Annotated in this window: 61 protein-coding genes and 1 riboswitch (1 of these 62 cut by a window edge); of the genes, 30 read left to right on the forward strand and 31 right to left on the reverse strand. The window is 65.0% G+C overall.

All coding sequences use genetic code 11. The features are described 5' to 3' along the window. Positions 1–11: 11 nt before the first annotated feature. Positions 12–467: a GNAT family N-acetyltransferase gene (locus tag ACKWRH_RS38330; RefSeq protein WP_445217769.1), complete on the forward strand. Its 456-nt coding sequence runs from the start codon at positions 12–14 to the stop codon at positions 465–467. A gap of 260 nt (positions 468–727) precedes the next feature. Then, positions 728–1,669 carry an aldo/keto reductase gene (locus ACKWRH_RS38335; protein WP_445217770.1) on the forward strand — a complete coding sequence of 314 codons (942 nt, stop codon included), beginning with the start codon at positions 728–730 and terminating at the stop codon, positions 1,667–1,669. 18 nt (positions 1,670–1,687) lie between these two features. Here the strand turns inward: ACKWRH_RS38335 and ACKWRH_RS38340 are convergent, their stop codons facing one another. The 3 genes from ACKWRH_RS38340 to ACKWRH_RS38350 all read right to left on the reverse strand — a co-directional run bounded on the left by ACKWRH_RS38340 (position 1,688) and on the right by ACKWRH_RS38350 (position 4,865). Further along, the gene (locus tag ACKWRH_RS38340) at positions 1,688–2,011 is read right to left on the reverse strand and encodes an antibiotic biosynthesis monooxygenase family protein (RefSeq protein ID WP_445217771.1); all 324 of its coding nucleotides are present in this window, start codon (positions 2,009–2,011) and stop codon (positions 1,688–1,690) included. Between the two features lie 77 nt (positions 2,012–2,088). Continuing rightward, positions 2,089–3,306 carry a DUF1501 domain-containing protein gene (locus ACKWRH_RS38345; RefSeq protein WP_445217772.1) on the reverse strand — a complete coding sequence of 406 codons (1,218 nt, stop codon included), beginning with the start codon at positions 3,304–3,306 and terminating at the stop codon, positions 2,089–2,091. Positions 3,307–3,308: 2 nt separating this feature from the next. Continuing rightward, complete coding sequence (locus ACKWRH_RS38350; RefSeq protein ID WP_445217773.1) at positions 3,309–4,865, reverse strand: DUF1800 domain-containing protein; 1,557 nt, start codon at positions 4,863–4,865, stop codon at positions 3,309–3,311. A gap of 114 nt (positions 4,866–4,979) precedes the next feature. On the opposite strand from ACKWRH_RS38350, the gene ACKWRH_RS38355 reads away from it, so the two are divergent. Then, positions 4,980–5,204 (forward strand): cysteine-rich CWC family protein, encoded by a 225-nt coding sequence (locus ACKWRH_RS38355; RefSeq protein ID WP_445217774.1) that lies wholly within the window; start codon positions 4,980–4,982, stop codon positions 5,202–5,204. 156 nt (positions 5,205–5,360) lie between these two features. Here ACKWRH_RS38355 and ACKWRH_RS38360 read toward each other — a convergent pair whose 3' ends face one another. The 3 genes from ACKWRH_RS38360 to ACKWRH_RS38370 all read right to left on the reverse strand — a co-directional run bounded on the left by ACKWRH_RS38360 (position 5,361) and on the right by ACKWRH_RS38370 (position 7,179). After that, the gene (locus tag ACKWRH_RS38360; protein WP_445217775.1) at positions 5,361–6,059 is read right to left on the reverse strand and encodes a glutathione S-transferase family protein; all 699 of its coding nucleotides are present in this window, start codon (positions 6,057–6,059) and stop codon (positions 5,361–5,363) included. Between the two features lie 113 nt (positions 6,060–6,172). Further along, a complete protein-coding gene (locus tag ACKWRH_RS38365; RefSeq protein WP_445217776.1) occupies positions 6,173–6,403 on the reverse strand; it encodes a hypothetical protein in 231 nt (76 codons plus the stop codon). Continuing rightward, positions 6,400–7,179: a TSUP family transporter gene (locus ACKWRH_RS38370; protein ID WP_445217777.1), complete on the reverse strand. Its 780-nt coding sequence runs from the start codon at positions 7,177–7,179 to the stop codon at positions 6,400–6,402. The genes ACKWRH_RS38365 and ACKWRH_RS38370 overlap by 4 nt, the downstream gene beginning before the upstream one ends. 306 nt (positions 7,180–7,485) lie before the next feature. Here ACKWRH_RS38370 and ACKWRH_RS38375 point away from each other — a divergent pair, with 306 nt between their 5' ends. The 4 genes from ACKWRH_RS38375 (at position 7,486) to uvrB (ending at position 12,091) form a co-directional block, all read left to right on the forward strand. Beyond that, complete coding sequence (locus ACKWRH_RS38375; RefSeq protein WP_028151584.1) at positions 7,486–8,403, forward strand: LysR substrate-binding domain-containing protein; 918 nt, start codon at positions 7,486–7,488, stop codon at positions 8,401–8,403. Between the two features lie 125 nt (positions 8,404–8,528). Next, positions 8,529–8,756: a hypothetical protein gene (locus tag ACKWRH_RS38380; protein WP_445217778.1), complete on the forward strand. Its 228-nt coding sequence runs from the start codon at positions 8,529–8,531 to the stop codon at positions 8,754–8,756. Positions 8,757–8,810: 54 nt separating this feature from the next. Continuing rightward, entirely contained in the window at positions 8,811–9,041 is a 231-nt protein-coding gene (locus tag ACKWRH_RS38385) for a hypothetical protein (RefSeq protein WP_445217779.1), read from the forward strand. Positions 9,042–9,130: 89 nt separating this feature from the next. Then, positions 9,131–12,091, forward strand: a complete 2,961-nt coding sequence (gene uvrB, locus ACKWRH_RS38390) for an excinuclease ABC subunit UvrB (RefSeq protein ID WP_445217780.1) — start codon at positions 9,131–9,133, stop codon at positions 12,089–12,091. Positions 12,092–12,191: 100 nt separating this feature from the next. On the opposite strand, the gene ACKWRH_RS38395 is transcribed toward uvrB, so the two are convergent. Continuing rightward, on the reverse strand, positions 12,192–12,428 hold the full coding sequence (locus tag ACKWRH_RS38395; protein ID WP_028151579.1) for a hypothetical protein: 237 nt from the start codon (positions 12,426–12,428) through the stop codon (positions 12,192–12,194). Between the two features lie 292 nt (positions 12,429–12,720). Here ACKWRH_RS38395 and ACKWRH_RS38400 point away from each other — a divergent pair, with 292 nt between their 5' ends. The 5 genes from ACKWRH_RS38400 to ACKWRH_RS38420 all read left to right on the forward strand — a co-directional run bounded on the left by ACKWRH_RS38400 (position 12,721) and on the right by ACKWRH_RS38420 (position 16,426). After that, positions 12,721–13,173 carry a nuclear transport factor 2 family protein gene (locus ACKWRH_RS38400; protein WP_445217781.1) on the forward strand — a complete coding sequence of 151 codons (453 nt, stop codon included), beginning with the start codon at positions 12,721–12,723 and terminating at the stop codon, positions 13,171–13,173. 242 nt (positions 13,174–13,415) lie between these two features. Continuing rightward, complete coding sequence (locus tag ACKWRH_RS38405; RefSeq protein ID WP_445217782.1) at positions 13,416–13,856, forward strand: nuclear transport factor 2 family protein; 441 nt, start codon at positions 13,416–13,418, stop codon at positions 13,854–13,856. A gap of 383 nt (positions 13,857–14,239) precedes the next feature. Then, positions 14,240–15,166, forward strand: a complete 927-nt coding sequence (locus ACKWRH_RS38410; RefSeq protein WP_445217783.1) for a hypothetical protein — start codon at positions 14,240–14,242, stop codon at positions 15,164–15,166. A 347-nt stretch (positions 15,167–15,513) separates the two neighbouring features. Further along, the gene (locus ACKWRH_RS38415) at positions 15,514–15,936 is read left to right on the forward strand and encodes a hypothetical protein (protein WP_445217784.1); all 423 of its coding nucleotides are present in this window, start codon (positions 15,514–15,516) and stop codon (positions 15,934–15,936) included. 352 nt (positions 15,937–16,288) lie between these two features. Next, positions 16,289–16,426, forward strand: coding sequence for a hypothetical protein (locus ACKWRH_RS38420; RefSeq protein ID WP_014492018.1), 138 nt, complete (start codon positions 16,289–16,291; stop codon positions 16,424–16,426). Positions 16,427–16,465: 39 nt separating this feature from the next. On the opposite strand, the gene ACKWRH_RS38425 is transcribed toward ACKWRH_RS38420, so the two are convergent. The 3 genes from ACKWRH_RS38425 to ACKWRH_RS38435 form a co-directional block, all read right to left on the reverse strand. After that, positions 16,466–16,612, reverse strand: coding sequence for a hypothetical protein (locus ACKWRH_RS38425; protein ID WP_166103493.1), 147 nt, complete (start codon positions 16,610–16,612; stop codon positions 16,466–16,468). A 199-nt stretch (positions 16,613–16,811) separates the two neighbouring features. Beyond that, positions 16,812–17,291, reverse strand: a complete 480-nt coding sequence (locus tag ACKWRH_RS38430; RefSeq protein WP_445217785.1) for a MaoC family dehydratase — start codon at positions 17,289–17,291, stop codon at positions 16,812–16,814. After that, entirely contained in the window at positions 17,291–17,743 is a 453-nt protein-coding gene (locus tag ACKWRH_RS38435) for a MaoC family dehydratase (RefSeq protein ID WP_354178439.1), read from the reverse strand. The genes ACKWRH_RS38430 and ACKWRH_RS38435 overlap by 1 nt, the downstream gene beginning before the upstream one ends. A gap of 181 nt (positions 17,744–17,924) precedes the next feature. Between ACKWRH_RS38435 and ACKWRH_RS38440 the strand changes: the two genes are divergently transcribed. Next, positions 17,925–18,221: a DUF4282 domain-containing protein gene (locus ACKWRH_RS38440; protein WP_445217786.1), complete on the forward strand. Its 297-nt coding sequence runs from the start codon at positions 17,925–17,927 to the stop codon at positions 18,219–18,221. A 101-nt stretch (positions 18,222–18,322) separates the two neighbouring features. On the opposite strand, the gene ychF is transcribed toward ACKWRH_RS38440, so the two are convergent. The 4 genes from ychF to ACKWRH_RS38460 all read right to left on the reverse strand — a co-directional run bounded on the left by ychF (position 18,323) and on the right by ACKWRH_RS38460 (position 21,315). Continuing rightward, complete coding sequence (gene ychF / locus ACKWRH_RS38445; RefSeq protein ID WP_028151572.1) at positions 18,323–19,420, reverse strand: redox-regulated ATPase YchF; 1,098 nt, start codon at positions 19,418–19,420, stop codon at positions 18,323–18,325. Positions 19,421–19,474: 54 nt separating this feature from the next. Beyond that, positions 19,475–20,080 carry an aminoacyl-tRNA hydrolase gene (gene pth / locus ACKWRH_RS38450; RefSeq protein ID WP_014492012.1) on the reverse strand — a complete coding sequence of 202 codons (606 nt, stop codon included), beginning with the start codon at positions 20,078–20,080 and terminating at the stop codon, positions 19,475–19,477. A 58-nt stretch (positions 20,081–20,138) separates the two neighbouring features. Beyond that, positions 20,139–20,855 (reverse strand): 50S ribosomal protein L25/general stress protein Ctc, encoded by a 717-nt coding sequence (locus tag ACKWRH_RS38455; protein ID WP_445217787.1) that lies wholly within the window; start codon positions 20,853–20,855, stop codon positions 20,139–20,141. A gap of 199 nt (positions 20,856–21,054) precedes the next feature. Beyond that, the gene (locus ACKWRH_RS38460; protein WP_259256184.1) at positions 21,055–21,315 is read right to left on the reverse strand and encodes an accessory factor UbiK family protein; all 261 of its coding nucleotides are present in this window, start codon (positions 21,313–21,315) and stop codon (positions 21,055–21,057) included. 167 nt (positions 21,316–21,482) lie between these two features. Here ACKWRH_RS38460 and ACKWRH_RS38465 point away from each other — a divergent pair, with 167 nt between their 5' ends. The 9 genes from ACKWRH_RS38465 to ACKWRH_RS38505 all read left to right on the forward strand — a co-directional run bounded on the left by ACKWRH_RS38465 (position 21,483) and on the right by ACKWRH_RS38505 (position 30,130). After that, positions 21,483–22,214 (forward strand): dienelactone hydrolase family protein, encoded by a 732-nt coding sequence (locus ACKWRH_RS38465; protein ID WP_445217788.1) that lies wholly within the window; start codon positions 21,483–21,485, stop codon positions 22,212–22,214. A 14-nt stretch (positions 22,215–22,228) separates the two neighbouring features. After that, on the forward strand, positions 22,229–23,074 hold the full coding sequence (lgt, locus tag ACKWRH_RS38470; RefSeq protein WP_445217789.1) for a prolipoprotein diacylglyceryl transferase: 846 nt from the start codon (positions 22,229–22,231) through the stop codon (positions 23,072–23,074). Between the two features lie 21 nt (positions 23,075–23,095). Next, positions 23,096–24,214, forward strand: a complete 1,119-nt coding sequence (locus ACKWRH_RS38475) for a class I SAM-dependent methyltransferase (RefSeq protein WP_445217790.1) — start codon at positions 23,096–23,098, stop codon at positions 24,212–24,214. Beyond that, entirely contained in the window at positions 24,211–24,978 is a 768-nt protein-coding gene (gene pgeF, locus ACKWRH_RS38480; protein ID WP_445217791.1) for a peptidoglycan editing factor PgeF, read from the forward strand. The genes ACKWRH_RS38475 and pgeF overlap by 4 nt, the downstream gene beginning before the upstream one ends. A 72-nt stretch (positions 24,979–25,050) precedes the next feature. Further along, complete coding sequence (locus tag ACKWRH_RS38485) at positions 25,051–25,983, forward strand: MerR family transcriptional regulator (protein ID WP_445217792.1); 933 nt, start codon at positions 25,051–25,053, stop codon at positions 25,981–25,983. Between the two features lie 121 nt (positions 25,984–26,104). Further along, entirely contained in the window at positions 26,105–26,713 is a 609-nt protein-coding gene (locus ACKWRH_RS38490) for a hypothetical protein (protein ID WP_445217793.1), read from the forward strand. Positions 26,714–26,906: 193 nt separating this feature from the next. Continuing rightward, a complete protein-coding gene (locus ACKWRH_RS38495; protein WP_445217794.1) occupies positions 26,907–27,860 on the forward strand; it encodes a ribose-phosphate pyrophosphokinase in 954 nt (317 codons plus the stop codon). A gap of 210 nt (positions 27,861–28,070) precedes the next feature. After that, positions 28,071–29,099 carry a putative zinc-binding metallopeptidase gene (locus ACKWRH_RS38500; protein WP_445217795.1) on the forward strand — a complete coding sequence of 343 codons (1,029 nt, stop codon included), beginning with the start codon at positions 28,071–28,073 and terminating at the stop codon, positions 29,097–29,099. Beyond that, complete coding sequence (locus ACKWRH_RS38505; RefSeq protein WP_014492001.1) at positions 29,096–30,130, forward strand: D-alanine--D-alanine ligase family protein; 1,035 nt, start codon at positions 29,096–29,098, stop codon at positions 30,128–30,130. The genes ACKWRH_RS38500 and ACKWRH_RS38505 overlap by 4 nt, the downstream gene beginning before the upstream one ends. A gap of 118 nt (positions 30,131–30,248) precedes the next feature. On the opposite strand, the gene ACKWRH_RS38510 is transcribed toward ACKWRH_RS38505, so the two are convergent. The 9 genes from ACKWRH_RS38510 to ACKWRH_RS38550 form a co-directional block, all read right to left on the reverse strand. Then, complete coding sequence (locus tag ACKWRH_RS38510; protein ID WP_445217796.1) at positions 30,249–30,707, reverse strand: SRPBCC family protein; 459 nt, start codon at positions 30,705–30,707, stop codon at positions 30,249–30,251. A 10-nt stretch (positions 30,708–30,717) separates the two neighbouring features. Beyond that, positions 30,718–31,557: an XdhC family protein gene (locus tag ACKWRH_RS38515; protein ID WP_445217797.1), complete on the reverse strand. Its 840-nt coding sequence runs from the start codon at positions 31,555–31,557 to the stop codon at positions 30,718–30,720. A gap of 11 nt (positions 31,558–31,568) precedes the next feature. Then, a complete protein-coding gene (locus ACKWRH_RS38520) occupies positions 31,569–32,777 on the reverse strand; it encodes a vWA domain-containing protein (RefSeq protein ID WP_445217798.1) in 1,209 nt (402 codons plus the stop codon). Beyond that, positions 32,774–33,640 carry an AAA family ATPase gene (locus tag ACKWRH_RS38525; protein ID WP_445217799.1) on the reverse strand — a complete coding sequence of 289 codons (867 nt, stop codon included), beginning with the start codon at positions 33,638–33,640 and terminating at the stop codon, positions 32,774–32,776. Before ACKWRH_RS38525 ends, ACKWRH_RS38520 begins: the two co-directional genes overlap by 4 nt. Before the next feature lie 2 nt (positions 33,641–33,642). After that, the gene (locus ACKWRH_RS38530; protein ID WP_445217800.1) at positions 33,643–36,063 is read right to left on the reverse strand and encodes an aerobic carbon-monoxide dehydrogenase large subunit; all 2,421 of its coding nucleotides are present in this window, start codon (positions 36,061–36,063) and stop codon (positions 33,643–33,645) included. Then, complete coding sequence (locus ACKWRH_RS38535) at positions 36,060–36,560, reverse strand: (2Fe-2S)-binding protein (RefSeq protein ID WP_445217801.1); 501 nt, start codon at positions 36,558–36,560, stop codon at positions 36,060–36,062. Before ACKWRH_RS38535 ends, ACKWRH_RS38530 begins: the two co-directional genes overlap by 4 nt. A 13-nt stretch (positions 36,561–36,573) precedes the next feature. Continuing rightward, positions 36,574–37,437, reverse strand: a complete 864-nt coding sequence (locus ACKWRH_RS38540) for an FAD binding domain-containing protein (RefSeq protein WP_445217802.1) — start codon at positions 37,435–37,437, stop codon at positions 36,574–36,576. A gap of 357 nt (positions 37,438–37,794) precedes the next feature. Then, positions 37,795–38,997 (reverse strand): MHYT domain-containing protein, encoded by a 1,203-nt coding sequence (locus ACKWRH_RS38545; protein ID WP_445217803.1) that lies wholly within the window; start codon positions 38,995–38,997, stop codon positions 37,795–37,797. A 251-nt stretch (positions 38,998–39,248) separates the two neighbouring features. Then, positions 39,249–39,800, reverse strand: a complete 552-nt coding sequence (locus tag ACKWRH_RS38550; RefSeq protein WP_445217804.1) for a 6,7-dimethyl-8-ribityllumazine synthase — start codon at positions 39,798–39,800, stop codon at positions 39,249–39,251. 74 nt (positions 39,801–39,874) lie between these two features. Next, a riboswitch (FMN riboswitch) is annotated at positions 39,875–40,050 on the reverse strand. A gap of 387 nt (positions 40,051–40,437) precedes the next feature. Between ACKWRH_RS38550 and ACKWRH_RS38555 the strand changes: the two genes are divergently transcribed. Together ACKWRH_RS38555 and proC are read left to right on the forward strand one after the other, a co-directional pair. Next, the gene (locus ACKWRH_RS38555; protein WP_028169834.1) at positions 40,438–40,938 is read left to right on the forward strand and encodes a YbjN domain-containing protein; all 501 of its coding nucleotides are present in this window, start codon (positions 40,438–40,440) and stop codon (positions 40,936–40,938) included. Between the two features lie 191 nt (positions 40,939–41,129). Beyond that, positions 41,130–41,966 (forward strand): pyrroline-5-carboxylate reductase, encoded by an 837-nt coding sequence (gene proC / locus ACKWRH_RS38560; RefSeq protein ID WP_445217805.1) that lies wholly within the window; start codon positions 41,130–41,132, stop codon positions 41,964–41,966. A gap of 121 nt (positions 41,967–42,087) precedes the next feature. On the opposite strand, the gene ACKWRH_RS38565 is transcribed toward proC, so the two are convergent. The 5 genes from ACKWRH_RS38565 to ACKWRH_RS38585 all read right to left on the reverse strand — a co-directional run bounded on the left by ACKWRH_RS38565 (position 42,088) and on the right by ACKWRH_RS38585 (position 46,333). Further along, complete coding sequence (locus ACKWRH_RS38565) at positions 42,088–42,492, reverse strand: thioesterase family protein (protein WP_445217806.1); 405 nt, start codon at positions 42,490–42,492, stop codon at positions 42,088–42,090. Between the two features lie 185 nt (positions 42,493–42,677). Continuing rightward, the gene (locus ACKWRH_RS38570; protein WP_008144861.1) at positions 42,678–42,881 is read right to left on the reverse strand and encodes a tautomerase family protein; all 204 of its coding nucleotides are present in this window, start codon (positions 42,879–42,881) and stop codon (positions 42,678–42,680) included. A gap of 100 nt (positions 42,882–42,981) precedes the next feature. Further along, entirely contained in the window at positions 42,982–44,502 is a 1,521-nt protein-coding gene (hisS, locus tag ACKWRH_RS38575) for a histidine--tRNA ligase (RefSeq protein WP_445217807.1), read from the reverse strand. A gap of 85 nt (positions 44,503–44,587) precedes the next feature. Continuing rightward, the gene (locus tag ACKWRH_RS38580) at positions 44,588–45,112 is read right to left on the reverse strand and encodes a YegJ family protein (protein WP_445217808.1); all 525 of its coding nucleotides are present in this window, start codon (positions 45,110–45,112) and stop codon (positions 44,588–44,590) included. A 138-nt stretch (positions 45,113–45,250) separates the two neighbouring features. Beyond that, a complete protein-coding gene (locus ACKWRH_RS38585; protein ID WP_445217809.1) occupies positions 45,251–46,333 on the reverse strand; it encodes a branched-chain amino acid aminotransferase in 1,083 nt (360 codons plus the stop codon). 336 nt (positions 46,334–46,669) lie between these two features. On the opposite strand from ACKWRH_RS38585, the gene ACKWRH_RS38590 reads away from it, so the two are divergent. The 3 genes from ACKWRH_RS38590 to ACKWRH_RS38600 are packed head-to-tail and all read left to right on the forward strand — an operon-like array spanning position 46,670 to position 49,347. Next, positions 46,670–47,212 carry a MarR family winged helix-turn-helix transcriptional regulator gene (locus ACKWRH_RS38590; protein WP_028151547.1) on the forward strand — a complete coding sequence of 181 codons (543 nt, stop codon included), beginning with the start codon at positions 46,670–46,672 and terminating at the stop codon, positions 47,210–47,212. Then, positions 47,209–47,940, forward strand: a complete 732-nt coding sequence (locus tag ACKWRH_RS38595) for a response regulator (protein ID WP_445217810.1) — start codon at positions 47,209–47,211, stop codon at positions 47,938–47,940. Before ACKWRH_RS38590 ends, ACKWRH_RS38595 begins: the two co-directional genes overlap by 4 nt. An 18-nt stretch (positions 47,941–47,958) precedes the next feature. Next, positions 47,959–49,347, forward strand: coding sequence for an ATP-binding protein (locus tag ACKWRH_RS38600; RefSeq protein WP_028151545.1), 1,389 nt, complete (start codon positions 47,959–47,961; stop codon positions 49,345–49,347). A gap of 129 nt (positions 49,348–49,476) precedes the next feature. Here the strand turns inward: ACKWRH_RS38600 and ACKWRH_RS38605 are convergent, their stop codons facing one another. The 3 genes from ACKWRH_RS38605 to ACKWRH_RS38615 all read right to left on the reverse strand — a co-directional run bounded on the left by ACKWRH_RS38605 (position 49,477) and on the right by ACKWRH_RS38615 (position 51,493). After that, positions 49,477–50,436 (reverse strand): IS5 family transposase, encoded by a 960-nt coding sequence (locus ACKWRH_RS38605; protein WP_445217811.1) that lies wholly within the window; start codon positions 50,434–50,436, stop codon positions 49,477–49,479. A 202-nt stretch (positions 50,437–50,638) separates the two neighbouring features. Then, positions 50,639–51,169 carry a DUF3617 domain-containing protein gene (locus ACKWRH_RS38610; RefSeq protein ID WP_063985575.1) on the reverse strand — a complete coding sequence of 177 codons (531 nt, stop codon included), beginning with the start codon at positions 51,167–51,169 and terminating at the stop codon, positions 50,639–50,641. 30 nt (positions 51,170–51,199) lie between these two features. After that, complete coding sequence (locus tag ACKWRH_RS38615; RefSeq protein WP_445217812.1) at positions 51,200–51,493, reverse strand: hypothetical protein; 294 nt, start codon at positions 51,491–51,493, stop codon at positions 51,200–51,202. Positions 51,494–51,727: 234 nt separating this feature from the next. Here ACKWRH_RS38615 and ACKWRH_RS38620 point away from each other — a divergent pair, with 234 nt between their 5' ends. From ACKWRH_RS38620 to ACKWRH_RS38630, 3 genes are all read left to right on the forward strand, one after another. After that, positions 51,728–52,138: a hypothetical protein gene (locus tag ACKWRH_RS38620; RefSeq protein WP_445222552.1), complete on the forward strand. Its 411-nt coding sequence runs from the start codon at positions 51,728–51,730 to the stop codon at positions 52,136–52,138. Positions 52,139–52,269: 131 nt separating this feature from the next. After that, entirely contained in the window at positions 52,270–52,983 is a 714-nt protein-coding gene (locus ACKWRH_RS38625; protein WP_282522006.1) for a ribonuclease T2, read from the forward strand. Positions 52,984–53,117: 134 nt separating this feature from the next. Beyond that, positions 53,118–53,478, forward strand: the 5' end (the start) of a protein-coding gene (locus tag ACKWRH_RS38630) for a 23S rRNA (adenine(2030)-N(6))-methyltransferase RlmJ (RefSeq protein WP_445217813.1). It continues 500 nt past the right edge of the window; only the first 361 of its 861 coding nucleotides appear in the window; it begins with the start codon at positions 53,118–53,120; its stop codon lies beyond the right edge, outside the window.

The following is a 53,478-nucleotide window of genomic DNA, read 5'->3' on the forward strand; positions in this document are numbered from 1 at the left end:
CGGAAACTCACATGTCGCTCACCATTCGCTCCGTCACGAAACAGGATTACGATCAATGGCTGCCGTTGTGGGATGGCTATAACGCTTTCTACGGCCGCTCCGGCGCGACCGCGCTGGCGCCCGAAATCACGCGGATGACGTGGCAGCGCTTCTTCGATGCCTATGAACCGGTGCACGCGCTGGTCGCCGAGAGCGACGGGCGCCTGCTCGGGCTGACGCACTATCTGTTTCATCGCAGCACCACTGCGATCGAGCCGTCCTGCTATCTGCAGGACCTGTTCACGCTTCAAACGGCGCGCGGCAAGGGCGTGGCCTCGGCGCTGATCCACGGCGTCTACGAGCGCGCAAGGCTCGCGGGGTCCCCGCGGGTCTACTGGCAGACGCACGAGACCAACGTCACGGCGCAGAGCCTGTACGACAAGGTCGCCGAGCGCTCCGGCTTCATCATCTATCGCAAGATCTTCTGATAGCGGCAGCCTCAGCGTCCCTGTGGATAACTCGGCCTGTCACCCGCGCGTAACATAGCGGGACTACGCTGCACCTGCGTCTGATCAGGCCCCCCGTCACCGATCAAGCGCCCCAAAGCGGTCCCCGTCAGTCGCCGCGTCTGACAGGGGCCGCATTTTTTTGTCCGCTCTGTCAGCATGGCAGCAGCGCGGCGCGCAGCTTGCCGGTCGCGTCCGCCGCGGTCACAATGCGCCCCTGCTCATCTCTGACAGGATCTCCCATGGAAATTCGTAATCTCGGCGCCTCCGGCCTGCGCGTGTCCGCGGTCGGGCTCGGCTGCAATAATTTCGGCCAGCGCATCGACCTCGAGGCCTCGCGCAAGGTGATCCACCGCGCGCTCGACAGCGGCATCACGCTGTTCGACACCGCCGACATCTATTCGAACATGGGCGGCTCGGAAAACGTGCTCGGCGCCGTGCTGGGCGATCGCCGCAAGGACATCGTGCTGGCGACGAAATACTCCAAGCCGATGGCGGAAGACGGAACCAAGCAGGGCGCCTCGCGCCGCTACATCATGGAGGCCGTGGACGCGAGCCTGAAGCGGCTGAAGACCGATTACATCGATCTCTACCAGCAGCATGATTACGACCCGCTGACGCCGATCGAGGAGAGTCTTCGCGCGCTCGACGATCTCGTTCGCCAGGGCAAGGTCCGCTACATCGGCAATTCGAACTTTCCCGCGTGGCGGATTGCGGAAGCGGAGTATGTCGCGCGCGCGATGAATGTCAGCCGCTTCGTCTCCTGCCAGGACGAATATTCCCTGGTCGTGCGCGACATCGAGAAGGACCTGCTGCCGGCAGCAACGGAATACAAGCTCGGCCTGTTGCCGTTCTTCCCGCTCGCGAGCGGACTTCTGACCGGCAAATACAGGAAGGGCGAGGCCGCGCCCGGCGACACCCGCTTTGGCCAAACTCCCCGACTGCGCGACCGCTACGTCACCCCGCGCAACGAGGTGATCGTCGAGAAGCTGCAGGCCTTCGCGCAAGCGCGCGGACACTCGATGCTCGAGCTCGCCTTCTCCTGGCTCGCCGGCCGCCCACAGGTCTCGAGCGTCATCGCGGGCGCCACCCGCGTCGAGCAGATCGAGCAGAACGTCAAGGCGATCGCGTGGAAGCTCAGCGCCGACGAGATGGCGGAGATCGACAAGATCACCCAGGGCTGATGTTCGAAGCGCGGCGCGTTACTTCGCGCCGCGTCTCACCGTCTGCATCACCTCAAAGCCTTCGAACTGGGGATGGCCGAGATAAAGCGGCTTGTTATCGCCGGCGCGCTGATGCGCCGCGCGAAACGCCTCCGACTTGGTCCACGCCTCGAATGCGGCGTGGTTCGCCCAGATCGTGTGCGAGGCATAGAGCGTGTGGTCCTCGAGCTCGGGGCCGCGCAGCAGATGAAATTCGACGAAGCCAGGCACCCCGTCGAGAAACGTGTCGCGCGAGAGCCAGACCTGTTCGAAAGCGGTTTCAGAGCCCTTGGTGACGCGGAAGCGGTTCATGGCGATGTACATGCGGGTGATCTCCTGATGCTCGGCTGATCATGTCGTCATTCCGGGACGCACCGCAAGGCGCGGGCCCGGAATGACGGCTAAGCAACCAATCCCTTCATCGGCCGCGCAGCGGTGCTGTCCGGGAACACCGTCTCCGCCAGCACGCGATCGGACAGGCCGAACTGTCCCTGCAGCACGCCCTTGATGACCGAGCGAAGGTCCGTGGTCGGCTTGAGGTCGCGGCCTTCATAGAGGTTGGCGAGCTTGAGGCCGGGCCAGTCGGAGATGACGCGGCCGCCTTTCACCGCGCCGCCGGCGAGCAGCGCAATCGTTGCCGTGCCGTGATCGGTGCCGTCGGTGCCGTTGATGCGCGCGGTGCGGCCGAACTCGGTGGCGACGACGATTGCGGTGTCGCGCCAGCGCTCGCCGAGGCCGCTTTCGAACTCGGCAAGCGCGCCATCGAGGCCGCCGAGCAGAAAGGCCAGACGCCCGACCGGACCGCCTTCATTGGCATGCGTATCCCAGCCGTCGAAAGCGAGCGCGGCGATGCGCGGGCCGTCGTCGGCCGCCATCAGTTTTGCGGCGCCGCGCGCGACCTGGCGCATCTGCGCGACCTGATTGCCAGGCTTCGGCTTCATGTCGTCGCCGCTCGCGGCCTTCTCCAACTGGAGGCCCTGCGACAGCGCGGAGGCCAGCGCGGGATCGCGGTGGCGATAGAGATCGACCAGCCGCATCGCGGTGTCGTCGTCGGCTTGCGGCAGCGCCACCGGCGCCCAGCCGACGGTCGGCGCATTGCCGCGCAATACCAGCAGCGTGGTCGGACCGACCGCGAGACCGCTCGACACGCGCTCGCCGCGCGGCAGCGCTTCGAGCGCGCGATTGAGCCAGCCGGATTGCACGCGGCCGGGGCCGGCATAGCCGCTTTCGAGCACGTCCTGACCATCGAAATGCGAGCGGTCGCGATAGGGCGTCGCAACGGCATGGATCACCGCGGCATGCATGTCGCGATACATGCGCGCGAATTCCGGCATCGCCGGATGCAGCGCGAAGAAAGGATCGAGCATGATCGCGGGACGCGCGCCGTCGGCGGCAAGCGCGATCGAACCATGCAGGCCGGCATAATCGGGGTCACCGAGCGGCGCGACGGTCGAGAGCCCGTCGAGCGCGCCGCGCAGGATCACCACGATCAAGCGCGGATCGCGGCCACCGGCCGCGCGGGCGAATTTCGGCAAATAGGCCCAGGCCGCGAAGGAGGCGCCGCCGAGCAGCAGGCCGCGGCGCGAGGTGAGGAGCCGGTTCTCGACGCAGTCGATCATCATCATCTCCTCTGCATTTCCGGCGACATCAGCAGCAGCGCCAGCGCCTGCTGCCGCGACTCCGCGCGCTCGATGGTTTTGCGCGTCTCGATCGAGGCCGCATCGGCGGCCGCGAACTCCAGCAGGTCGAGCGGATCGATGTTGTTGCCAAGCCGCGCGCCCATTTGCGCCGCGATGTCGAGCCGGAGCTTGATGCCTTCGGGTGCGGCCCAGGCCGCGCTGGTATCCGGAAAACCGTTCGGCCCGGCCGGCGACCACAGCGGCTGGCCGAGCAGATTGAGATTGTTGAGATAGCCGCCGGGATCTTCCGGCACGCGCGCGAGCAGCCGGCCGCTCGCGACCACGAAGTCGTAAGGCGAGCGCATCTTGGTCAGCGGCGCCTTCCAGGCCTCGTCGGAATCGACGAGCGCCGTCGCCATCGCCTTGAGATCACCGTCGGTCTTGACGAAGGTTTCCCGCAATCGCGCCACGAGCGCCGGCGGCGGATCGTCGGCGACGAAATGGCGGACGAATTTGGTGGCGATGAAATTGGCGGTCGAGGGATGTCGCGCGATGTCGGCGAGTGCGGCCTCGCCCTGCGCAAGGCCGGTCGGCTGGTAGGTCTTGCCGAGCAGCAGTTGCGGCCCGGGCTGGTGCGCATTGACGTTGAACACGAAGGAGCCGGGCGTTCCCAGCTGCCCCTGCCGGCCGGCAAAGGTCCAGCCGGTGATGATGCGCGCGAGCGAGGTGACGTCGTCCTGCGTGTAGCCGCCGCCGACGCCGAGCGTATGCAGCTCCATGATCTCGCGCGCGAGATTCTCGTTCAGCCCCCGCTTGCGGTTTTGCCCGGCGCGCGAGTCCGGCCCGAGCGATTGCTGGTTGTCGAGGAAGAACAACATCGCCGGATGCTGCTCGACGGCCTTGAGCATGTCGGCGAAGCGCCCAAGCACATGCGGCCGGATCGCCTCGCGCTCGAACGCGCCGGCCCATATCCGCGCCAGCTCGCCCTTGCTCGCGGAGATGCAGAAATGGTTGGACCAGAACACCACCAGCCGCTCGGTGAAGCCGCACTCGACCAGCGTCGCGCGCTGCAAGCGCGCCAGCGCTTCGACGCGAAAGGTTTTCTGGATCACGTTGAGCGGCTGCGGCGCGGGCTTGGCGGCAGGGGGCGCGGCAGCATTGGGCTGCATCGTATCCGGTTTCGCCGAACTATCCGCCGGTTTCGCATCAGTCATCTGGCCGGCGATCTCGGTCGCGGCCGCGTTGAGCGAGAGATTGCGGCGCAGCCCCGGCTTCGGATCGGCCGGTGCCTGCTGCGCCCCTTCAGCGGGCGCAGCGGCCTTCGCGGCCTCGCGCGCCTGCTTGACCTGGTCCTGATAGGCGAACACGGCCTGGCCCAGCTGCGGCGTCGATTGCAGGCCCGGCGCCTCCAGCAGCACCCCGTTGGGGCGCGCGAGTTCCGCCTTCACGAAGCCACGCGGATCGGACGCCGCGTTGATGAGATCGCCGGACGCCCCGCCGCGCGCTCCGAAGCCGAAACGGTTGAGCGCGACGAGGGCAGCTTGCGAATCGCGGGCCATCGATGTGTCCTTCGCGCGTTGCCAACCGCTTTCCGAGTCTGAGCGCAGCGCCTAATATACCGTAGCGGGAGATGAACCCGGCATGAAAATGACGGGGCGGCCTTTGGGCAGATCATGACAAATCCGAAAGAATTTCCCTCCGATTTTCCCTTGCCGGAACCGCGCCGCCTCGCCTGCTCCCGTTGCGGCGCCGAGTTCGGCTGCGATCTCTCGGGCAACTGCTGGTGCGCGGAGGAAACGGCGCGCCTGCCGATGCCGGTCAAGGGCGAGGATTGTTTGTGCCGGGAGTGTTTGCGGAAGGCGGCAGGGGTGCGTAGCCCGGATGGAGCGGAAGCGTGATCCGAGCTACGGCAGTACCGTAGGGTGGGCAAAGCGACTTGTCCGCCGTAGCTCGCAGAGCGAAGACGGAAGCGTCCCCACCATTTTTATTACGTGTGTGGGGAGATGCTGGGTACGGCGCTTTGCGCCTTTGCCCACCCTACGAAGCGACCAAGCCTACACCGCGTGTCCCGGCGATGTCCGCGCCATACCGTCAAACGCGTCGAGCAGCTTCTCGCGCCACGCATAGACGGGATCATCGCTCTCCAGCAGCTTGAACGGGCTCGTCACGCGCGCCCACTGAAAACCGCCGAACACGATGTAGTCGGCATAGTTCGGCGCGCTGCCGCCGATGAAGGGCTGCCTCTTGAGGGTCTGCCGCATCACCTCGAGCGACTTGCGGAACGCGACGACGCCGGTGTCGCGGCTCGCCATCACGTCTTCCAGCGTTTTGCCGCCGAAACGCGCCTCGCGCGACTGGCGGAAATAGGTGGCATCGACCTCCGCGAGATTCTTCGGGATGTCGGCGATGATCAGCGGAAAGATGCCGCCGACGATGGCGATATCGCCCCAGGCGTTGAGCATGCGCGCCATGGCGCGGCCGCCCTCGCCGCCGAACAGCGACGGCTGGTCTGGAAAATTGTCTTCGAGATAATTCGCGATCGCCCAGGAATCGATCACGGGCTTGTCATGATGCAGGAGCACCGGGACCTTCTCCGAGCCGTGCGGCGAAATCGCGCTCTTCTCGGTGAAGCGCCAGGGCAGCGATTCCGCCGACAGGTGCTTGTGCGCCAGCGCCATCCGCGTGCGCCAGCAATACGGGCTGAACGGGCGCGCGGCATCGGTCCCGACGAGTTCGAAGAGTTTGAGCGACATGGCTGGTGTTCCGTCATTGCGAGCGCGGCGAAGCAATCCAGACTGCCGCCGCGGAGACATTCTGGATTGCTTCGCTTGCGCTCGCAATGACGATGTGGAGGCGGAGGTGGGGGTCACCGCCCGTTCGTGCGCAGCAACCTCTCGCCGTCCGTCGTCACCGCGATGATCAGCCCCACACCAGGCAGTGTTTCGCGGGTGACGTAGCCCCGCTCGGCGGCGTCTTCCCAGATGGTGAGGCGTGGGCACGAGGTCTTCCAGGTCGCGATCACCTCGGCATAGGCGCGCGGCTCGCGCGCGACCCATTCGACGAAGTCCAGCACCAGCGGGTCGGTTGTCTCGCTCATTGCAAACCTCCCTTGTCGAAGGCCGCCAGCACCGGCGTGCGAACCAGGAGCCAGCCGCCATAGGCCATATAGTAGCAGGCGATGGTGGTGATCAGCTTGTTCGACCAGGCCACGAATTGCTGGTCGGTCATGGCTTCGAGGATGCGCCGCGCCAGCGTGGTGCCGAGCATCGAGGCCGCGATCGCGACGCCGGCGAGCACGGGATCGAGGCTCGCGGCCTGGTCGATGATGCCGCCGAAATAGACGAGCTTGGTGAAATGGCTGACGAGCTGGCACATCGCCTTCGTCGCCACCTTCTCGCGCCGGCCGAAATCGCCGCCGAGGAAGAAGGTGTCGAGCAACGGGCCCGACACGCCGGTCATCAGCATCAGGCCCATGCAGATCGTGCCATAGACCGTGCCCTGCCAGAGACGGTCAGGATCCGGCTTGATGTTCGACGGCAGCAGCCGCGCCATGAACGGGGTGATGCCGAGCAGCAGCAGCGCCATCGGCTTGTCCGGCACATAGCGGCTGAGCGACCAGGCCGCGAGCGCGATGGCAGCGCCGACCATGTAGTTCGCGACCGGCCGCCAGCGGATATGCGCGCGCCAGAGGAGCGCGCGCCAGCCGTTCGAGGCCATCTGCGTGATCGCATGCAGCACCATCGCCGTCGGCAGCGGCATTAGCGCCAGCAGCACGCCGATCAGGATCAGCCCGCCCGCCATGCCGAACAGTCCCGACAGGAACGCGGTGGCGACCATCAGCAATCCGAGGGCCGCGATCATGATGGGCGTCACGAGAAATTCTCCTGCAAGCGCGTAAGGGACGAAGGCTGCATCACTCACTCGCCCCGCTTGCGGGGAGAGGGTGGGGTGAGGGGGAGTCTCCGCAAGAGAGGTGGCAATCGGGCTCGCGGAGAGTCCACCTCACCCGGAATTTTCTGTCGCAAATTCCGGCCTCTCGCCGCGTGCGGGGAGAGGCGAAGAACGCGGCGGCGGCCCCCAACATTGCTTGGAATTACTCTCATTCTTGTGCCTCGCTTGCCCCGGCTTCGCAAACTGAGTTATCTTGGCCTTGCATCAGCTTTCCTGAGGGTGGGTCATTTGCGGCGGCTGCTGTTTCTCAACGGCATCAAGGCGTTCGAGGCGGCGGCGCGGACCGGCAGCTTCGCCGCGGCCGGGCTCGAGCTCAGCGTGTCGGCGGCGGCCGTCAGCCGCATGGTGCATCTGCTGGAGGAACGTCTCGGCGTCGCGCTGTTCGAGCGCAAGGCCAACAAGCTCGTGCTGACGCAGGCAGGCCGCGCCTATCAAAGCGGGCTGACGCCGATCTTCGACGCGCTGGCAAGCCTCACCGCGCAGGTGACGGCGCCCTCCAGCGTCCGCGTGCTCACCATTGGCGTCGGCCACACCTTTGCAATGCGCTGGCTGATCCCGCGCCTGTCGGAGTTTCGCAGCGAGGAGCCCGACATCGAGGTGCGCTTCACCACCGGCGGCGCCGAGGTCCCATTCGGCGAGGACTGGAGCTGCGGCATCAAGCTCGGCACCGGCGACTGGCCCGGCCTGGTCGCCGAGCCGCTATTCGCCGGCGACCTCACGCCGGTCTGCGTGCCTCGCCTCGCCACCGGCCTGAAGCGGCCCGCCGACCTCAAAGGGCCGGGCCTGATCCGCGTCACGCATTCGCCGGAGGATTGGCCGATCTGGCTCAAGGCCGCGAACCTCACCCGCATCAACGCGCGCGGACCGGAATTCCAGTTCTACGGTCAGGCGCTCCAGGCCGCCGCCGACGGCCTTGGCATCGCCATGGGCATCCGGCCCTATATCGACGACGATCTCGCCGCCGGCAGGCTGGTCGCGCCGTTCGATCTCTCGGTTCCCAAGGGCATGCGCTGGTACCTGCTGTATCGCAGTTTTCAGACCGAGCAGCGCGACTTCGCCGCGTTCCGGCGCTGGATCATGCGGGCGGCCTCTGAGCCCGCAGCACGCCCCGCCAGGCGGATCGGCCGCGCCGCGCCGCGGAACTGACGCCCGTTCCACGAGGCCCTGGGCAAAAAAGCCGGCCGCTTGTGAATGGCTTCACATACTGAACGCGCCAAACGTGGTCACCTTGCCCCTCCAACAAGACACTTACGGAACATTTGGGGACTACAATGACGACCCTCTACGACGGTTTTGACATCGAATCCTTCGAGGCCGGCAAAGGCCTTTGGCATGCCCGCATCCGCCGCGCCGATCTCAGCCCCCTTGCCATCGACGGCGTGCTGTTTCCGGCCATGGAAGTCGGTTTCGCCTGGCCCGATCAGAGCGCGGCGATCGCCGATGCCAAGCACCACATCGACCGTTTCCGCCGGCGGGCCGACGAGCACGACGACGAATAAGCGCGGGACTCCAAGCGAACCAAGGGACCGCGCAGCATAAAGGGGGAGCCGGCTATGTCAGTCATCGAATTCGAAGACGCGCCGCGGCCGAGGATCTACGCCCGTAATGTGCTGTCGAAATGTCCCGAATGCGACGGCGATCTTGCGGTGCTTCGCGTGATCGGCGGCCGCGCCGGATGCGAGTACTGGACCATGCGCTGCACCGGTTGCGGCGGGATCCATCTCGACATCCTTGAGCCGCACCGGGCGAGCAACGACGACGAGGCCCCGCCGCCGGCGGCTTAAAGAGGCTGCTGCCAACCTGCTGTCAGCAGCCTGAGCACGGACGTACCTTCGCTCTTTTCTGAAGGGCTGACTCGTCCCATATTCGGGGCATGGCGAAGAAACCTGCTCCCCCGAAATCCCCCAAATCCAAAGCCCCGAACTCCAAGGCGCACCGCCCTGACGTCCAGCCGATCGGGCCGGCGCTGGCCGAGTTGCTCAATCCCGCGATCAATCGTGGCGATGCCGGGCTGGGATCGGGCACTGGCCTGCAGCCGCCGCCGGACAATTCGCGCGACCGCCGCGCCGGGGGCGAGGCTGCCGCGCATCGGGCACGCGCCTCGACGCCGAAGGAGTTTCCGCAGGATGCGACGAGACCGATGCCGCTGCGGCCCAATCCGCAGCCACCGGGGGTGCGCGCTTCGGAGAGCGGCGGTTTCGACGAGGCGCCCCAGGCCAATTACGGCACTGCCGCCACGATCCCGACGCTCGATCCGGAACTGGCGCGGCAGCTCGGGCTTCCCACCGAGGAGGACGATGCCGAGGCGCTGGCGCGTCCGCCGCGCACCAAGATGGAGGCGCTCGGGGTCAAGGCGACTGCCGACGCACTGGAATCGCTGATCCGCGAGGGCCGGCCGGAATTCCGCAAGGACGACGGCTCCACCAAGGTGTGGACCCCGCACCGGCCGCCGCGGCCGGAGAAGTCCGAAGGCGGCGTGCGCTTCGAGATCAAGTCGCCCTACCAGCCGCGCGGCGACCAGCCGACCGCGATCGCCGAGCTGGTCGAAGGCATCCAGCGTAACGACCGCAGCCAAGTGCTGCTCGGCGTCACCGGCTCCGGCAAGACCTACACCATGGCCAAGGTGATCGAGGCGACGCAGAGACCCGCCATCATCCTGGCGCCGAACAAGACGCTCGCCGCCCAGCTCTACGGCGAGTTCAAGAGCTTCTTCCCCGACAACGCGGTCGAGTATTTCGTCAGCTATTACGACTATTACCAGCCGGAAGCCTACGTTCCTCGCACGGACACCTACATCGAAAAGGATTCTTCGATCAACGAGCAGATCGACCGCATGCGCCACTCGGCGACGCGCGCGCTGCTCGAACGCGACGACGTCATCATCGTGGCGTCGGTGTCCTGCATCTACGGTATCGGCTCGGTCGAGACCTACACCGCGATGACCTTCGCGCTGAAGAAGGGCGAGCGCATCGACCAGCGCCAGCTGATCGCCGACCTCGTCGCGCTCCAGTACAAGCGCACCCAGGCCGATTTTACCCGCGGCACCTTCCGCGTCCGCGGCGACGTCATCGACATCTTCCCGGCGCACTACGAAGACCGCGCCTGGCGTGTGAATTTGTTCGGCGACACCATCGAGACCATCGAGGAGTTCGATCCGCTCACCGGCCACAAGCAGGACGAGCTCGAATTCATCAAGATGTACGCCAACTCGCACTATGTGACGCCGCGCCCGACGCTGGTGCAGGCGATCAAGTCGATCAAGTCCGAACTGAAGATGCGGCTCGACCAACTGCACGACCAGGGCCGCCTGCTGGAGGCGCAGCGGCTGGAGCAGCGCACCACCTTCGATCTCGAGATGATGGAGGCGACGGGAAGCTGCGCCGGCATCGAGAACTATTCGCGCTATCTCACCGGGCGCCTGCCCGGCGAGCCGCCGCCGACGCTGTTCGAATATGTCCCCGACAACGCGCTGGTGTTCGCCGACGAAAGCCACGTCACCGTGCCGCAGATCGGCGGCATGTTCCGCGGCGACTTCCGCCGCAAGGCGACGCTGGCCGAATACGGCTTCCGCCTGCCGTCGTGCATGGACAATCGCCCGCTCCGCTTCGAGGAGTGGGACATGATGCGGCCGCAGACGGTCGCGGTGTCGGCCACGCCGAGCGCCTGGGAGCTGAACGAGAGCGGCGGCGTGTTCGTCGAACAGGTGATCCGCCCGACGGGGCTTATTGATCCTCCCGTTCATATACGCCCCGCCCGCACCCAGGTCGACGATCTCGTCGGCGAGGTCCGCGCCACCGCCCAGGCCGGCTATCGCTCGCTGATCACGGTGCTGACGAAGCGCATGGCGGAGGACCTCACCGAATATCTGCACGAGCAGGGCATTCGCGTGCGCTACATGCATTCTGACATCGATACCATCGAGCGCATCGAGATCATCCGCGATCTTCGTCTGGGCGCGTTCGATGCGCTGGTCGGCATCAATTTGCTGCGCGAAGGTCTCGACATTCCCGAATGCGCGCTGGTCGCGATTTTGGATGCCGACAAGGAAGGTTTCCTGCGCAGCGAGACCTCGCTGATCCAGACCATCGGCCGCGCCGCGCGCAACGTCGACGGCAAGGTGATCCTCTATGCGGACCAGATGACGGGGTCGATGGAGCGCGCGATCGCGGAAACCAACCGGCGCCGCGAAAAACAGGTCGAGTACAACACCGCCAACGGCATCACGCCGGAGAGCGTGAAGAAGCAGATCGGCGACATCCTCAACTCCGTCTACGAGCGCGACCATGTGCTGGTCGAGGTCGGCGGCCACGACATGACCGACGACGTCATCTCGATCGGCCACAATTTTGAAGCCGTGCTCGCCGATCTCGAAACAAGGATGCGCGAGGCCGCCGCCGATCTGAACTTCGAGGAAGCCGCCCGCCTGCGCGACGAAGTCAAGCGCCTGCGCGCGACCGAGCTCGCGGTGGTCGACGATCCCACCGTCAAGCAGCGCACGGTGCAAGGCAAGGCCGGCGCCTATGCCGGCACCAAGAAGTACGGCGACGCCGCCAACTTGCCCGTCAGCGCGATGAAGAAGAAAACCGTGAGCTCCGCACTGAAAGCAAGCGGCGGCGGCAGCGGATCGAAGGTGCACAAGCCACATCTCGACGAGATGCACGGGCCGGAGTCGTTGCCCTACCGCGAAAACCCGAGCCTGCCGTCAAAGCCGTTCGGCAGCACGAGCCGGATCATCCAGCCGACGGACTCAAGGCAGTCGGGGCCGGAGTTCGGGCCGGCGCCGAAGTCGACGGGCGGGCAGCCGGGACGGCGTGGCGGGTGGAAGAAGAGGTAGGCGACGGAGTATCGTCCGCGCTTGTCGTGGTTATGGATTCCGGGCTCGCCGCTTTGCGGCGCCCCCGGAATGACGAGAGAGCATGTGGTGCCGTTCGCGCCTACAGCTTCCCCTGCCCGTTGACCTGACCCTGCTGTTGCTGCTGCTTTTCCTGCTCCTTGGCGTGATGCCTGCCGTAGAGGCAGCCGGCGGCGGCGCCCAGGACGCCGTGATGGCCGGCATAGTGGCCGGCGACGCCGCCGACGACGGCGCCCTTGATACAGCCCTTGGCGTTGGCGGCGGAGGTTGCGCCCAGCATCAGAAGTGCTGCGGCGACGGTGAGAAGCGGGGATTTCATGATCGATGTCTCCGGATCAGTTTCGGCGTTTCAACGAGCACCGGCGGGCGCGGGTTCCTGTGTGCCGTGCGTCGCAGGACGCGCCCGCCGGCATGCACGCGACGTCATCGCGGGACGAAATCCCGCTCGAATTCGTGCAGGCGACCACAAGCACAACCGGTAATTGCATTTCATGAACCCGGCATTGCATCGGCGCGTCATATGATCCGGACACCTTTGTTTCTGCGGATTGATGGACGCGCGAAGCGCGCATTGGCGTTTGCAATCGACACCCCACGAGGGCGGAAGCGGCATGACGGTTGGATCGCTGAACAGGCAACGCGTGCTGCATCTGCTGGACAGTTTTGCGCGCGGCGACATCGAGGCCGCGCTGGCGTGCTGCACCGACGACGTCGACTTTCTCACCCACGCCCCGATCGACGTGCTGCCGCACATGGTGCCGCGCCACGGCAAGCAGGAGCTGCGCGAGCTGTGGCAGACGGTGTGGTCGCGCTATTCCGAAATCCGCTACAAGGCGCCGCACATCCTCGCCGAGGGCGACGAGGTCGCGACCTACATGCACGCCTACTTCAAGAAGCGCAGCAACGATCGCATCGTGCAGTTCGACATGGCCGTGTTCTACAGCTTCCGGGGCGGACTGGTGGCGCAGATCCGCGAGATCATCGATTCCTACGATCTGGTGCAGCAGGTGCTGGAGCGGGAGATCGGGCCGCTGATCGTCGGCGCACGGGCGGACCGGGGATGACCCCTTCTCCCTCGCCTTGATCTTACGGGGAGAGATAAAGCAGAGACCGGAAGATTACGGGGTTCTGTTGTAAATCTCACAAAACCGCATCAATTGTGCATTGCGAAAACGTGAATTGCGTTTTGGCCGAAATGGCCTATTTTATTCGTATACGAATGAGTTGAGCGGGTCCTCGGCACCTTTTCTGTGCATGGGGTTGTTTTCCGTTTTTTCTGCAAGCCAGCTTCAGGACGCCCCCCCAAATGACAGAGCACAGCCTCTGGCGTTTCTCGCGCGCGTTGCATCGCGCGGTGAACGACCGGGATTTCAGGGACATCGAGGCCCTGATCGACGAGGACGTCGAGTGGGCAATCTACGGTCCGATCGACATGTTTCCGTTCCTCGGCGCGCGCCAGGGCCGGGACGCCGTGCTCGACGTCATCCGCCAGCTCGCCGACAATTTCCGCGTCCGCCGCTTCGACCGCGAGAGCATCATGCTCGGCGTGGATTCCGCGGCCTCGATGCTGCGCTACTCGCTGACCGCGCTCGACTCGGACAAGCCGATCAGCTTGCGGGTCGCACAGTTCGCCCAGTTCAGGGCGGGCAAGCTGATCAGCATGCGCGTGCTGGTCGACACCTTCGATCTGGTTGAACAGGCACTCGGCCGCGCCATTCATCTGCCGAAGATGACCCGCGTCGGCTGAGGGGGACGCCAACGGGCCCCGTTTGCCGGGATCGATGATTGATGCTCGCCCGACCCGCGCCCTGGCCTCCAGCCCCGCCGGATGCCGTCGTGGCGAAGCTCGTCATCGGGCGCGCGCCTTTCGCGCGGCCCGTTGGTTCGCCATTCCAGTGGTTTGAGCATGATCTCCGCGCACACGCATTCCGCGTTTGTCGCGAGGGAAAATTGCTGCACACTTTGCGCTGGCGCGGCCCTTCGGGTCCGGATCATGCTCTGGCCGAGGCGAGCCGCCACAATTTCGCAACGATGGATCACCATGTGTTGAGCGGACCGAATGGCGCATGGTCATCACCGAAGGCCGCACTATAGTGGCGGCAAGCATGCGCTGGGCTCGCGGGCAGGACGATGGAATTCTCGACAGGTTTTGGCTGGACCAGGCTGCCGGTGCTGGCGGCCGCATTCATTTTGGGCTCGGTTCTGACGGTCTCGGCGCAGATCATTCCGCCCTTCTCCCCCGGCCCGGCGGCAGCGCCCGACGACGAGGCTGAGGCCGCAGAGACCGCCGAGGCCCCCGACGTCAACGACCCCGACGTGCTCAAAGGCATCGACGTCGACAAGCTCGACTGGAGCCAGCTCGCGGTCGACGCCGGCACCGGCAACGACGTCATGGCCGCCAAGAAGCGCGCCCAGGCCGCCGCCAAGGACGGCCTGAACTGGTCGTCGAACGCGAACGCCAACGGCTCCTCGGGGGTAACGGTAAAGCAGTCGGTCTCCTCGTTCTGGGACGCCCGCATCGGTGCCGACATGACGGTGACGAGCGAGCCGCGGACGATGTCCGAGCTGCTGGCGCAGAAAGCCACCAATGGCGGCAGCCTGCCGCAATCCTCCGGCAGCGCCTGGGCGGCGGCGACCGCGCCGGGCGCCGGCTCGATCTGGGACAAGACCGCGGTGGAAGCCCGCGTGGATCCCGGCGCCGAGCAGAGCAAGATCGGGGCGTCGCTGATCAAGTCGGTGCCGCTGTCGAGCGACACGTCGCTGACGCTCCAGAACGGCTACAGCGTCAACCAGCAGGGCACCACCGCGGTGCCCGGCATCGGCGGCCACGTCACGCGCAACTACGAGACGGATCAGACCGCCAAGGTCACCCTCACCGACACCGGCACCAGCATCACCGCCGGCCAGTCGCTGTCGACGACCGACGACAAATGGCTGCGCAAGGTCGGCGCCGAGCAAAAGCTGTTCGACAACGTCACCGTCTCCGGCTCGGTCGGCGAGACCTCGCAAGGCGCGATCAACAAGAGCCTGACGGCAGGCTTCAAGAAGAGCTGGTAGCTTAAGCTCTCGACTCTCTCCCCTCATCCTGAGGAGCGCGGAACGCGCGTCTTCGAGGGATCGAGGCCCGCGCTGCGGCAGCCGGGCCTGCATGGTTCTCGCGGCGATGCGCAGCATCGTCCGCTGGACGCGCGCGAAGGGCGCGCTCCACCATGAGGGGGATGGAACTTCGTTGCCCCCCGGCCATTCAGACTCTCGTAACCATACGCCACGGCAAAGCCCCCGAATCGTCCGCCCTTGCCGTATCTCGGCCAAGTTGCGGTCAAAATCCGACGCCCTAGTCGGATAACCGAACTCGTCGTGCGGGGGACACTCGCGCTGCGCTCAACGCGAACAGGGGAATAACGATGAACGCCATGCGTCCGGAAAAGACCGAATCCACCGAGACCGAGACGGTCGACACCAACCTCGCCGCAGTGACGGAAGTCGAAGCCGGCATTCGCGACTTCGTCCGCAACGATATCGCCTATCTGCGCCGGCCGGCGTCGGGGAGCACCGACGCGCCGCCGCTCGATCCGAGCGCGGAAGCCACCGTCACCAACGTCAACTCGCTGATCCAGCGCGTCGCCGGCACCTCGCTCGCCGAGATCGAGAACCTGATCTCCGAGCTCGAGAGCCTGCGCGACCTGCTCCATGCCGAAGGCCAGCGCGTCCAGCGCGAGATCTCCGGCTACGCCCAGCTCAGCCAGGCCGCGATGAAGTCGACCCGCATGATCGCCGACAACGTCGCGCAGTGGAAGCGCGCCGCCGACGGCCTGCGCAACAGCTGATCGCTCACGTCAAGCATCACCAGCCGCCGCGTTCCGCAAGGGCGCGGCGGTTTTGATTCGTGCGAGTGAAGCGGACACTCCCGCCTCTCCAATACAGGGGTCATCACCCGCGAAAGCGGGTGATCCAGTATTCCAGAGTCGGCAATGATTCAGCCGAGACGCCGCAGCGTACTGGATGCCCCGGTCAAGCCGGGGCATGACAGCGGAGGGTGTGGCTGCGAAAGATTGGGGCAGTGGACATGCGCTCACACAGTCAATGCAGCCGACCCGGTTCACTTTGAACCCTCCACCCCTCCCCGCCGACCAATGCCAAGCGCCCGCAGCCTTGCGGCCGCGCCTGGGGACATTTCAGATGGAAAGCATTCGGCCCGACAATACGGACCCTATCCCGCTGCGGCCCGCGCCGAACCAGTTCGGCACGATCATGCTGCGCTTTGTGGGATTGCTGGCGGTCGCGATCGCGGTGCTGGCGTTCGTCTATAGCCGCTGACGGCAGGACCGGAAGGTGGCCCGAAAAGTTAACGAGCCCTTAACGGCTCGCGTCGACCGTTGAGGCTTCCAAGGTGTAGCCGCCATCGGCATAGCCCTTCACCACCATGCCGGCGACCAGCATCACTGCCAGCGTCGCGGTCGCAAAGATAAATCCCACCAGCTTGAGTGCGCCGCGGTCTGCCATGGTCCTCGTCCCCTGTTCTCTGCCCAATTCGTTTCAATTAGACAGCGACAGGTTCATAATTGGTTAGCAACTCGATGGTTCCGCCAACTGCTTCGCGGGTCACCATGTTGAGCAGGCTTATGGCAGCCGCCCGGAATCGCGTCCATAGCGCGGAGGCAACACTCGCGTACACATTTGGACCGTTCATCTTGGAACAGGTCTAACCGGCCTTCCGCATCGGCACGAAGGCGCTGGCGGTGATGGAATAGACCTCCTCGCCGCGCTGGTTGGTGCCGGTGGTGCGGGCCGTCAGAATGCCCCAGCCTGGGCGCGAGGCGGAGCTGCGCTTGTCGATGACTTCATTGACGTAGGCGACGGTGTCGCCGGCGAGCACCGGCCTGAGCCAGTGCAGGTCGCGAAAGCCCGGCGACGGCCCCCACACCGCAACCTCCTCGCCGCGCGACGCGGCCTCACGCGCCAGACGCTGGCCGTCGGCGACAAGCAGGCTCATGCAGGCCGAGCCGACGTGCCAACCGGAAGCTGCGAGCCCGCCGAACAGCGAGTTCTTGCCTTCTTCCTCGTCGAGATGGAAGCGCTGCGGATCGAACTTTGCGGCGAAAGTCTTGATGGACTCCGCGGTGAACGTATAGGCGCCGATCTCGCGGCGGTGGCCAATCTCGATCTCCTCGAAGAAGGGCATCAGACTGCTCCCTCGCGCCGCTTGATCAGGATCGGCGAGGTCATCTCGCACAGCGCCTCGCCCTTGGCGTTGCGCACCGTGCATTTGAATTTGACGATGCCGAGCTCCGGGCGGCTCTTCGACGTGCGCGCCTCCAACACGTCGACGTCGAGCATGAGGTCGTCGCCGGGCCGCAAGGGCGACAGCCAGCGCACCTCGTCGACGCCGGGCGAGCCGAGCGAAGCGGCGCGTGTGATGAAGCCATCGGCCATCATCCGCATCATCAGCGAGCAGAGATGCCAGCCCGAGCCGGACAGGCCGCGCAGCATGCTCTTGGCCGCGGCCTCCTCATCGAGGTGCATCGGCTGCGGATCGAACTCGGCGGCGAAAGCCAAGATCTCGTCGCGGGTGACATGGCGCGGGCCGAATGTTCCGAACCGGCCGGGCGGGAAATCTTCGAAGGTCAGGGTCATCTTGGGATTGGTTGGCGGAAATGACAGATTGTGGCCGCAGTTTGCGGCAATCTCAACCCGCTGGCCCGCATGGCTCGTGCTACATAAGACGCGGCGGCTTTGATCTGAGTCGGATCAGCCGAGGGCCAGGATCCGTCGGTCGAGGCCCGATTTGAAGTCCCGATTTGCCCTGGGGAGAGCAATGTTTTCATTCAGCGACCTGTTTCAATGGGACCGCTTCATCACGCCGACGATCATCAAGACCTTCTACTGGCTGGTGATCGCGCTGATCTGCCTGTTCGGCCTCTCCGGAGTCTTCTCCGGTCTGGCGGCGATGGCGATCAGCCCGTTCGGCGGCTTCCTGGTGCTGCTGTCGTCGATCGCGAGCGTCGTCGTCGGCATCGTGTTCTCGCGCATCGCCGCGGAGCTGATCCTGATCGTCTTCCGCATCAACGAACATCTCGGCGCGATCCGCGATCAGGGCGGCGGGGCGCGGTAGCTCGTCATTGCGAGGAGCGAAGCGACGAAGCAATCCAGTCTGTCACCGCGGAAACAGTCTGGATTGCTTCGCTTCGCGCGCAATGACGGGGAGGAAAGACCTTACGTATTAAACCTGAAATGCATCACGTCGCCGTCGGCGACGACGTATTCCTTGCCTTCGAGACGCAGCTTGCCGGCATCGCGGGCGCCGGCTTCGCCGTTCAGCGCGACATAGTCTTCATACGCAATCGTCTCGGCGCGGATAAAGCCCTTCTCGAAGTCGGTGTGGATCACACCGGCGGCCCCCGGAGCCTTGGTGCCGCGATAGATGGTCCAGGCACGCGCTTCCTTCGGGCCCACCGTGAAATAGGTGATGAGGTCGAGCAGGGTGTAGCCGGCGCGGATCAGCCGATCGAGGCCGGCTTCTTCGAGACCCAGCGTCTCCAGGAAGTCGGCGCGCTCCTCGCGCGAAATGGTGGCGATCTCGGATTCGATCTTGGCGGAGATGACGACGGCAACCGCGCCTTCCTTGGCCGCCTGCTCCTCCACCGCCTTTGAGAACGAATTGCCCGTTGCGGCCGAGCCTTCCTCGACGTTGCAGACATAGAGCACGGGCTTGGACGACAGCAGGCCGAGCATCCCGAAGGCGCGCTCCTCCTCCGCCTTGCGCTCGACGAGGCGGGCGGGCTTGCCCTCGCGCAGCAGCACAAGCGTGCGGTTGACGAGGTCGAGCTGCTCCTTGGCGTCCTTGTCGTTGCCCTTGGCCTTCTTCGTGAGGTTGTCGACGCGCTTCTCGAGGCTGTCGAGGTCGGCGAGCATCAGCTCGGTCTCGATGGTCTCGATGTCGGCGAGCGGGGCGATCTTGCCCTCGACATGGGTGATGTCGGAATCCTCGAAGCAGCGCACGACATGCGCGATGGCGTCGACCTCGCGGATGTTGGCGAGGAACTGGTTGCCGAGGCCTTCACCCTTGGAAGCGCCACGCACGAGGCCGGCGATGTCGACGAAGGTCAGCCGGGTCGGGATGATCTGCGCCGATTTGGCGATGGCCGAGAGCTTGTCGAGCCGCGGATCGGGCACGGCGACTTCGCCGACATTCGGCTCGATGGTGCAGAACGGATAGTTCGCGGCCTGCGCCGCGGCCGTCTCGGTCAGCGCATTGAACAAGGTCGACTTGCCGACATTGGGCAACCCGACGATCCCGCATTTAAATCCCATGGTCGTCCTCTATCCGTATTCGTCATGGCCGGGCCTGACGGAGAAAACGGCGCCCTATTCCTTGCCGTTCTCGTCCTTGGTCAAAAAGCCCTTCGCCTGCATGGCGAGATGCACCCTGTTGGCGAAGGTCGCGTCCGTGCCTTTGGCAACCAGTGCCGCGTGCTCGGCCACCGCCTCGCACAACGTCGCCACCCAGTCGTTGTCGGCCTTGGCGAAGTCCGACAGCACGTGGCCGTGCACCAGTTCCTTGACGCCGGGATGACCGATGCCGAGCCGGACCCGGCGATAGTCGTTGCCGATGTGCGCCGAGATCGAGCGCAGGCCGTTGTGGCCGGCGATGCCGCCGCCGATCTTCACCCGCACCTTGCCCGGCGGCAGTTCGAGCTCGTCATGGAACACGGTGACGTCGCCGGGCGCGATCTTGAAGAAGCTTGCCGCCTCCTGAACGCTACGGCCGGAGTCATTCATGTAGGTCGTCGGCTTGAGCAGGATGATGCGCTCAGTGCCGAGCGCACCTTCCGAGGTCTCGCCCTGAAAACGACGGCGCCATGGCGAGAAACCATGACGCCGCGCGATCTCGTCGACGGCCATGAAGCCGATATTGTGCCGGTTACGTGCGTATTTAGCGCCGGGATTGCCGAGCCCAACAAAGAGTCGCATGACGCGGCGCGCCCCTCGCTCGGCGCGCGATCAGGGACCGCGCGCCAGCTTTGAGAGATTACTTCTTCTTGTCGCCGCCGGCGGGAGCCTTGGCAGCCGCAGCCGGAGCAGCAGCACCCGCAGCCGGAGCCGCAGCGCCAGCCGCCGGAGCAGCCGCAGCAGCGCCCGGAGCTGCAGCCGCAGCCGCGGCCTTCTGCTCTTCGGCGTAGCCGGACGGCGGCACGATGGTGACGAGGGTCGCGTCCTCGCGGGTCAGTGCCTTCACGCCGGCCGGCAGCTTGATGTCGGCCAGATGCAGGGAGTGACCGATTTCGAGTGAGCCGACATCAGCCTCGATGAATTGCGGGATGCTCTCGACGCCGCATTCGAGGTCGATCGAATGCGCGACGATGTTGACAGCGCCGCCGCGCTTCACGCCGGGCGAACCTTCGGCCTTCACCACGTGCAAGGGCACGCTGATGCGGATGGTGGCGCCTTCGCCGAGCCGCATGAAGTCGACATGGATCGGGAAGTCCTTGACCGGATCGAGGTGATAGTCGCGCGGAATCACGCGGTGCTTCTTGCCGTCGAGCTCGACGTCGACCAGCGTGGTCAGGAACCGGCCGGCGAGGATGCGCTGGCGCAATTCACGATCGTCAACCGAGATCGGGAGCGGGGGCTGGTTGTTACCATAGATCACTCCGGGCACTCTCCCGGCGCGACGCTCTGCCCGGGCGGCCCCCTTGCCGCTCTTCGGACGTGCGGTCGCCTTCAATTCCTTGACGGTCGTCGCCATAGTCTAAGTCCTTGTTTTTGCAAAAGTTAATGGGCCGCAGCGCGGCCCATGGTGCAGTTCGCAGCAAGCCTCCAGGGGTGCGGGGGCCGCGAACTTGGCGGGCTTTTACCCGGAAGATGCGGAAATGACAAGGAGAATGGCCCGCCCGGCGGGGTTCCCACCCTCCCCTGGAGGGGGAGGGTAAGCGAGAGCAGCGGCCTTACGTCGGCGTTCCGCCGAGCTTGGCCTCCAGAGCCACGATCCGCGCCTTCAGGGCCTCGTTCTCCTCGCGGGCGAGGCGGGCCATGTCCTTGACCGCCTCGAACTCCTCGCGCTTGACCAGATCCATGTCGCGCAGGAATTTCTCGGCCTGGGTGCGCATCACGGTGTCGAACTCGCGCTTGACGCCCTGGGCAGCACCGGCGGCGTCGTTCATGAGGCGGCCGATCTCGTCGAAAAACCGGTTGTTGGTCTGGGTCATGTCGGTCTCCTGGCGGCCTCAGATAAACTTTGCGCGAACGCGCGAAAAGACAATGGCAATCCGGGCGAAACGGTTCAAGGGCCGATCGGCGGTATCCTTGTCATGCCCCGGTTTCCTTGCAATCGTATTCAACGTCCCTGCATAACAAGAATCAGAAGGCGCACGAGATGATCGATCAGCAGATCGCGATTCCCACCAAGGACGGCCACACCGCAACCTTCATCACCCATCCCGAACGCGGCGGGCCGTTTCCGGTCATCCTGTTCTACATGGATGCGCCGGCAATCCGCGAGGAGCTGCGCGACATGGCGCGTCGGCTCGCCACCTCGGGCTATTACGTGATGCTGCCGAACCTCTATTACCGCTCCGGCGTGATGGAGCTCGGCACGCTGCCGGCCGATCCGAACGCGCCCGAGCGCAAGCGCATGTTCCAGCTCATGGCCTCGCTCAACATTCCCATGATCATGGAGGACACCAGGGCCCTGCTCACCTATGCCGAGGGCCAGGCGGCTGCCAATACGAAAATCGTCGGCACCGTCGGCTATTGCATGAGCGGCCGTTACGCCGTCAACGCGGCCACGCACTTTGCCGACCGCGTCAAGGCCGCCGCCTCGATCTACGGAACGCATCTGGCGACCGACGAAGACAACAGCCCGCATCTCGCCGCCGGCAAGACCAAGGCCGAGCTCTATTTCGCCTGCGCCGAGACCGACATCTACGCGCCCGCCGAGGTCATCGAGAAGGTCAAGCAGGGCATGAGCGGAGCCAAGGCCGAGGTCGAGATCTATCCCGGCACGCATCACGGCTTCGCCTTCCCCAAGCGTCCGGTCTACGACCGCGACGCTGCCGAGCGGCATTGGGAGCGTCTGCTGGCGCTCTATCGCCGCAATCTCGTTTAAGTCTAGAAAGCCTGATGCCCTTTCTGCTCATCGACTTTCCCGCCTTCAAGCCGATCGCGATCGAGATCGGTCCGTTCGCGATCCGCTGGTATGCGCTGGCCTATATCAGCGGCATCGTGTTCGGCTGGCTCTATGCGCGCTCGCTGCTGAAGAAAGAGCGCCTGTGGAGCGGCCCCGCGCCGATGTCGCTGGTGCAGATCGACGACTTCATCCTGTGGGTCACGCTCGGCATCATCCTCGGCGGCCGCACCGGATACGTGCTGTTCTACAATCTGCCCTTCTTCATCGATCACCCCGCTGCGATCTTCAAATTGTGGGAGGGCGGCATGTCCTTCCATGGCGGCTTCCTCGGCTGCGTCGTCGCGGTGATGTGGTTTGCCTATCGCAACCGCATCTCGATCCTGTCGCTGGGCGACATCACCACGGCGGTCGCCCCGATCGGGCTGCTGCTCGGGCGCATCGCCAATTTCATCAATGGCGAATTGTGGGGCCGCGCCACCGACCCCAGCCTGCCCTGGGCGATGATCTTCCCCAACGATCCCTCGCAGCTGCCGCGCCATCCGAGCCAACTCTATGAGGCCGGCATGGAGGGCATCCTGCTGTTCACCGTGCTCGCGATCATGATCCGTTTCGGCGCCCTGAAGCGGCCCGGCATGATCCTCGGCGCCTTCATCCTGATCTACGGCCTGACCCGCATTGCCGGCGAGCATTTCCGCGAGCCGGACGTCCAGCTCGGCTTCCTCTGGGGCGGATTAACCATGGGCATGCTGTTGTCGATCCCGATGCTTATTGTAGGCCTCATACTTATTGTATTGGCTATCAGGCGCGGCGCACCGAAGCCCGCCGGGGCCATCAATTAATTCCTTTCGAGAAGACAGACCGTGACCGAACAGCCGCTACTCAACGAGATCAAGGCGCTGATCAAATCCTCAGGCCCGATGCCGGTCTGGCGGTACATGGAACTGTGCCTGATGCATCCGCGCTATGGCTATTACGTCTCGCGCGATCCGCTCGGGCGCGAAGGCGACTTCACCACCGCGCCCGAGGTCAGCCAGATGTTCGGCGAGCTTCTGGGCCTGTGGACCGCCTCGGTGTGGAAGCAGATGGGCTCGCCGCAATTCCTGCGGCTGATCGAGCTCGGCCCCGGCCGCGGCACCATGATGGCGGATGCGCTGCGCGCACTGCGCGTGCTGCCGCCGCTCTACCAGGCGCTTCACGTCCACATGGTCGAGGTCAATCCCGTGCTGCGCGAGCGGCAGAGTGCGACGCTGGCGGGCGTGCGCAACATCGCCTGGCACGACAGCATCGACGACGTGCCGGAAGGCCCGAGCATCATCCTCGCCAACGAATATTTCGACGTGCTGCCGATCCACCAGATGGTGAAACGCGAGCACGGCTGGCATGAGCGCGTGATCGAGATCGACCCCAACGGCAAGCTTCAATTCGGCGCGGCAACCGACCCGACGCCGCGCTTCGACGTGCTGCTGCCGCCCCTGGTGCGCGCCGCTCCCGTCGGCGCCGTGTTCGAATGGCGGCCCGACGGCGAGATCATGAAGCTCGCCACGCGCGTGCGCGACCAGGACGGCGCGGCGCTGATCATCGACTACGGCCATCTGCGCAGCGATGCCGGCGACACCTTCCAGGCGATCGCGCGCCACACCTTCACCGATCCCCTGAAGGCGCCGGGCCAGGCCGACGTTACCGCCCATGTCGACTTCCAGGCGCTGGCGCGCGCGGCCGAGGATGTCGGCGCCCGCGTGCACGGCCCGGTGACGCAGGGTGATTTCCTCAAGCGTGTCGGCATCGATACCCGCGCAGCTGCCCTGATGCAGAAGGCGACGCCTGACGTCGCCACCGACATTTCGGTGGCGCTCAAGCGCCTGACCGATACCGGGCGCAGCGGCATGGGCTCGATGTTCAAGGTGCTCGGCATCTCCGAACCGCGGCTGACCGGCATCGCCGGCCTCAGCGACCTCGAACGGACCGGAGGCGCCTCATGACGCTTGCTTCGTCGCTGCTGTCGGCCGTGCCCGGCCTGCGCCATGCCTTCTTCACCCGCGAGGGCGGCGTCTCGGGTGGGATTTATTCGGCGCTCAATGGCGGGCTCGGCTCCAACGACGATCCGGCGCATGTCGCGGAAAACCGCCGCCGCATGGCCGAGCATGTCGGCGTCGCGCCGGAGCGCTTCATCAGCCTGCACCAGATCCATTCGCCGGACGCGCTCGTCGCCGAAGCGCCGTGGCCGAGCGGGCCGCGGCCGAAGGGCGATGCGCTGGTGACCAAGACGCCCGGCATCGCGCTCGGCGTCTCCACCGCCGATTGCGGGCCGGTGTTGTTCGTCGACCCCAACGCGCGCGTGATCGGCGGTGCCCATGCCGGCTGGAAGGGCGCGCTGACCGGTGTGCTGGAGTCGACGATCTCGGCGATGGAGAAACTCGGCGCCACGCGCAGCGGCATCATCGCCGCGATCGGCCCCTTGATCCGCCAGGACAGCTACGAGGTCGGCAACGAGTTCGTGGCGCGTTTCATCGAGGCGGACGCGGACAACGCCATGTTCTTCATCCCGTCGGTGCGCGCCGGACACGCGATGTTCGACCTCGCCGGCTTCATCCGGAAGCGGCTCGAAGCCGCCGGCATCCTGATGATCGACGATCTTGGTCTGGACACCTACGCCGATGAGCGCTTCTTCAGCTATCGCCGCTCGGTGCATCGCAAGGAGCCGGATTACGGCCGCCACATTCACGCGATCGCGCTCGAGGGGTAAGCTGGCCGTCGCGTCGTTCCTGCTTCAAAACGGCCTTGACTCTCCACCTGCTGGAAACCGCAGAAAAGCGGAATGAAGCAACGCACCTACAGCATCGGCGAAGCGGCACGGCTCTGCGGCATCTCGGTCCGCAAGCTTCGCTTCTATTCGGACGAGGGATTGTTGCCGCCTGCAGACCGAACTGCGAGCGGCTACCGCGTCTTCACGGATAGCGAACTTGTCCGACTGGAGCTCATCCGCTGTCTCCGTGATGCCGGCCTTGGCCTGGATGCGATCCGGGAGGTCCTCTGCCAGGAGCTGTCGCTTGCCGAGGCTCTGAAGCTGCGGCTCGAAGCGCTGGAGGCGGAGATCGCCGCTCAGCGCCGTGTCGCCGCCGCGCTGCGGGCTGCGTTGCGTTCACCGCAACTCACCGAAGCCGACCTGAGGAGATTTTGGAGCATGACGCAACTGTCCCGCGTGGAACGACGCAACGTGGTTGAACGCTTTTTTGAAAGAGTGTCCGACGGCATCAACATCGATCAGGAATGGGTCCGCCAGATGGTGGAAGCGACCGTCCCGGAACTGCCCGACGAGCCGACGCCTGAGCAATGCGACGCATGGATCGAGCTTGCAGCCCTCCTGAGCGATCCCTCCTTCATCGCCAATATGCGAGCCAACGCCGGCGATGTCTGGGATCGCGAGGTCATCGATATGAAGGCCTGTCAGGAAGCAAGCGACGCCATAGTGCTCAGGGCGAAGCAAGCCATCGAACAGGGGCTTGAACCGTCATCCGCGCAAGCCAATGAGCTGGCGCGGGATTGGCTGGAGATCTCGGCTCGCCTGATGAACCAGAAGCCCGACGCCGGCTTCCGTAACTGGATGCGCACGAAATATGTCCGGCACGATGCTCGCGGAAACCGCTATTGGGAACTGGTGGCCATCATGAGAGGGCAGTCCCCCGACTCCAGCCCAAACCGGGAATGGGTGTGGATCCAGGCTGCGATGCGACATCATCTGGCAGCCTGAGCGAGCATGCACATCGCGGCCGGGTCGCCCACCGGCCCCGGCCGCGATGCGCTCCAGAGGGCCGAAGTAGCATTCCCGCCCTAGACGTTAATGCGTTTTAACGATATCGCTGCCCTCCATAATGAGGGACGCGTCATTCATCCTGGGCCGCGCGGGTTCGCGTGTGCTGGCGGTCATGCTGCTGGCGGTAGCGACCGCGCTTGGCGGCTGCGCCGGCGGCGGCGCCAACTCCTATGCGATGGCGCCGAGCGCCGGCTTAGGGGCGACCGTGGCCTTCGAATCGATCGACGGGCCGCCTCCGCAGGTGTTCGACCGCATGGTCGGCGTGCTCGACAGCGAATCCAAGCTGCGCAGCCTGTCCGTCGTCTCCCGCGAGGGGACGGCTGCCTATCGCGTGCGCAGTTACCTCTCCGCCCAAATCGTGCGCGGCAAGACCGTGATCGCCTGGGTCTGGGACGTCTACGACGCCAACCAGCAGCGGGCATTGCGCCTCTCCGGCGAGGAACTGACCGCCGCCAAGGGCGGCCGCGATCCTTGGGGCGCCGCCGACGACCTCGTGCTGCGGAAGATCGCCCAGGCCGGATTCAGCGGACTTTCCAACATGATCAACGGCACGCCGGACGCGCCGAGCACTGTTCCGGGCTTGCGGGGACCGGCGGTGGCCAGCGTGATCCCGGAGGCTCCGGCGGCCGAGATTCCGGCCTCGGCACTCGGCTATGCCGAGCGATAACCCCCGCTAAACCACGGCCCCAAGTTGCGGCCAAACCGTTGGCCCGACTCAGGATTTCGGAGGGAAAACGTAGCATCCCGGGTTGCCATTGCAGCCCCCGGCCTGATATTTCCTCGCCCGTCGTAACCGTGCTTCCAGTGGGTATTCTCTGATGTTGAACGTCGTATCCAGCAAAGCGCGGGAGGAAGCGTCCATGTCGGCCAAAAACGGCTCCATCAAGCTTGTCGCCGGCAACTCAAACCCGGCTCTCGCGCAGGCCATCGCGCAGGGCCTCGACATGCCGCTGACCAAGGCGGTGGTCCGGCGCTTCGCAGACATGGAGATCTTCGTCGAGGTCCAGGAGAACATCCGCGGCTCGGATGCCTTCATCATCCAGTCGACGTCGTTTCCGGCGAATGACAATCTCATGGAGCTCTTGATCATCACCGACGCGCTTCGCCGCTCCTCGGCGCGCCGCATCACCGCAGTGATCCCCTATTTCGGCTATGCCAGGCAGGACCGCCGCTCCGGCTCGCGCACGCCGATTTCGGCCAAGCTCGTCGCCAATCTGATCACCCATGCCGGCGTCGACCGCGTCATGACGCTCGACCTGCATGCCGGCCAGATTCAGGGCTTCTTCGATATCCCGACCGACAATTTGTTCGCCGCCCCCCTGATGGTGCGCGACATCCGCGAACGTTTCGACCTCAGCAAGGTGATGGTGGTCTCGCCTGATGTCGGCGGCGTGGCCCGCGCGCGCGGCCTCGCCAAGCGCATCAACACCCCGCTCGCAATCGTCGACAAGCGCCGCGAACGTGCCGGCGAATCCGAAGTCATGAACGTGATCGGCGACGTCTCCGGCTACAGCTGTATCCTGGTCGACGACATCGTCGATTCCGGCGGCACGCTGGTGAACGCGGCCGACGCTCTGATCGCCAAGGGCGCCAAGGATGTCTACGCCTACATCACCCATGGCGTGCTCTCCGGCGGCGCGGCGGCCCGCATCACGAACTCCAGGCTGAAGGAGCTCGTGATCACCGACTCGATCCTGCCGACGGACGCGGTGACCAAGGCTCCGAACATCCGCACGCTGCCGATCGCCAGCCTGATCTCGGACGCCATCGCGCGCACCGCGGCGGAAGAGTCGGTGTCGAGCCTGTTCGACTAGACCGTCACTCTCGTAGGGTGAGCAAAGGCGCAGAGCGCCGTGCCCACCTTTTTTATTGCCACGAAGAAGGCGGGCACGCTTCGCTTTGCCCACCCTACGGCGTTGAGTGCTGACGCGCCGCAGCACGCCTCACAGACCCCACGGGTTGTTGCCGGCTGCCGCCCATGACATCATCCCGATACCAAACCATCTCTGCCCCCTGGATTCCTGATGCCGCGCCGGAAATTTGCCTGGGAGAAGCTGTCGGATGACGAGTTGCTCAAGCAGCGCCTCTCCAGCCTGAGGGTTACGGTCAAAGGCACCTGGCTCGAGGACTGCGTCAGCACGCTCCATGAGGAGCTCGAAGAGCGAGGCATCCGGCTGCGGCCGCACACATGGATCTCGAGCGAATGGTTCAGTCCGGGCGATGTGCCGGGCATCGCCATCCCCTTCTATCTCGCTCATCCCCGCCTGATGAAGCTCGAGAAGAAGATGATGTTCGACGTCGAGGGCGGGACCTGGCGCGAGTGCATGGCCATCCTCCGGCACGAGGCCGGCCATGCCATGCAGCACGGCTATCAGCTGCAGCGCCGCCGGCGCTGGCAGCAGCTGTTCGGCCCGTCGTCGAAACACTACCCGCGCTACTATCGGCCCAATCCTGCCAGCAGGCGCTACGTCCAGCATCTCCGGCTCTGGTACGCGCAGAGCCATCCGGATGAAGATTTCGCCGAGACCTTTGCGGTGTGGCTGCGGCCGCGCTCGAACTGGCGGACGCGTTACGCCGGCTGGCCCGCACTGAAGAAGCTCGAATATGTCGACGAGCTGATGAGCGAGATCGCGGGAAAGCGGCCGCTGATCACGACGCGAGAACGTGTCGATACGCTGGGCCGGCTCAGCCAGACGCTCGAAGACCATTACAAGAAGAAGCAGGAGTTCTACGCCTTCACGCCGCCGAAGACCTACGACCGCGACCTCTCCAGGCTGTTTTCAGCCGATCCACGGCATCACCGCTCAAAGCCGGCTTCGGCCCTGATCAGGCGCCACCGCGCGCAGATCAGGCAACTGGTCGCGCGGTGGACGGGCGAGAACCAGCTTACGCTCGATGCCGTCCTCGATGAAATGATCTCCCGCTGCCGTGAGCTCGACCTGCGCGCCGTCGGCCCCGAACAGAAGCTCGTTCTCGATTTCACCGTCCTCGTGACCGCCAAGACGATGCACGCGCTGTTTGGCCCGTCTCGGCGCAAATGGATCGCGCTATGAGACGCTCACGCATTCTGGTCCTGATGCATCCGGACTTCATGCCTCCGGACTCAAGCGACGGATACACCGCGCAGGAAATCAACGCGTGGAAGACGGAATACGACGTGGTGAGCACCTTGCGCGCGGCCGGCCACGAGGTTCGCGCCCTCGGCGCGCAGGACGAAATTAAGCCGGTGCGCGAGGCGATCGAGGAGTTCAAGCCGCACGTGGTTTTCACGTTGCTGGAGGAATTCCACAACAACGTCGCCTACGACCAGCACATCGCCAGCTATCTCGAGCTGATGAAGGTCCCCTATACCGGATGCAATCCGCGCGGCCTGATCCTGGCGCGCGGCAAGGATTTGTCCAAGACGCTGGTGCATCACCGCCGGATCGCCGCGCCGGCCTTCGCCGTTTTCCCGATGCGCCGCAAGGTGAAACGCCCGACGCGCCTTGCGCTGCCGCTGATCGTCAAGAGCCTGAACATGGACGGGTCCTTCGGCATCTCGCAGGCCTCGATCGTCGATACCGACGAGAAGCTCGCGGAGCGCGTCGCCTTCATCCACGAGCGGGTCGAATCCGCCGCCATCGCCGAGCAGTTCATCGAGGGGCGCGAGCTTTATGTCGGCGTGCTCGGCAACAACCGGCTGCGCGTGCTGCCGGTTTGGGAACTGAAATTCGGCAGCATGGGCGGGCGCAGATCACGGCACATCGCCACGGAGAAAGCCAAGCACGACACCGACTATCAGGAGAAGCTCGGCATCGTCGACGGACCGGCGAAGGACCTCGCGCCCGAAGTCACCGCGCGCATCCAGCGCGCCGCGAAGCGCATCTACCGGGCGCTTGGCCTCGACGGCTACGCGCGCATCGATTTTCGTCTCGCCGCCGACGGCACGCCGTATTTCATCGAAGCCAATCCCAACCCCGAGATCGCCAAGAGCCAGGAGTTCGCCACGGCGGCCCAACATGCCGGGCTCAAATATCCGGATCTCCTGCAGCGCATCCTGACGCTCGGGATCAGCAGGGCCAAGGCGGGGGTGTCGTTGGGGTGAGCGTAGGGTGGATTAGCGAAGCGTAATCCACCTCTTTTATCTCCGTAGAGACAGAAGCGGCGGATTACGCCGGCGGACTACGCTTCGCGCAGCCGCGGGCTAATCCACCCTACGGCAGCTAGCCTGCCTCGGCCTTCGCGCTCACCACGTCGGCAAATGACTTGAAGAACTCGCCGGCCAGCTTCGTCGCGGTCGAATTGATCAGCCGCGCTCCCAACTGCGCGAGCTTGCCGCCGATCTGCGCATCCACTTCGTAATGCAACACCGTCACGTCGGCACTCTCGGATTCCAGCCGCACCAGCGCGCCGCCCTTGGCGAAGCCGGCGACGCCGCCGGAACCCTCGCCCGAGATGCGATAGGAGTTGGGCGGATCGAAATCGGACAACGTCACCTTGCCGCTGAACGTCGCCTTCACCGGGCCGACCTTGAAGACCACGGTCGCCGTCATCTCGTTCGGCGCGGTCACGTCGAGCGACTGGCAGCCGGGGATGCACTGTTTCAGCACAGCGGGATCGTTCAGCGCCGCCCAGACCTGTTCGCGCGAGGCGGGGATACGCTGGCTGTCGTTCATCTGCATGATCGGTGTCTCACTCTCTGCTTGTGACTTGGGTCGCGGCGCGCTGGTCGCGCCGTCGTTCTTGCGTGATCTCGGCGAGGATCGACATCGCGATCTCCTCCGGCGTAATCGCGCCGAGATCGAGGCCGGCCGGCGCCTTGAAATCGTCGATCGCAGCAGCGCTGACGCCTTCCGCGATCAGTTTTGCGCGCAGCGACGCCATCTTGCGGCGGCTGCCGACGAAAGCGTGATAGTCGGCTTTGGTCGCGACCGCCGCGCGCAACGCGACTTCATCGCCTTTGCCTTGCGTCGAGACGACGACGAAGCGCTTGGCGTCGTTGAGCTCACCGAGCTGGTAACCGTCGATAATCGCGTCTGCATCCGGCTGCGCCGTGCGATCGGCAGCGGGCGCAGCGAGGGTAACGTGATAGCCGAGCACGCGCGCCTGCGCCGCGAGCGACAGCGCCACCGGGCTCGCACCGAGAATGACGAGCGAGGGATGCGGCAGCACCGGCTCGACAAAAATGTCCATGGTGCCCTTACTCGGGCACATGTTGCTGGCGAAGCGAATGCCATCGCGGCTCTCGCCCGCGCTGACGCCGAGCTCGGCCAGCAGGTTTTCCGGCTGCACCGAGACCATGCGCGGCTCGCCATCGGCGAGCGCCTCGCGCGCCGCCTTCAGCACCGCACCTTTGGCGCAGCCGCCGCCGATCCAGCCCGCGACGATGGTGCCGTCCGCCGCGATGATCGCTTTGGCGCCAGCCTTCGCCGCGGTCACCGACACCGTACGCACCACCGTCGCGAGCACGAAGGCACGCTCGGCGGCCTTCATCTGTGCGACTACATCAAGCACTTCGACATGAGCGGTCATCGGAAGCCTCCTCAAAGCTTCGCCAGATAGGGTTCGAGCGCGCGCAGGCTTTGCACCGAATTGGCGGGCGCGTAGAGATCGACATGCGGCAGTGCCGCCTTGATGCCGCGCGCCTCCGGCGTGTAGCCGTCCCAGGCCATCATCGGGTTGAGCCAGATGATGCGGCGGCAGCGGCGATGCAGCGCCGCCATTTCGCGGCCGAGCAAAGCGGCATCGCCGGTCTCGTAGCCGTCGGACACGATCATCACGCAGCTGCGCGAATGAATGACGCGTGCGGCGTGCCAGCGATTGAAGGTTTGCAGGCTTTCGCCGATTTTGGTGCCGCCACCCGCGCCTTGCGCCATGATCGAGAGCCGGTCGAGCGCGCGGCCGGCGTCCTTCTCCTTCATCGCGTCGGAGACGTAGGCGAGGCGCGTATGGAACAAAAACGCCTCGGCCTCGCGGAACTGGTCGAGCACACCGTGGATGAAGCGCAGGAAGACTGACGTGTACATGCTCATCGATCCCGAGGCATCGAGCAGAACGACCAGCCGCAACGGCTTGTCCTTGCGCTGGCGTTTCACCAGGCTGATAGGAACACCGCCATGGCTGATGTTGCGATGAATGGTGCGGCGGAGATCAAGCCGGTAGCCACGCCGGCGCGCGAGATCGCGCCGGGTCAGCCGCGTGCGCATGGCCTTGGCGAGGCGCGCGGCGGCCTCATGGGCCTGCGCGACCTGATCGGGATCGCTGAGCTTCCTGAAATCGACCTCGGCAAGATTGTCGGCGCGAGAGGCGCCTTCCATGCGCCCTTCGCCGGAGCGATCCTCAGGCACATCATCGGGCGACGGAAGCTGATCGGTGACGGATTGGCTCCTGCCCTGCTCTGCTGTCTTGTCCTGCAAACTCTTCAGCGACGGATTGCTAGCGCCGGGCGTAAAACCGACCGTACGGGAGCGTGAGCGCACGCGCTTGCCGAGCCAGAACGCGTCAAACAAACCGTCGAACTTGTCCCAGTCGGATTTGCGTGCCGAGAACAGGTGCTTGAACGCCGCGCGCAGCAGACCCGGCCGCGCGGCATAGCCCGATGACATCAGCGTCGCCGCATCCTGCCCTTCGGCGAGCCCGACGCGAAAGCCGGCCTCGCGCAGCGTGCGCAGGAACGCCGCAAGCTTCGTGGAGACGAGGCGCGAGACGTCGTTGAGGTCATCATGTCCGGGACTGGAGCCACAGCAACTCATGCGACCTTCCCCAGCAGGCGCTGCGTCACCTCTGGCGTGACACGGGCGCGGTCTTCGTGAGTCTTCAACAGGCAGACCAGCGTCTCGTGCACGGTCTCCGGCGCGTCGTGGAGATTGCTGACGTCGAGGCCGACGAGCGCTGCCGCCCAATCCAGGGTCTCTGCCACGCCCGGGACTTTTCGCAGCTCCTCCTTGCGCACACCCTCGACCATGCGCGCGATCTGGAGCGACAGCGACGGGCTGGCGCCCATGACGCGCGCCAGGATGATGCGGGTCTCGCGATCGACGTCGGGATAGTCGACATAGTGATAGAGGCAGCGCCGGCGCAACGCGTCGGAGAGCTCGCGTGTGCCGTTCGAGGTCAGCACGACATGCGGGATGGTGACCGCAGGGATGGTGCCGAGCTCGGGGATCGAGACCTGGAAGTCCGACAGCAGCTCCAGCAGGAAGGCCTCGAACTCGTCGTCGGCGCGGTCGATCTCGTCGATCAGCAGAACCGGCGCCTGTGCGCGGCGGATCGCGGCAAGCAGCGGACGCTCCAGCAGGTATTTTTCCGAGAAGACCTGATCCTCGATGCTGTCGGTGCCGCGATGCGCCTGGATCGCAAGCAGCTGGCGCTGGTAGTTCCACTCGTAGAGCGCGGAGGACTGATCGAGCCCCTCGTAGCATTGCAACCGGATCAGCTCGGTCGCGTGCACTTTTGCAAGTGCTTTCGCCACTTCCGTCTTGCCGACGCCCGCTTCGCCTTCGAGCAGCAGCGGACGCCGCAACAATTGCATCAGCGAGATCGCAGTCGCGAGGTCCGCATCGGCGATGTAGCCGGATGCGGCCAAGGCTTGCGCGATCTCGTCACGGCCCTTCATCGTCAGGCCACCGCGCCCAGATCCTTCGCCGCCTTCCAGTTGCGCCAGAAATCATGAGGCATCTGGATGTGCGTGCTGCCCAGGAACGAGAACGCGTCGTTGACGGCGTTGGAGAAGGCCGGCACGCCGCCGACATTCGGGCTCTCACCGACGCCCTTGGCGCCGATCGGGTGATGCGGCGACGGGGTGACGGTGAAGTCGGTTTCCCAATGCGGCGTCTCTACCGCAGTCGGCATGAAGAAGTCCATGAACGAGCCGGTGACGACGTTGCCGACCTCGTCGTAGCGGATCTCCTGGCCCATCGCGATGGCGAAGGCTTCGGTGAGGCCGCCATGCACCTGGCCCTCGATGATCATCGGGTTGATGCGGGTGCCGCAATCGTCGAGCGCGTAGAAGCGCCGGACCTTGTACACGCCGGTGTCGACGTCGATGTCCATCACGCAGAGATAGGCGCCGAACGGATAGGTCATGTTGGGCGGATCGTAATAGCTCACCGCCTCCAGCCCCGGCTCCATGCCCGGCGGGACCGAATTGTAAGCCGCCCAGCAGATATCCTTCATCGACATGAACTTCTCCGGCAGGCCCTTCACCCGGAAGCCGTCGATGTCGAATTCGAGATCGTCCTCGTGGACCTCGAGCTTGTAGGCCGCGATCATCTGCGCCTTGGCCTTGATCTTTCGCGCGGCCATGGCGATCGCGGCGCCGGCCACCGGCGTGGAGCGCGAGCCGTAGGTGCCGAGCCCGTAAGGTGCGGTGTCGGTGTTGCCCTCCTCCACCATGATGTTGTCGGCGGGAATGCCGATCTCGGTGGCGATGATCTGGGCCCAGGTGGTCTCGTGACCCTGGCCCTGGCTCTTGGTCCCCATGCGCGCGATGCCGGCACCGGTCGGGTGCATGCGGATCTCGCAGGAGTCGAACATCGCGATGCCGAGGATGTCGCAGTTCTTCGACGGGCCGGCACCGACGATCTCGGTGAAGAAGGAGATGCCGAGGCCCATGATCTCGCGGGTCTCGCCGCGCGCGAACGCGGCCCGCTTCTCCGCCTGCTCTTTCCGGAGTGCGGCGTAGCCGGTCGTCTCCATCATCTTGCGCATGGCGGTGTGGTAGTCACCGGAATCGTATTCCCAGCCTAGCGCCGAGTGATAGGGGAACTGCTCCGGCTTGATGAAGTTCTTCAGCCGCAACTCTGCCGGATCCATGTTGAGCTTCTGCGCCAGGATATCCATGGCGCGCTCGATGCAGTAGGCCGCCTCCGTGACGCGGAACGAGCAACGGTAGGCGACGCCGCCCGGCGCCTTGTTGGTGTAGACGCCATCGACAGCCAGATGTGCGGTCGGGAAGTCATAGGAGCCGGTGACGATGTTGAAGAAGCCGGCCGGCCATTTCGACGGGTCGGCGCAGGCGTCGAACGCGCCGTGATCAGCGAGCACGTGCACACGCAGGCCCGTCACCTTGCCGTCCTTGGTCGCGGCGATCTCGGTCGTCATGTGATAGTCGCGCGCGAACGAGGTCGCGGTGAGGTTCTCGATGCGGTCCTCGACCCATTTGACCGGCTTGCCGGTGACGATGGAGGCCACGGCCGCGCAGATGTAGCCGGGATAGGCGCCGACCTTGTTGCCGAAACCGCCGCCGATGTCGGGGGCGATGACGTGGATCTTGTGCTCCGGCAGCTTGGCGATCAGCGCCACCACCGTGCGGATCACGTGCGGGGCCTGGAACGTGCCGTAGATCGTCAGCTCGCCCTTGATCTTGTCGAACGAGCAGACGCACTGGCAGGTCTCCAGCGGCGACGGATGGGTGCGGTGATAGGAGATCATCTCCTTGATCTTGACCTCGGCCTTGTTGAAGGCCGCATCGGTCAATTCCTTGTCGCCGACGGTCCACTCGAAGATGTGGTTGTCGTGCTTGCGCGGACCATGCGCGCCGGACATCTTACCGACGAGATCCTCGCGCAGCACCGGCGCGTTCGCCTCCATCGCCTTGAAGGGATCGACCAGCGGGGGCAGCGGCTCGTATTCGACGATGACCGCGTTGATGCCGTCATCGGCGGCATAGCGGTCGGTCGCGACGACGAAGGCGACCTCCTGGTTCTGGAACAGCACTTTTCCGTCGGCCAGCACCATCTGCACGTCGCCGGCGAGCGTCGGCATCCAGGCGAGATTCACCGTCTTCAGCGTCTCCGCGGTGATGACCGCGAGCACGCCGGGCACCTTCAGCGCCTCGCTGTCGTCGATCTTCTTGACGCGCGCATGCGGGTGCGGCGAGCGGACGAAATCGCCATGCAGCATGCCCGGCAGCTTGACGTCGTCGACATAATTGCCCTTGCCCTGCGTGAAGCGGATGTCCTCGACGCGCTTGCGCTTGCAGCCCATGCCTTCGAGTGCGGCGGTGCGTTGTTCCCGCGTGGGAGTGAGGTCGTTCATTCTGCGGCCTCCTGGAATTCCACGCCGTTGATCTTGGCGCTAGCGTATTGAATGGCTTTGACGATGTTCTGGTAGCCGGTGCAGCGGCAGATGTTGCCGGAGATGCCCATGCGGATTTCCGGCTCGCTCGGCGAGGGATTTTCCTTCAGCAGCCGATGCGCGCGGACAATCATGCCGGGCGTGCAGAAGCCGCATTGCAGGCCGTGCATCATGCGGAAACCTTCCTGGAGCGCAGACAGCGTGCCGTCGGCATTGGCCATGCCTTCGACCGTGGTGATGTCGCTGCCCTCGGCCTGCACCGCGAACATGGTGCAGGACTTCACCGACATGCCGTCGATGTCGACGGTGCAAGCGCCGCAATGCGTGGTCTCGCAGCCGATATGGGTGCCGGTCATCTGCAGATTCTCGCGGATGAAGTGCACCAGCAGCGTGCGCGGCTCGACGAGGCCTTCGACCTCCGCGCCGTTCACCTTCATGGTCACATGTGTTTTGGCCATCGATCCTCTCCTCTTATTTCGCGACGGAAGCAGCGCGCTGCAGCGCCCGCGTCACCATGATGCCGCCGACATGCTTTCGGTATTCGACCGGCCCCCGCGCATCGGCGGCCGGGGCCATGATCGCTTCGGCTGCGGCTGCGGCCTTCTTCAAGGTCGCCGCATCGAGGCTGGTGCCGATCACGGCGTTGGCGGCATCGGTGGCGAGCAGCGGCGTCTCGTGGACGTTGGTGAGTCCAATCGCGCAGGTCGCGACCTTGCCGCCGGCCATGGTGAGCACGACAGCAGCTGCCGCGGTGGCGTAGTCGCCAACCTTGCGCTTGAGCTTTTCGTAGGCGTAGCCGTGGCCGGCTGCCGGCACGGGAACCGAGACTGATGTGAGGATTTCGCCAGGCTCGAGCGCGGTGAAATAGGCACCCTGGTAGAAATCGGCCGCCGCGACGTCGCGGGAGCCACCCGGGCCTTCGAGGCGATAGGTTGCCCCCAAGGTCATCATCAGCGCCGGCATGTCATTGCCGGGATCGCCATTGGCGACATTGCCGCCGATCGTGCCGCGGTAGCGCACCTGCGGGTCGGCGATCAGCAGCGCCGCTTCATGCAGGATCGGCATCGACTTGGCGACGTCGTCCGAGGCCAGCAACTCGTGCTGGGTGGTCATCGCACCGATGACCAGATTGTTGCCGTCGCGGCCGATGCCCTTGAGGGCAGCGATGCCGTGCAGGTCGATCAGATGGGCGGGGGTGGCGAGCCGGAGCTTCATCATCGGCACCAGGCTGTGCCCGCCGGCCAGGGGCCGTGCATCCTCGCCGAGGTCTGACAATAGCTTGACGGCATCGGCGACACTCGCCGGCCGGTGATAGCTGAATGAGCCTGGGATCATCATCTCCTCCTCATCATCCTCTGGCGCGTGACGGCGCGGACGTTGGAGGGAGGCTCACTCCGAGAGGGGCGGCCCGCAATCATTCGGGCACGGAACAGCGGATTTCGCACGAGTTGCGGCGGGCGGCGCACGAATTGCGTCAGGGGCAGCGACGTATGGCACGGATGCGCACCCTCCCCGGGAGGGGGGAGGGTCGCTTCGCATGGAGCGAAGCGCAATGCGGAGCGGGGTGGGGTGATCTCTCCACACGGGCACCGTCCGCATGGAGAGATCACCCCACCCCGCTCGCGCTGCGCGCGATCGACCCTCCCCCTCCAGGGGAGGGTAAGGGCGAGCACTTCCCGTGTGGTTTGAGGTCTACGCCTGCCGGCGGTTCGCCAGCCCCAGCCGCGCCTTCACCTCGGCGATCTTGGCCCGGCTCACGGGCACCCGGTGCGGCGACGGGCCGTCGAGCTCGAGCACGGCGCCATCCCCCTCTTTCCGGACCAGCGCGACATGGGGAATCGCGACGATATGGCTGCGGTGCACCCGCAGGAACAGCGAGGGATCGAGCTGGGCCTCGGCCTCCGAGATCGACCAGGGGCACATTCGTTCGCGGGTGCCGTCATGGACACGGGTGTAATGCGCATCCGCCCGCACGCTGCGGACATTGGCTGTCTCGATGAAGTGCGTGCCGTCGGCGCTCTCGACCGGCAACCGGGGAACCGGCGCGCGGGGCGGCTGGCCGAGACCGCCGAGCGGGGCCACCGGGCGCGGCGCTGCAGCCGGCGCAGCGATCAGTTCGATGGCGGCCGCCGCGACCGGCGAAGTAGCCGGTTCGGCAGCAACAGAGTTCGACGTCTGACGCCGTTGGTCGGGAACCAGCGACAGCAGGAAGCCGGCTGCGATGACGAAGCACAGCACTGCAACGATGATCGACAGGATTTGCTGCGACGCGGCAAGACCGCCGCCGACATGGTGATGCGCCGCGCCGGTCAGCGGCTCGAAATGCATGCCCAGCATCGCCGTGTAATGCATGCCGGAGACGGCGATGCCGAACGCAACCGAACTGACGATCAGCCGGACGCCCTCCTGCTGCGCCAGGAAGGCGCGCAAACCACCATAGGCGGTGACGATCGCCACCGCGACCGAGAGCAGCACCATAGTCCGGTCGTGGACGATACCGAAATGACCGGCGAGGCCGTGGATGCCGACATAATGCATGCTGGCGATGCCGACGCCGAGCAAAACGGCCGACGAGGCCACCCGCTTCAGGGATGGCTCGCCAATCGAGACAAAGAACAAGGAGATGCCGACCACCAGCGCGCAGATCAGGAACGAGATGATGGTGGGCAGGACGAGATAGACGGTGTCGGGCGGTAACGGCGCGGCCAGCATGCCGACGAAATGCATGGTCCAGATGCCGACGGCCAGAAACGCCGCTGCACCCGCGAGCAGCACGCGGTTACTGACGCCTGGCGTGTTGCGGATGCGAGCAGCAAGCGCAAAGCCGGTATAGCCACCCAGACTCGCGATCGCCACAGAGAGCGCGACGAGATAGGGATCGTGTCCTTCGAACATGATCTTGTCGGCCGCCCCGTCTCCACGGCACGGCCTCCTCCCGCCGCCGACTTTATAGGGACGGCGACGGGATTGACAATCAGCGGCGTGTGACTTGGCACCGTGCCAGACCCTCCTGGTGAGGAGGCGCGCAAGCGCCGTCTCCAGACGATGCTTCGCATCGCCTGGAGAACCATGCAGGCCCCACTGTGGTCTTCATCCTTCGAGACGCGCTAGCGCTCCTCAGGATGAGGATCGAGAGTCTTACTCCCTCACACAATTCCCGCCGCGACCTGGCCGCGCAGGCGCTCAAGCCCGAGCAGCGTGTTGGCGCAGGCTTCCGCGACCTCGACGCCCTTGATCGCAAAATGCCTGCGGAAGAAATCGTAGTGCACCTCGGTCTCATGGAATTGCTGCGGCGTCAGCACCGCGGAGAACACCGGCACCTCGGTGCGCAGCTGCACGTCCATCAGCGCCTTGATCACGGTGTCGGCGACGAATTCGTGGCGGTAGATGCCGCCGTCGACGACGAGGCCGGCCGCGACGATCGCGGTGTAGCGCCGCGTCTTGGCGAGGATCTGCGCATGCAGCGGGATCTCGAACGAACCCGGCACCTCGAACACGTCGACATGATTGAGGTGACGCAAGGCTGCCTCCTTCACGAAGGCGATGCGGGCCTCCTCGACCACGTCGCGATGCCAGCAGGCCTGCACGAAGGCCACCCGCTGCGGTTTCGCGAAGCGCGGATGCTCGGGTGCCGGATCCTGCGGAACCGGGGTGACTTCGGAAGTTTCGGTTTGGGGGTCTTGCAACATCTGATTCATGGCTTTCCTTCAAAGGACCAGAATCAGGGCACACGGAACGACAAGCAGCCGCACCTCGCGATGCGTCTGCCACCGACCGTTCTCTTTCATCCGGACTTTAACCGTCGGCTTCGGAGTTGCACCGAATCTGCTGACCCTTCCCTTCGGCAAAATTCCTTTTCAGGAAGATGCTTGGGGGAAGGCGCTCGCGGGCTTGGGCCTTGCGACCCTTACCGCCGGTGGGGACTTTCACCCCGCCCTGAGAACATCGGCCGCCCGGGATGAACGGCCTGACCGGAAATATGACGCCGCCCGGCGGCCGCAGCAAGCGCGTTCCGCATGAAAAACCGCATGGTCCCATGCCGCCATGACGGGTGTGGCCTCGCCCGGCGGAATTAACGATTGGCGCGCCATCGGCGAATCCGATTCCGATTTGTTCTCATTCGTTAAGAATTGTGGCGGAGATGAGCTGTGGACGAACGAGTCCTGGCTTGTGGACGGACTCGGCAGCCAGTTGCGCAGATTCCGCAAATCACATCACTTGATCCGCGACAGGCTCGCGCTGATCCGAGGGGATCGCGACAGCGACGTTGAGGGAGCGCGCCGGGCCGACCGCGTGCGTATCAAAGACAACAAAAAGGCAAGAGGTCGAGACGGAATGTCCCTGCTCGAAGGCACTATCGATTCCAGAAATCACCCGCTCGCGGTGGTCGAGGACATCGCTGCCAGCAACAACTGGCCGTTCGAACGCTCCGGCGAAGACGAGCTCACGATTGTCTCCAAGGGACAATGGACCGACTATCAGATCTCCTTCACGTGGATGGGCGAGATCGAGGCGCTGCATCTGGCCTGCGCCTTCGACATGAAGATTCCGGTTGCGCGGCGGAGCGAAGTGCAACGGCTGGTCGCCGCAGTCAACGAGCAGCTATGGGTCGGCCATTTCGATCTGTGGACCAACACCGGCATGATCATGCACCGCCAGGCCCTGGTGCTGCCGGGCGGGCTCACCGCCTCGACCGCGCAATGCGAAGCCATGCTCGCCGGCGCCATCCACGCCTGCGAGCGCTACTTTCCGGCGTTCCAGTTCGTGGTGTGGGCCGGCAAGACCACCGCGCAGGCGATGGACGCGGCGATGTTCGACACGGTGGGAGAGGCGTAAAGCCTCTCTCCAAGATAGTGAGGGGCGCGCGCCCTCCTCAGCGTCGTCCCGGACAAGCGGAGCGCAGATCCGGGCCCCCATACCGCGTGATTTCTCCGTATCGCGCGATGCTTGTTGCTCCGCCCTCCATCCACTAGAACCGCCTGTGGTTATGGGTCCCGGCCTTCGCCGGGACGACACCTTTGTTTGTGGTGACCACAGTGGCAGACAGCAGCACTCTCAAGAACATCACCGGCACCATCCTCCTCGCCGGCGCCGGCAAGATGGGCGGCGCGATGCTGACCGGATGGCTTTCGGGCGGGCTCGATCCGCGTCGCGTCGCAGTGATCGATCCGCACATCTCATCTGAGATCACCGCGCTTGCCGCCAACGGCGTTGCGCTCAATCCCGATGTCAGGTCCGCCGGCACGGTCGAGACTCTGGTCGTCGCGGTGAAGCCGCAGATGTTCCGCGAGGCCGGCGCCAAGCTGAAGCAATTCGTCTCGGACAAGACCTCGGTGGTCTCGATCATGGCGGGAACCACGATCGCATCGCTCGAAGAGGTCTGTGGCGGCGCCGTGGTGCGCGCGATGCCGAACACGCCGGCCGCGATCGGTCGTGGCATCACGGTCGCAGTCGCGGCGAAGAACGTCAGCACCGCGCAGCGCGCGGTGGCCGATGCGCTGCTGCGCGCCACCGGCTCGGTCGAATGGGTCGAGGATGAAGGCCTGATGGATGCGGTCACCGCGGTGTCCGGCTCAGGCCCGGCCTATGTGTTCCTGCTCGCCGAAGAGCTCGCGCGCGCCGGCGTCGAAGCCGGACTGCCCGAGGCGCTGGCGACGAAGCTGGCACGCGAAACCGTCGCCGGCTCTGGTGAACTTCTGCATCAGTCGGAGCTTCCGTCCAGCACGCTGCGCCAGAACGTCACCTCGCCCGGCGGCACCACCGCCGCGGCGCTCGGCGTACTGATGGGTGAGCCCGGCCTGCGCGATCTGATGATCCGCGCGATCGCGGCCGCGACGAAGCGGTCGAAGGAACTGGCGAAGTAGGCAGGTGTCGTAGGGTGGGTTAGCCCTGCGGACTGCGCGAAGCGCAGACCGCTTGGCGTAACCCACCTCTTGCATTTCCGCAGCGACAGAAGTGGTGGGTTACGCCTCCGGCTAACCCACCCTACAGTTTCGAGCCTGCCCCTAGCCGCTTGTTGAACATCTCGACATTCACGAGCCCGCGCGCGTGGCGGCCTTCGCCGAGCCTGCGCGTGCCCTCGAACGCCTCGACCTCGAAGCGGATGACGCGGCGCTCGACCGCGACCACCTTCGCGGTGGTCTGCACGGTCGCGCCGACGAGAGCGGCTGCGAGATGGCGGATATCGACTTCGGTGCCGACGGTGACCCAGCCCGGCTGAAGCGCGGCGCGGATCGCATCGCCCGACGTCATCTCCATCTCCAGGATCATCATCGGCGTCGCATAAACAAAAGGCATGCCGGGCACGAAATGCCCGACCGTGCGCTCAGCCGGCACCACCAGCGTGCGCTCGGCGCTCATGCCGACCTTGATGAAGTCGCGTGCGTCCATGGGGGCCTCAAACTCCGCTGTCGTCCCGGACAAGCGCAGCGAAGCGGAGCGCTGATCCGGACCCATAACCACAGGGAATAGTTTGGCGAAGACTCGGAGTTACCAGCTCGCCCCACAACCACGCCCTGTGGTTATGGGTCCCCGCTTTCGCGGGGACGACAGTTGTGTTTGCCGAACCAGCCGAACTATTTCTTCGCAGCCGCCGCGCGCTCCACAAAGGTCTTGCCGCCCTTCATCTTGTGGCGGAGCGGGGCTTCGTTGATCTGGATGACGACGGCATCGGCATCGACGCCGAGATTCTTCACCAGGGCCTGGGTGATGTCGCGCATCATGCCGGCCTTCTGCTCGTCGGTGCGGCCTTCGGCCATGCTGACGGTAATCTCAGGCATCGTTCTCTCCCTTGCGGCCGAACACCGGCCATTGACGGTCGCCATCAAACAAGACGTGGATGCCCGGGACAAGCCCGGGCGTGACGGCCTTCCGGAATGGCTATCCCCACTTTACGTCATGGCGGCCCAAGACTTCGCGCACCTTCGCGACGAGGTCGGCTTCGCTGCACGAGAACTGCGCCGGGCGGCTCTCGCGCCACTCCTGGTTGGAGGCGATCGCGGCGGCGGCCTTGGCGCCTTCGATCAGATCCTTGATCTGCAGCTCGCCGCGCGCCTTTTCATCCGAGCCCTGGATGATCACGCAAGGTGAGTTGCGGCGGTCGGCATATTTGAGCTGGTTGCCCATGTTCTTGGGATTGCCGAGATAGAGCTCGGCACGAATGCCGGCAGCGCGCAAGGACGCCACCATCTTCTGGTAGTCGGCGACACGATCGCGATCGAACACGGTGACAACGACGGGGCCGAATTCGGGCCGCGTGTCGAGCTTGCCGAGCAGCGTCAGCGCGGCCTGGAGCCTGGACACGCCGATCGAGAACCCGGTCGCCGGCACCGGCTCGCCGCGAAAGCGCGAGACGAGGCCGTCGTAACGTCCGCCGCCACCGACCGAGCCAAAGCGCACCGGCCGGCCCTTTTCATCCTTGGTCTCGAGCAGCAGTTCGACCTCGTAGACGGGGCCGGTATAATATTCGAGGCCGCGCACGACGGAGGGATCGATCTTGATGCGGTCTGCGCCATAACCCGACGCTGTCACCAGCTTGGCAATCTCTTCCAGCTCGCTCACGCCGGCCTGACCAATCTCGCTCTTGGCGAGATAAGTTTCCGCCGCGGCAATCGCCTCTTTCCAATCGTCGCGCGGCTTGGTGATGGCGAGCACAACATCGGCCTCCGCCGGGCTCAAATTGGCGCCTTTCGTGAAGTCGCCCTTGCCTTCTTCGCCGCCATCCCACCGTCCGGGACCGAGCAGCTTGCGCACTTCGTCGGCGGAAAACTTGTCGAGCTTGTCGATCGCGCGCAGCACGGTCAGTCTGCGCGCGGCGTTCTCGTCGCCGCCGAGCCCGATGGCTTCCAGAACGCCGTCGAGCACTTTTCGGTTGTTGACCTTCACGACGTAGGAGCCGCGCGCAATGCCGAGCGCCTCCATCGTGTCCGCGGCCATCATGCAGATCTCGGCATCCGCCGCCGGCGTCGCCGAGCCGACCGTATCGGCATCGAACTGCATGAACTGGCGGAAGCGGCCGGGGCCGGGCTTTTCGTTGCGGAACACGTAGCCGACGCGGTAGCTGCGGTAGGGCAGGACCAGACCGTCGGTGCCGTATCGCTCGCCGACATAGCGGGCGAGCGGCGCGGTCAGATCGTAGCGCAGGCTGATCCACTGCTCGTCGTCGTCCTGGAACGAGAACACGCCCTCGTTCGGACGGTCCTGGTCGGGCAGGAACTTGCCGAGCGCATCAGTGTATTCCATCGCCGGCGTTTCCACGGGCTCGAACCCGTAGAGCTCGTAGACGGCGCGGATCTTTTCGACCATCTCGCGCGTCGCCCGGATCGCGGCGGGATCGCGATCCTCGAGCCCGCGCGGCAGGCGCGCCTTCAGTTTCTGGGGTTTTTTGGGTTTCTCGGCCATGCGCGGCGTTTACCAGCCGACGCGGGAGGCGGCAACCGAAGTTCGCTTTACCTCGCTCCGCTGGCGGGGAGAGGGGGAAGAGAATCTACGGCTGCTCCATCCGGGCCCTCAGGGCATCCGCATCCGCCTTTGGCAGCGACTTCAGCGTCGGCTTGATGGTTTCGCCGCCGACAATTTTGCCGTTGCGCATGAACATCCAGTCTGAAATGTCCGCTTCGCTGAACTTGACCTGGTCGCCGGCCCGTTTGCCCGGCAGATCGCGCGGCTCGTTGGCGAAGAGGCCCGAATAGGTGCCGTTCGGCAGCTTCTTCACGTCGCCGATCCAGATATGCTCCCCGCCTCTGCGGGTCGAAAAGCGCACCTTCAAGGCGTGCCCGGTCTCCGACGGCTTTGGCGCGTCATAGGAGGCCCAGAAGGTCGGGAGCGTACCGCGGGCGCGCGCGATCGCGGTGTTCATCTCGGGATCGGTGGTGCGCACGTCGACGATCGTCGAGCGGTCTTGCGCCGCGACCTCGTGCGTGGGGCCGATGGTCAGGATGCCGAGAACGCTGACGCCGGTGATTGCGGCGAGAACGACCCATTTCAGGGGCTGGGAGAGTTGTGTTGCCATGTTCGCGATGTCCAGGATGCTTCGATGTCTCCTGGCTTTGTCGGATGTCGGCAGCAGCACGTTCATAGCGCGAAAAGCCACAAACGTTGCGCGTTTCCCCTCTCCGTTGCGAGAGAGGGGAAACGTAATCGCCGCCGATCAAAACACCTTGCGGATCCAGTTGTGCGGATCGTTGGTGCGGCCGTACTGGATGTCGATGAGCTGCTTGCGCAGGCCCATGGCGACAGGACCGGCGGCGCCGCCGCTGATCTCGAAATCACCGCTCACCGAGCGCACCTTGCCGATCGGCGAGATCACGGCAGCGGTGCCGCAGGCGAACGCTTCCTTCAGCTTGCCGCTTGCCGCATCCTTGCGCCACTGGTCGAGCGAGTACGGCTCCTCGCGCACCGTCTTGCCGGCATCCTTCGCGAGCGCGATGATGGAGTCGCGGGTGATGCCGGGCAGGATCGTGCCGAGCGGCGGCGTCGAGAGCGAGCCATCCTCGAACACGAAGAAGACGTTCATGCCGCCGAGCTCCTCGATGTAGCGGCGCTCGACCGCGTCGAGGAAGACGACCTGATCGCAACCGTGCTGGATCGCTTCGGCCTGCGCACGCAGGCTCGCGGCATAGTTTCCGCCGCACTTGACTGCACCGGTGCCGCCGATCGCGGCGCGGGTGTAGTTCTCCGAGACCCAGATCGAGACCGGCGCAGGTCCGCCCTTGAAATAGGAGCCAACCGGCGAAGCGATCACCGCGAAGATGTATTCGGACGACGGCTTGACGCCGAGGAAGGTCTCGCTCGCGATCATGAAGGGGCGCAGATAAAGGCTGCCCTCGCCGCCCGGCATCCAGGCGCGATCGATGCGCACGACCTGCTCGACCGCCTCGATGAAGACGTCCTCGGGCAGCTGCGCCATCGCCATGCGGTCGGCGGAATCCTTGAAACGGCGCGCATTCGCGTCGGGGCGGAACAGGTTCACGCCGCCGTCGTCACGCTTGTAGGCCTTGAGGCCTTCGAAGATTTCCTGGGCGTAGTGCAGGACCGCGCCGGCCGGATCGAGCTGGAAGTTGGCGCGCGCCTCGACGCGTGCTTCGTACCAGCCGCCCTTGGCCTGGTTGTAGCGGACGATCGCCATGTGATCGGTGAAGACCCGCCCGAAGCCGGGATCCACCAGCTTGGCGACGCGGTCCTTCTCGGATGTCGGATTGGATGCGGGCTGGATGTCGAATTTCATACTCATGTCCTTGCCTCCCGCTGCCGGTAGCGGCGCTGTTCTGGCGCCCGCCTGCCCTGTTTGGGCCCGGCTGGCTTGATTAGGTTGTGGCTGGACCGCCGCCAGCCTTGTTACGGCCGGTTTCCGTGGCCAGCATGTCGCCGAGGACATGCTTTTGCGGAAGACGGAAGTCCAGTATGTTTTGCCGAAATGCCGCTCGACAATCGCACGGTAGATCTGCGTCGGCCGTCGCCGCCTGTCCGGCTCTCTCCGGCCGCTCCTAGAACTGCCACCCGACGCGAAGCGATCTAAAATTTCGTGCGGGCTGATCGTTTTGTAACATTGAACCCAAGATACGTCAATATGCCTGACATAAATTTCGCAACTCCCTCTCAAGACGCAGCCGAGCCGCGGCCGGCCGCAGGCGATGGAGGCAATTTGCGCTGGGATATCATTGAACTGTTGTTCTTCGCCTATCGTGATTTCGTCGGCGATCCCGACCAGGAGCTGGAGGCTTTCGGCTTCGGCCGGGCCCACCACCGGGTCATGCATTTCGTCTATCGCTATCCCGGTCTCAAGGTCGCCGATCTCCTCGACGTCCTGCGCATCACAAAACAGTCGCTCGGCCGCGTGCTCAAGCAGCTGCTGGACGAGGGCTATATCGTGCAGAAGACCGGCGACAATGATCGTCGCCAGCGCCTGCTCTACGCGACGCCGAAGGGCGAGGCGCTGGTGCAGAAGCTCGCCGGGCTCCAGACCACGCGGATCACCAAGGCGCTCGCCGAGCTGGCGCCGCAGGATGCCGAGACCGTCAAGCGCTTCCTGCGCGCGATGATCGACCGCGACGATCCGGACAAGGTGCTCGAGACGATCTTCGCCAACGTCAATCAAGACGGAAAGGAGTGAACGTGCCACTCGCTGCCACGCTCGCCCGCCCGCCGGTAGAACCGGCCGACGATGCGCCGCATCTGCTGCTGGTCGACGATGATCGTCGTATCCGCGATCTGTTGTCGCGCTTCCTCGCCAGCGAGGGCTATCGCGTCACCACCGCCGCAAGCGCCGGCGATGCACGCTCGAAGCTCATGGGCCTGCACTTCGATCTCCTGATCCTCGACGTCATGATGCCCGGCGAGACCGGCTTCGACCTCGCCCGCTTCATCCGGACCTCCTCCTCCGTGCCGATCGTGATGCTGACGGCGCGGCACGAGGCCGAAGCGCGCATCGAAGGCCTGCAAATCGGCGCCGACGATTACGTGGCAAAACCGTTCGAGCCGCGCGAGCTTGCGCTGCGCATCAACAACATCCTCAAGCGCGCCGCGCCGCCGCCGCAAACCGCCGCGGTGGAGAAGATCGCGTTCGGCCCTTACGTCTACCATCTCGAGCGCGGCGAACTGCGCCAGGGCGAGGAGGTCATTCACCTCACCGACCGCGAACGCGAGATGTTGCGGATTCTCTCGGAAACACCGGGCGAGACCGTGCCGCGCAGCGCGCTCACCGGCAATGGCAGCGTCAACGAGCGCGCCGTCGACGTGCAGATCAACCGCCTCCGGCGCAAGATCGAGACCGATCCCGCCAATCCGCTGTTCCTCCAGGCGGTGCGCGGCATCGGCTACCGCCTGGTGGCGTCGCCATAAAGCAGTGAAGCGCGACCGATGAGCACGATCGATACCGGCCTGACGCTATTGAAGAGCGCCGCCGGCCGCGTCTCCGCCGCCAATGGCTGGATGGGCAACGCGTTCAAAGGCTGGATGCCGACCGGCCTCTATGCGCGCGCGCTGCTCATCATGATCGTGCCGATGGTGATCCTGCAGTCGGTCGTCGCCTTCGTGTTCATGGAGCGGCACTGGAACACGGTGACGCGCCGCCTGTCGGCTGCTGTCGTGCAGGACATCGCCGCGCTGATCGACGTCTACAAGGGCTATCCGCAGGACAAGGATCGCAACGAGATCCGGCGCATCGCGCAGCAACGCCTTGGTCTCGTCGTCGATTTCCTGCCCGCCGGCGACATGCCGCCGCCGGGACCAAAACCGTTCTTCTCGCTGCTCGACCAGACGCTGTCGGTGCAGCTCGGCCGCCAGATCGGCCGCTCGTTCTGGATCGATACCGTCGGCCGCTCCAACCTCGTCGAGATCCGGATCCAGCTCGACGATGCCGTGATGCGCGTGTTCGCGCAGCGCAGTGCCGCCTATGCCTCGAACTCCGAAATCTTCCTGTTCTGGATGGTGGGCACGTCCTCGATCCTCCTGATCGTCGCAGTGCTGTTCCTGCGCAACCAGATCAAGCCGATCCTGCGCCTCGCCGACGCCGCCGAAAGTTTCGGCAAGGGCCGCGAGGCGCCGAACTTCAGGCCGCGCGGCGCGCGCGAGGTGCGGCGCGCGGCGGTCGCCTTCCTCGAGATGAAGTCACGCATCGAGCGCACGATGGAGCAGCGCACCGCGATGCTTGCCGGCGTCAGCCACGATCTGCGCACCATCCTGACCCGGTTCAAGCTCGAGCTGGCGCTGATTGGCGACAACCCGGAGCTCGAGGGCATGCGCAAGGACGTCGACGAGATGTCGATGATGCTGGAGGACTACCTTGCGTTTGCCCGCGGCGATTCCGGTGAGCAGTCGCAGCCGACCGACATGGCGCAGGCGCTCGAGGAGCTGCGCAGCGACGCCGAGCGCCACGGCCACACCGCGACCGTCGCGTTCCACGGCCTGCCCGTGGTGACCGTGAAGCCGGCCTCGTTCAAGCGCTGCCTCGCCAACCTCGTCACCAACGCGGCGCGCTACGGCAAGAGCATCGCCATCAACGGCCAGCGCGATCACCGTTATTTGACCGTCACGGTCGAGGACGACGGCCCCGGCATTCCCGCGCACTTGCGCGAAGAGGTGTTCAAGCCGTTCCTGCGGCTCGACAACGCCCGTAACCAGGACGAGGGCGGCACGGGCTTGGGACTTGCCATCGCCCGCGACATCGCGCGCTCGCATGGCGGCGACATCACCCTCGGCGACAGCCCGATGGGGGGATTAAGGGCGAGTGTCAGAATTCCGGTGTAGCGATTTCTCCCTTCTCCCCTTGCGGGCCTGTTGCGTTATCGGCTCTTGAGGCTGAAGACGTCAGGAGCGAAGGCGTTGGTCGCGGCAATTGCCTGCCAAGATCTGTAGTTGTCGCCCTCGGAGGGCGGCTCACGCGGCGATCGTGGCCCACCGCTTCATGTTGAAGGCGATCGAGGCGAGCACGATTTGCCCGGTCGCCTTGATCAGACCGACGTAGCGGATGCAGGTCAGCCGCATGCGGCGTTTGAGGGTAGCGAAGGTGGTCTCGACCTGGGCTCGGCGGCGCGCGATGAGGAGGTTGTAGCGTTTGAGCCTGGGCGGCAGTTCCGGGTGATGTCTGTTGGGCCGGCGAGCGATGCGGGGTTTCTTGCCCTCCGCCTTCAGCCGGGCCCGTCGGGCATGGGTGTCGTAAGCCGCATCGGCCCACACCGCAGCTTCATCGCCCCGGATCAAAGCGTCCGCAGGTGTCGTATCGTTGACGTTAGCGGGTGTGGTCAGCACCGCGCGGATCAAACCGGATCCTTCGTCCACACCGACATGGGCCTTGTAACCGAAGGTCGAGCCGCTTTTGCCCTGCCGTTTGGCAAACCGGGCATCAGGATCGTTTGAGGGGCGCTCCTCCTTGGGCGGAGCCGAGACTGCCTGGATCAAGGTCGCATCCAGCATCGTGCCGCGCTTGAGGATCACGCCGGCATTCTCAAGCTGACGATCCAATTCGCCAAACAGCTTTTCCAGCAGGCCTTGTTCAACGAGCTGGTTCCGGAAGCGGTTCAGGACCGTGTGGTCGGGCGTCGCATCCTCAAGGCTCAAACCGACGAAGCGCTTGAACGACAACCGGTCGCCCAGCGCTTCCTCGAGTTCGCGCTCCGAAAGACCATACAGCGACTGCAACAGCACAGCACGAAACAGCACCAGCACCGGATAGCCTGGTCGACCGGGGCTCCCTTCATCCCGCAAATGGCCGATCAGCTTCTCGAACCGGTACCACTTGACCAAGCCAGCCAGCCGATCCAGCGCCGCATTGGCGCCGGCCCCCTTCGGCATCAGCGCTTCCACAAAGCTCGGCTGTCCCGTCCGCTTGACCGCCATCGCTACCCTCCAAGGCTTTGCCCTAGGGAATCACAATTGACGAATTACGCAACAGGCCCCTTGCGGGAGAAGGTGGCGCGAAGCGCCGGATGAGGGGTTGCTTCCGCAAATTCAGAAGCGAGAGCGTACGCGGAGAGAACCCTGCCCCGCCTCGCCGCTTCGCGGCGAGCCACCCTCTCCACAGGGGGAGAGGGGAAGAAAGCTACTTCGGCAACAACGCCTTCAGCTTGTCCATGTCGCGCACGTTCATCTTGAAGCCGCCGGGCATCACGATGTCACCGGGCTTCTGGTCGGGCTTGCAGGCCCCCAGCCACTTGGCTTCGAGCTGCATCGTGGTGTCGCGGCCTGCTGCGCCGGCGGCGCCGCCTTGCGCGTGCGACGAGGTCTTCACCGTATAGGCCGAGTTGAAATCGCCGGTGATCTCGGCATGCGAGGTCGTGCTGATGCCGGCGACGTTGCACTCGGAATCGCTGACATAGCCGGTCGCGGTCTTCTTGATGTCCTGCTTGGCGCAGATCTGCTTGGCCATCGGGGAGACGTTGTTGTTCATCTCCTTGTCGACGGTCTCGTCGGTGCAGTGCTGCATGGTCATCTCGGGCATGGGCGTGCCGGTCCTGACCATCTTCATTTCCCACAGGCCGGCCTTGCGCACCGGCAGATCGTCGGCGCTGGCGCTGCCTGCCGACACCACAAGACAAAGGGCCGAGCCGAGCAAAGCGAGCTTGCGCGTCATGTGGGAAGCTCCCGACGTTCCGAAAGCGCCTCAGTACAGCGTGCGGATCGGCTGTTGGGCTGCGCCATAGGGCACCCAGCGGCAGGAGAACGAGATATAGCCGCCCTCATAGGCCTGCACCGCGAGGAATTTCACGACCTTGCCGTAGCGCGCGCAGTGATCGACCGCAACCTGCCGCGCATCGGTCTGGGTCGCCATCGAATAAGCGATGATGCCGCCGGTGTCGTTGCCCTTGAACGGAGGCACCGGAAGCATATCGGCGCGTGCCGACTGGCTGGCCATCATACCCAGGGCAAGAAGGCCCGCGGCCGCAATGATTCGCATTCCCGTCACTCCAATTGGTTGGCGCCAGTTTACGGTGCCGGGATGCCCATGAAAAGAACTGATGCCCCGCCGGCTGCGAGGTTAGGGTCAACTCTTGGCCAAGTGTTGCCGCGCTGCACTTGACCTCCCCCGGCCTTCGCGGCACCGTCTAGTCTTCGCAAGACCCAGCAGTCCGGATTGCCCATGCGCGCCCTCAACCTGAAATCGCTCCGCTTTGCCGCCTTGCTTGGCCTCATGTTCGGAGCGCTGTCGCTCGGTGAGGCCAGGGCCGCCAATCCGCTGGAGTTGAACTTCTGGCTGAACGGGCCGCGCTATGACGGCGCCGTCGTCGATTGCGACAAGGCGCTGCCGACCATCGCCACCCAGTTCTGGGAGAAGGAAAGCTCGTTCTGGAATTCCTCGTTGAAGATCACCGGCTTCGCCGCCGTTCACGAGATCGCGTTCCGGCCCTGGCAGTCCGACAACATTCCGCGCCGCTATTGCACCGGCGACGCCATGCTCAATGACGGCAAGGTGCGCAAGGTGCATTTCTCGATCATCGAGGATGGCGGCTTCGCCGGCTACGGCAATGGTGTCGAATGGTGCGTGGTCGGACTCGACCGTAACTGGGCCTACAACCCGTCCTGCCGCGCCGCCAGGCCTTGATAAAAGGGCCTTGATCGAAAAGGCCTGAATCGAACCGATCAGGCGGCTGATCGGTTGCCCCGAAATTTTGTTCTTGAAATGTTCTTGTTGCCTGCTAGGCTGATTGCACAGTCTAGTTGAGGGGCGTCGCCATGTTTCATTTTAGATTGCATTCGTTCTCCCGTCTCGTGATCTCCCTGACCCTTCCCCTGGTTCTTGCCGCCGGGCTGGTCGCGCTGCCGGGCGGCGCGAAGGCCCAGGACAAACGGCAGAACGCGCCCGGCGAATTCGATTTCTATGTGCTGTCGCTGTCGTGGTCGCCCTCGTTCTGCGAGGAGGCGTCCGAGCGCAACCGCGGCGGCGGTCGCTCGCAGATGCAGTGCAGCGGGCGGCCCTACGCGTTCGTGGTGCACGGGCTGTGGCCGCAATATGAGAACGGCTTCCCCGAATATTGCCAGCGGCCGTCGCCACGCCTGAACCGCAACATCGTCTCTTCGATGCTCGACCTGATGCCGGCGCCGGGGCTGATCTTCAACGAGTGGGACAAGCACGGCACCTGCTCCGGGCTCGACAGCCGCAATTATTTCGAGACGATCCGCAAGGCGCGCGCCGCGATCAAGATCCCGGCGGAATATCTCGAACTGTCGCAGGCCAAGACCGTGGCGCCGGGCGAGGTCGAAGAAGCCTTCATCAAAGCCAATGCGGGCCTGAGCAACGCGGCCATCTCGGTCACCTGCAACCGGACCCGGCTCTCCGAGGTCCGCATCTGCCTCAGCAAGGACCTGCAATTCCGGGCCTGCGAGGAGATCGAGCGCCGCGCCTGCCGCCGCGACCAGGTGACGATGCCGCCGATCAGGGGTGGCTAGTCCAAGTGCTCGTGCCCGGAGGCAGCGCAGCGCCGCTTCGGCGGTGCGCTGCAGAATCGGGGCCCATGCCGGCGCGTCCGGGACAGACGAGCATGCCGCTTTGCTCAAGCCGTGACGTAGCGTAGTCCTGTCTCATGAACTACCGTCACGCCTTCCACGCCGGAAACTTCGCCGATGTCATCAAGCACATCGTGCTCGCGCGCATCATTACCTACCTCCAGGACAAGCCGGGGGCATTCCGTGTCATCGACACCCATGCCGGCGCCGGCCTCTACGATCTCGAAAGCGACGAGGCGCGCCGCAGCGGCGAATGGCTGACCGGCATCGCGCGGCTGATGCAGGCGCGTCTGTCGAACGACGCCGTGGCGGTGGCCAGGCCCTATCTCGACATCGTCCGCGCCTTCAATCCGAAGAGCGAGCTTAGGGCTTATCCGGGTTCGCCGTTGATCGCGCGCGGCCTGCTGCGGCCGCAGGACCGCCTCGTTGCCTGCGAGC

The organism is Bradyrhizobium sp. Pa8, from assembly GCF_052588265.1.

What these genes read in the sequence shown, in the direction of transcription:
- ACKWRH_RS38330 (WP_445217769.1), top strand. Translation starts at nt 12, where the DNA reads ATGTCGCTCACCATTCGCTCCGTCACGAAACAGGATTACGATCAATGG.
- ACKWRH_RS38335 (WP_445217770.1), top strand. Translation starts at nt 728, where the DNA reads ATGGAAATTCGTAATCTCGGCGCCTCCGGCCTGCGCGTGTCCGCGGTC.
- ACKWRH_RS38340 (WP_445217771.1), bottom strand. Translation starts at nt 2,011, where the DNA reads ATGTACATCGCCATGAACCGCTTCCGCGTCACCAAGGGCTCTGAAACC.
- ACKWRH_RS38345 (WP_445217772.1), bottom strand. Translation starts at nt 3,306, where the DNA reads ATGATCGACTGCGTCGAGAACCGGCTCCTCACCTCGCGCCGCGGCCTG.
- ACKWRH_RS38350 (WP_445217773.1), bottom strand. Translation starts at nt 4,865, where the DNA reads ATGGCCCGCGATTCGCAAGCTGCCCTCGTCGCGCTCAACCGTTTCGGC.
- ACKWRH_RS38355 (WP_445217774.1), top strand. Translation starts at nt 4,980, where the DNA reads ATGACAAATCCGAAAGAATTTCCCTCCGATTTTCCCTTGCCGGAACCG.
- ACKWRH_RS38360 (WP_445217775.1), bottom strand. Translation starts at nt 6,059, where the DNA reads ATGTCGCTCAAACTCTTCGAACTCGTCGGGACCGATGCCGCGCGCCCG.
- ACKWRH_RS38365 (WP_445217776.1), bottom strand. Translation starts at nt 6,403, where the DNA reads ATGAGCGAGACAACCGACCCGCTGGTGCTGGACTTCGTCGAATGGGTC.
- ACKWRH_RS38380 (WP_445217778.1), top strand. Translation starts at nt 8,529, where the DNA reads ATGACGACCCTCTACGACGGTTTTGACATCGAATCCTTCGAGGCCGGC.
- ACKWRH_RS38385 (WP_445217779.1), top strand. Translation starts at nt 8,811, where the DNA reads ATGTCAGTCATCGAATTCGAAGACGCGCCGCGGCCGAGGATCTACGCC.
- uvrB (WP_445217780.1), top strand. Translation starts at nt 9,131, where the DNA reads ATGGCGAAGAAACCTGCTCCCCCGAAATCCCCCAAATCCAAAGCCCCG.
- ACKWRH_RS38395 (WP_028151579.1), bottom strand. Translation starts at nt 12,428, where the DNA reads ATGAAATCCCCGCTTCTCACCGTCGCCGCAGCACTTCTGATGCTGGGC.
- ACKWRH_RS38400 (WP_445217781.1), top strand. Translation starts at nt 12,721, where the DNA reads ATGACGGTTGGATCGCTGAACAGGCAACGCGTGCTGCATCTGCTGGAC.
- ACKWRH_RS38405 (WP_445217782.1), top strand. Translation starts at nt 13,416, where the DNA reads ATGACAGAGCACAGCCTCTGGCGTTTCTCGCGCGCGTTGCATCGCGCG.
- ACKWRH_RS38410 (WP_445217783.1), top strand. Translation starts at nt 14,240, where the DNA reads ATGGAATTCTCGACAGGTTTTGGCTGGACCAGGCTGCCGGTGCTGGCG.
- ACKWRH_RS38415 (WP_445217784.1), top strand. Translation starts at nt 15,514, where the DNA reads ATGAACGCCATGCGTCCGGAAAAGACCGAATCCACCGAGACCGAGACG.
- ACKWRH_RS38420 (WP_014492018.1), top strand. Translation starts at nt 16,289, where the DNA reads ATGGAAAGCATTCGGCCCGACAATACGGACCCTATCCCGCTGCGGCCC.
- ACKWRH_RS38425 (WP_166103493.1), bottom strand. Translation starts at nt 16,612, where the DNA reads ATGGCAGACCGCGGCGCACTCAAGCTGGTGGGATTTATCTTTGCGACC.
- ACKWRH_RS38430 (WP_445217785.1), bottom strand. Translation starts at nt 17,291, where the DNA reads ATGCCCTTCTTCGAGGAGATCGAGATTGGCCACCGCCGCGAGATCGGC.
- ACKWRH_RS38435 (WP_354178439.1), bottom strand. Translation starts at nt 17,743, where the DNA reads ATGACCCTGACCTTCGAAGATTTCCCGCCCGGCCGGTTCGGAACATTC.
- ACKWRH_RS38440 (WP_445217786.1), top strand. Translation starts at nt 17,925, where the DNA reads ATGTTTTCATTCAGCGACCTGTTTCAATGGGACCGCTTCATCACGCCG.
- ychF (WP_028151572.1), bottom strand. Translation starts at nt 19,420, where the DNA reads ATGGGATTTAAATGCGGGATCGTCGGGTTGCCCAATGTCGGCAAGTCG.
- pth (WP_014492012.1), bottom strand. Translation starts at nt 20,080, where the DNA reads ATGCGACTCTTTGTTGGGCTCGGCAATCCCGGCGCTAAATACGCACGT.
- ACKWRH_RS38455 (WP_445217787.1), bottom strand. Translation starts at nt 20,855, where the DNA reads ATGGCGACGACCGTCAAGGAATTGAAGGCGACCGCACGTCCGAAGAGC.
- ACKWRH_RS38460 (WP_259256184.1), bottom strand. Translation starts at nt 21,315, where the DNA reads ATGACCCAGACCAACAACCGGTTTTTCGACGAGATCGGCCGCCTCATG.
- ACKWRH_RS38465 (WP_445217788.1), top strand. Translation starts at nt 21,483, where the DNA reads ATGATCGATCAGCAGATCGCGATTCCCACCAAGGACGGCCACACCGCA.
- lgt (WP_445217789.1), top strand. Translation starts at nt 22,229, where the DNA reads ATGCCCTTTCTGCTCATCGACTTTCCCGCCTTCAAGCCGATCGCGATC.
- pgeF (WP_445217791.1), top strand. Translation starts at nt 24,211, where the DNA reads ATGACGCTTGCTTCGTCGCTGCTGTCGGCCGTGCCCGGCCTGCGCCAT.
- ACKWRH_RS38485 (WP_445217792.1), top strand. Translation starts at nt 25,051, where the DNA reads ATGAAGCAACGCACCTACAGCATCGGCGAAGCGGCACGGCTCTGCGGC.
- ACKWRH_RS38490 (WP_445217793.1), top strand. Translation starts at nt 26,105, where the DNA reads ATGAGGGACGCGTCATTCATCCTGGGCCGCGCGGGTTCGCGTGTGCTG.
- ACKWRH_RS38495 (WP_445217794.1), top strand. Translation starts at nt 26,907, where the DNA reads ATGTCGGCCAAAAACGGCTCCATCAAGCTTGTCGCCGGCAACTCAAAC.
- ACKWRH_RS38500 (WP_445217795.1), top strand. Translation starts at nt 28,071, where the DNA reads ATGCCGCGCCGGAAATTTGCCTGGGAGAAGCTGTCGGATGACGAGTTG.
- ACKWRH_RS38505 (WP_014492001.1), top strand. Translation starts at nt 29,096, where the DNA reads ATGAGACGCTCACGCATTCTGGTCCTGATGCATCCGGACTTCATGCCT.
- ACKWRH_RS38510 (WP_445217796.1), bottom strand. Translation starts at nt 30,707, where the DNA reads ATGCAGATGAACGACAGCCAGCGTATCCCCGCCTCGCGCGAACAGGTC.
- ACKWRH_RS38515 (WP_445217797.1), bottom strand. Translation starts at nt 31,557, where the DNA reads ATGACCGCTCATGTCGAAGTGCTTGATGTAGTCGCACAGATGAAGGCC.
- ACKWRH_RS38520 (WP_445217798.1), bottom strand. Translation starts at nt 32,777, where the DNA reads ATGAGTTGCTGTGGCTCCAGTCCCGGACATGATGACCTCAACGACGTC.
- ACKWRH_RS38525 (WP_445217799.1), bottom strand. Translation starts at nt 33,640, where the DNA reads ATGAAGGGCCGTGACGAGATCGCGCAAGCCTTGGCCGCATCCGGCTAC.
- ACKWRH_RS38530 (WP_445217800.1), bottom strand. Translation starts at nt 36,063, where the DNA reads ATGAACGACCTCACTCCCACGCGGGAACAACGCACCGCCGCACTCGAA.
- ACKWRH_RS38535 (WP_445217801.1), bottom strand. Translation starts at nt 36,560, where the DNA reads ATGGCCAAAACACATGTGACCATGAAGGTGAACGGCGCGGAGGTCGAA.
- ACKWRH_RS38540 (WP_445217802.1), bottom strand. Translation starts at nt 37,437, where the DNA reads ATGATCCCAGGCTCATTCAGCTATCACCGGCCGGCGAGTGTCGCCGAT.
- ACKWRH_RS38545 (WP_445217803.1), bottom strand. Translation starts at nt 38,997, where the DNA reads ATGTTCGAAGGACACGATCCCTATCTCGTCGCGCTCTCTGTGGCGATC.
- ACKWRH_RS38550 (WP_445217804.1), bottom strand. Translation starts at nt 39,800, where the DNA reads ATGAATCAGATGTTGCAAGACCCCCAAACCGAAACTTCCGAAGTCACC.
- ACKWRH_RS38555 (WP_028169834.1), top strand. Translation starts at nt 40,438, where the DNA reads ATGTCCCTGCTCGAAGGCACTATCGATTCCAGAAATCACCCGCTCGCG.
- ACKWRH_RS38565 (WP_445217806.1), bottom strand. Translation starts at nt 42,492, where the DNA reads ATGGACGCACGCGACTTCATCAAGGTCGGCATGAGCGCCGAGCGCACG.
- ACKWRH_RS38570 (WP_008144861.1), bottom strand. Translation starts at nt 42,881, where the DNA reads ATGCCTGAGATTACCGTCAGCATGGCCGAAGGCCGCACCGACGAGCAG.
- hisS (WP_445217807.1), bottom strand. Translation starts at nt 44,502, where the DNA reads ATGGCCGAGAAACCCAAAAAACCCCAGAAACTGAAGGCGCGCCTGCCG.
- ACKWRH_RS38580 (WP_445217808.1), bottom strand. Translation starts at nt 45,112, where the DNA reads ATGGCAACACAACTCTCCCAGCCCCTGAAATGGGTCGTTCTCGCCGCA.
- ACKWRH_RS38585 (WP_445217809.1), bottom strand. Translation starts at nt 46,333, where the DNA reads ATGAGTATGAAATTCGACATCCAGCCCGCATCCAATCCGACATCCGAG.
- ACKWRH_RS38590 (WP_028151547.1), top strand. Translation starts at nt 46,670, where the DNA reads ATGCCTGACATAAATTTCGCAACTCCCTCTCAAGACGCAGCCGAGCCG.
- ACKWRH_RS38600 (WP_028151545.1), top strand. Translation starts at nt 47,959, where the DNA reads ATGAGCACGATCGATACCGGCCTGACGCTATTGAAGAGCGCCGCCGGC.
- ACKWRH_RS38605 (WP_445217811.1), bottom strand. Translation starts at nt 50,436, where the DNA reads ATGGCGGTCAAGCGGACGGGACAGCCGAGCTTTGTGGAAGCGCTGATG.
- ACKWRH_RS38610 (WP_063985575.1), bottom strand. Translation starts at nt 51,169, where the DNA reads ATGACGCGCAAGCTCGCTTTGCTCGGCTCGGCCCTTTGTCTTGTGGTG.
- ACKWRH_RS38615 (WP_445217812.1), bottom strand. Translation starts at nt 51,493, where the DNA reads ATGCGAATCATTGCGGCCGCGGGCCTTCTTGCCCTGGGTATGATGGCC.
- ACKWRH_RS38620 (WP_445222552.1), top strand. Translation starts at nt 51,728, where the DNA reads ATGTTCGGAGCGCTGTCGCTCGGTGAGGCCAGGGCCGCCAATCCGCTG.
- ACKWRH_RS38625 (WP_282522006.1), top strand. Translation starts at nt 52,270, where the DNA reads ATGTTTCATTTTAGATTGCATTCGTTCTCCCGTCTCGTGATCTCCCTG.